We start from the raw sequence: 53,864 nt of genomic DNA on the forward strand, positions 1-53,864 counted from the left end.
AGCACAACGATGTTGACCTTCGTCGGCAGTCCAGCCAGCGACTTGGTGACGTCGGAGAGCCGCATCGCCTGGAGCGGCACGTCGGCTGGATTGGCGATCTGGGCATCGACCGGCAAGAAGTAGTTCTCGCCTTCGAACTGCACACCTTGGCCGGCGAGGTAGACGAAGACGACCGCGTCGGGTCCGGCGGCGGAGACCTTGCCAAGGAAGTCGCGCAGCGCGCCGCGCAGCGATTCCTGATCCACATCACGTGCGCCGACCACGTCAAAACCAGCAGCCTGCAAGGTCTGCGCGATCAGTCCGGCGTCGTTGGCGGGTGTCACCAGCGCGCCGGACGGATAGGCGGCATTGCCGATGACGAAAGCGAGGCGTTTTTGCTGCTGCGCCAGCGCGCCCGTCGCCGAGGCGGTGACGACAAGCAAGAGGACGAATAAACTGAGGAATTTCTGGAGCATCCGCATTTCAGGCCACCATGGGTAAGAGCAACCGAAGCTGTCGAGGCCCTTCCCCTCCTCCAGCGAATCTGGACTAAATGGGGGCAAAGAGGCGGCTTTGCGGCGCGATCCCGGCAGGTTGGGATCGCGCGCAGCCTAGCCGGCGATTTCAAGGAAAAGTGATCGCGTTCTGCCCGCGCGACAGCGAACCGAGACCCGCCTACCGGCGCTTCCTGGGTTTTTCCAGCAGCGCGACAGCCTCGACATGGGATGACCACAGGAATTGGTCGATCGGCGTTACGCTTTTCAGCGTGTAGCCGCCGTCGATAAGGATGCGCAGGTCGCGAGCCAGCGTCACCGGATTGCAGGAAACCGCGGCAACGAACTGAACATCCGAGCGGGCGATCTGCTTCGACTGGTCTTCGGCACCCGCCCGTGGCGGATCGAAGACAAGACCGTCGAAGGCGTTCAACTCCTTGAATGTCAGCGGGCGCCGGAAGAGGTCGCGGCGTTCGCCCGTCACCCGCTTGATGCCGGTCGCGAAGCGTGATGCCCGGTCGAGCGCCGAGAGTGCGGCCGCATCGCCTTCCACAGCGTGCACCTCCGACTTCGCCGCCAACCGCAAGGCAAAGCTGCCGCAACCGGCGAAGAGATCGGCGACCTTCTTGGCACGCTTCAGATGTCCGCCGACGATCTCGGCCATGGTCCGTTCGGCTGCCTCGGTCGCCTGCAGGAAGGCGCCCGGCGGCAGGGCGACAGCGACACTGCCGAACATGACGACAGGCTTCCTTGGCTCGATGATGATCTCGTCATCGACGGACAATCTGGCGAAGCCTTGTGCGATGACAAAATTGGAGGCGATACGGCGTTGGTGTTCGCCGAGCTTGCCGGATTCGTGTGCCGCGACATCGAGGCCCGAAGCCGTCACGGTAACCGCCATCCGGAACGATTTCGTGGTGGCGCATATCAATTCCGCCAGCGCCCTCAATTGTCCGAGCGCCGCGACGATCTCGGTCAGCGAGATGGGGCATTCCGATATGGGGATGATTTCCGGCGAGAGGTGACGATTGAAGCCGAGCAGCATGCCTGTTTCGGTGCGCCGGGCGGCAAGCACAACGCGGCGGCGCGTGTGCGGCGCGCAGGCGACCAGTTCGCCGATGCCGCACTCGATACCCTTGCCTCTCAGGGCGTGCACTACCTTCTCGCGTTTCCACTGGCGATAGGCCTCGGCCTCGAAATGCTGGAGGGCGCAGCCGCCGCATTCGGTGAAATGGCGGCAGGCGGGTTCGATGCGCAACGGCGAGGCTTCCAGCACCGCCATCAGCGAGGCGCGGTCTCTTTCACGCGCGGCGGTGACGACCTCGCCGGGCAGCGTGAACGGGATGAAGAGATCGCCGCTTTCGGTCTCGGCGATGCCGTCGCCCTGGGCGCCCAGTTTCCTGATTGTGAAGCGCGCGCTCATCGATCCTTGATCCCACCGAGCAGGAATTCGCGATTGCCGTCGCCACCTTCGATCGGCGACAGATGCAGGCCGAGCGAGCGCCAGCCTGGAACGGCATCCAGCCAATCCTGTAACAGGCCGGCGACACGGGCGGCATCGTAGGGGTCTTTCAGCAGGCCACCCTTGCCGATCGCCTCGCGACCCGCCTCGAATTGCGGCTTGACCAGAAGGATCGCGGCGGCACCGGACTTCGCAATGGCGAGCGCCGGCGGCAGCGCCAGTTTCAGCGAGATGAAACTAACGTCTGAAACAATGAAATCCGGAACACGGCCGGCAAGATCCGCGACGGTCAGGTCGCGGGCGTTCAGCCCCTCGATCACCGTCACGCGCGGATCCCCGGCGATGTCGGGATGCATCTGGCCGTGACCGACATCGATTGCCGTGACATGGGACGCGCCGCGTTCGAGCAGCACCTGGGTGAAACCGCCGGTCGAGGCGCCAATATCGAGCGCCTCCCGGCTGGCCGTGTCGAGGCCGAAATGGTCGAGCCCGGCGATCAACTTCAGCGCCGCCCGTGAGACATAGCCTTGGGCCGGATCATCGACCGATATGACGCATTGCGGCCGAACGGTCTGGCCAGGCTTGCGGGCAATGGCGCCGTCAACCGTCACCGTGCCCCGTTCGACCGCGTCGCGGGCGCGAGAGCGGCTGGCAAACAGGCCGCGCTGGACGAGCAGGTCGTCGAGCCGCTGGCGTGTGCTGGCTGGCAAAGGCGAATTCATCGGCCCTTCTCTGACGAAAGCCGGTCGCGAAGGCAAGGACATTGGGCGCGACAACGAAAGAGCGGCGATCGAATCGAGCCTCGCGACTTGCGTGCACCGCATCAGGTCCGGCAAAATGACGGTCGATGGCGAAGCCGAACGGCGGGAGGAAAAATGCTGATCGGAACCTGCCACTGTGGCGCTACCCACTGGACGCTGGAAGGCGATCCTGGCCCGGTGACGGCCTGCAACTGCACGCTTTGCCGCCGCTACGGCACGCTCTGGGCCTATGATTATGTCAACGAACGCATTCGCGTTGCGGGACCGATGGCCAGCTATTCGCGCGCGGAAAAGGACACGCCGTCGCTGGAAATTCTGTTCTGCCCGACCTGCGCCTGTGTGCTTGCCTGGCGCGGCTTGCGCACCGACGCCTCCGGCCGAACACGCGTCGCCGTCAATGTGCGGCTGGCACCGCCGGAGGCCGTCGCCGACCTGCCCATCGATCATTTCGATGGCCTCGACACATACGAAGACCTGCCGCGCGATGGCCGTTGCGTTCGCGATATGTGGTTCTAAAGCTTTGTTTTGACGCAATTCCGGACGGAAAACCGCTTCACACTTTTCCTGGAATTGCTCTAGAAAATGGTGCGCGAAACCTGGCGCTCGACGGCTGGGGACAAACCGTGGTCCTGTTCCCCCGAAGCCTGCTCGCGAGGATGCTCGGTCGCAACGGCGGGTACCGGTGCGGCGTCCGGCAGAACCACAAGCTGCGGCACCTGCTTGTAGGAGAAGCCGCCGCGGATATCGCCCATCTTGCCGGCGACAATACCCAGCGCCGCCTTTTCCAGATTGCGGTCATAGCGCGTCTCGGCGACGGCTGGCGCGACCACGATGCCCAGAAGGGCCGTGCCACACAGAAGCGTCTTCATTCCAACTATCTCCCTGCCTGACGTCGATCTAGCAGGGCGCCGTTGAAAAACGGCCAAGGGACACGGTAAGCAAAACGCCAAACGGCAGTGTTAACAAGGCGTTATGAAATCAAGCCGGCAAACCGATTCAAGCGCTTGAGGTTTTGATTCAGGCGCGCTGGGCGCGCACCGTATGCCCGAGAGCCGTGAATACGGTGCGCACGATGCCGGCGGCGTCGAGGCCGGCATCGGCATACATCTTTTCCGGCTTGGCATGGTCGGTGAACGCGTCGGGCAGCACCAGCGGGCGCACCTTCAGGCCGCTTTCCAACAGCCCTTCATGGGCGAGGAACTGCAGCACATGGCTGGCGAACCCGCCAATGGCGCCCTCCTCCACCGTCACCAGAACCTCATGCGAGCGGGCTAGCCGCCGGATCAGACCCTCATCGAGCGGCTTGGCGAAGCGGGCATCAGCGACGGTGGTGGAAAGCCCGGCCGCCCCAAGCTCCTCGGCCGCGGCAAGGCAATCCTGCAAACGCGTGCCGAACGACAGCAGCGCCACCTTGGTGCCTTCCCTGACGATGCGGCCTTTGCCAAGTTCGAGGACCAGGCCGCGTTCCGGCATGTCGACGCCGACGCCGTTGCCGCGCGGATAGCGGAAGGCGATCGGGCCATCATCGTAGCTGGAAGCGGTGCGCACCATGTGGCGCAACTCCGCTTCGTCGGCAGCCGCCATCACGACAAAGCCCGGCAGGCTTGCCAGGAAGGTGGTGTCGAAAGCGCCGCAATGGGTAGCGCCATCTGCGCCGACGAAGCCGGCGCGGTCGATCGGGAAACGCACCGGCAGTTTCTGGATCGCGACGTCGTGGACCACCTGATCATAGGCGCGCTGCAGGAAGGTCGAATAGATCGCCGCGAACGGCTTGTAGCCTTCGGTTGCGAGACCGGCCGCGAAGGTCACCGCATGCTGCTCTGCGATACCGACATCGAACGTCCTGGATGGGAACACTTCGCCGAACAGGTCAAGGCCGGTGCCGGTCGGCATGGCGGCGGTGACGGCGACGACGCGGTCATCCTCGCGCGCCTCCTGGATCAGGCTTTCGGCGAACACTCTGGTGTAGGCCGGCGCGTTGGCCGGCGCCTTGGCCTGCGTGCCGGTGATGACGTCGAACTTGTTGACGCCATGATATTTGTCGGCGGCGGCTTCCGCCGGTGCGTAGCCCTTGCCCTTCTGGGTGACGACATGGATCAGCACCGGGCCTTCGCCATTGTCGCGGACGTTCTTCAAGACCGGGATAAGATGTTCGAGATTGTGCCCGTCGATCGGGCCGATGTGATAGAAACCGAGCTCCTCGAACAGCGTGCCGCCGGTGACATAGCCGCGCGCATGCTCGACCGCCCTGGTAATGGCGCGATCGGCGCGTTTGCCGAGATAGGAGGTCAGCTTCTTGCCGAAATCGCGCAGACCGACATAGGCCTTGCCGGAGGCGAGGCGCGCCAGATAGGCGCTCATGGCGCCGGTCGGCGGGGCGATCGACATGTCGTTGTCGTTGAGGATCACGATGAGGCGAGCATCGAGCGCGCCGGCATTGTTCATCGCCTCATAGGCCATGCCGGCCGACATGGCGCCATCACCGATGACGGCGATGACGTTGTTGCGGCCACCGGCGAGGTCGCGGGCGGCGGCCATGCCGAGGCCGGCCGAGATCGATGTCGAGGAGTGGGCGGCGCCGAAGGGATCGTATTCGCTTTCGGCGCGGCGGGTGAAGCCGGACAGGCCGCCTTCCTGGCGCAAGGTGCGGATGCGGTCGCGGCGGCCGGTCAGGATCTTGTGCGGGTAGGCCTGGTGGCCGACATCCCAGATCAGCCGGTCATCCGGCGTGTCGAAGACATAATGCAGCGCCACGGTGAGTTCGACCACCCCAAGGCCGGCGCCGAGATGGCCGCCGGTGCGGGACACGGCATCGACCAATTCGAGGCGAAGCTCAGAGGCCAGTTGTGGAAGGTCGCTCTCGTCAAGCGCCCGCAAATCCGCCGGGACGCGGACCTTGTCAAGAAGCGGCGTATGCGGCGTTGCGTTCACGGGTGCTCAGGCTTTCTGTTCATCGGCGAGATAGGCCGCCAGCCGGCGAAAGTAAATGCGTGTCGGTGACGCGGAGCAATCCGCCCGTCAGTTCTCGGGCAGCGGGATGAATTCCTTCTCATCTCCTGGAACGATATCGAAGCGGCCTGTCTTCCATTCCTGCTTGGCCTGTTCGATGCGCTCCTTGGACGAGGAGACGAAATTCCACCAGATGTAGCGCTTCGAGCCAAGCGAGGCGCCGCCGAAAAGCATGAAATGCGCACCGGTTTGCGACGATACGACGATCTCGTCGCCGGGCCGGAACACCAACAACCGTTCCGCGGGAAACACGTCGCCTGCAATGGAGACTTCGCCTTCCAGCGTGTAGATGGCGCGCTCCTCGGCGTCGGCCGGGATTTTCACGCTGGCGCCCGGCGCCAGGCGCAGGTCGGCGTAGAGCGTTTCGGAATCGGCCCTCACAGGGGAGCGCAATCCCTGGAAATCACCGATGACAACGCGGCCGCTGACGCCTTCGGCGTCGATCTCGGGAAGCCGCAAGACAGCCGTGTTCTCGAACACCGGCGCCACTTCCTCCTTGTCGTCAGGCAAGGCAAGCCATGTCTGCAGGCCCGAGATCGACATTGGCGCGCCGCGCAATTCCTCTGGCGTGCGCTCGGAATGCACGATGCCGCGGCCGGCGGTCATCAGGTTCACGTCGCCGGGCTGGATGACCATTTCGGTGCCCAGCGAATCGCGATGCCGAATCTTGCCGTCAAACAGATAGGTAACCGTCGACAGGCCGATATGCGGGTGGGGACGGACATCGAGCGCCTGGCCGGCGCGCAGGATCGCCGGCCCCATGCGGTCGAAGAAGATGAATGGGCCGACCAGACGCCTCCTGGCGGTCGGCAAGGCTCGGCGCACCTCGAAGCCGCCAATGTCCTTGGCGTTCGGGATGACCATCAGTTCGATCTGATCGCTGGCAAAGGCATCGCCGGCTTCAGGGTCCTTCCCCGGAAAGAAGCTCATGAACTCTCCTTGTCAGCGGTCCAGACCGCCATGGCCGCATCAGGCAAAACGGAGCGCCGCCTTTGCCCGAAGTTTGGCCGCCACCTCTTCGCGGTTGCGCGGATGCTGGTTTGTTTCGAGGGAATCGAGCAGTTCGCGCGCCGATGCCGCGATGGCCTCGACCGCGTGGTCGAATGCATGCTGGTTCTGCTTCGAAGGCCGCGTCGTGCCGCTCAGCTTGCGGACAAACTGAAGCGCCGCGTCGCGAACCTCATCATTGGTTGCCGGCGGGTCAAAATTGAACAGGGTCTTGATGTTTCTGCACATCGCTTCCGTATCTCCTCTTGTCCTGGGGCCGTTTCAATCGGGACGACGTCAATCCTCAATCATGATCGTGTCTAAAAACCGGTGAAGCAAGATGGTCGTTCGCGACCCTGCCTCAGTCCGCGTCGAGCGGCTCCGTTCCGACCGGCTTTCCGTCGCGCGACAGCCTGATCTTCTCGACCTTGTCCTCCGCGGCCTTCAGCAACCGGTCGCAATGCGCCTTCAGGGCCTCACCGCGCTCGTAGATCCGGATTGACTGATCGAGCGGCACGTCGCCACGCTCCAGATCGTCGACGATCTTCTCCAGCGCATCGAGTGCCTGTTCGAAGCTCATCGCCTTGACGTCTTCATTGGTCTCACCAGCCATTATTCACCCTTTCATCAGCCGCCCGACATGGGCGGCGACCGAAAATGCCAATCCCTGCAGATCGTAGCCGCCCTCGAGCAGGCTGACGAGCCGGTTGTCGCCGTGACGCGCGGCGCGTTGCATCAGTTGGCCGGTCGCCCAGTCGAAATCATCCTCGGTCAGATTGATCTCGGCCAGCGGGTCGCGGTGGTGCGCGTCGAAGCCGGCCGAAATGATGATCAGATCGGGCGCGAATTTGTCGAGCGCCGGCAGGATCCGCGACAGGAAGGCATCGCGAAACACCTCGCTGCCGGTCTGCGGCGCCAGAGGCGCGTTGACGATGTTGCCGGCGCCGGTTTCGTTCTTCGCGCCGGTGCCTGGATAGAGCGGCATCTGATGCGTCGAACAATAGAGCACCGAGGGATCGTCCCAGAAGATATCCTGCGTGCCGTTGCCGTGATGCACGTCCCAGTCGACGACGGCGACCCGCTCGGCGCCATGCTTCTTCTGCGCGTAGCGCGCCGCGATCGCCGCCGTGTTGAAGAAACAGAAACCCATGGCGGTGGTCTTTTCGGCATGGTGGCCAGGCGGTCGCGCGGCGACGAAGACATTGTCGGCCCGGCCAGTGAAGACGTCGTCGACGGCCGCGTTGGCGGCACCGATCGCGGTGATCACCGCCTGCCAGCTCTTCGGACTGGCGGTGGTGTCGGCATCGACGCGGGCGATGCCCTCGTCGGGGATGGCGGCGCGCACGCGTGCAACGAAATCGGCGGGATGCGCGTAGAGGATTGTGGCTTCATCTCCTTCCGGCGCCTTGACGCGGTCGAGCGCGGCAAAGGCGTCGTCGTCGAGCACGCGCTCGATGGCGCGCAAGCGGTCCGGCCGCTCGGGGTGGCCGGGCGGCGTGATGTGTTCAAGGAAGATAGGGTGCGTGTAGAGACGGGTGGCCATGGTCCCTATCTAGTGCCCCGATGCCGCGATGGCCATGCGTTGCGGCTTGATCGCTGGGGAAAATCACGTCTGCGTCCATTCGCGTCGCTGCGGGGATTGGCGCGGCCGGGGCTTCGGCGTAAGGTCGCCACCACTGCCTGGTGCCCGCCGGCCTGTTTGTTTCAGCCGCCAAGTGAAATCCACTTGGCTGCAAATGCTCTGGCGGGAGAATCGGGAACACGGTTGAATTCCGTGGCGTGCCCAACGCTGTAAGGGGGACCGCGCCGGTAAATGCCACTGTCGATGACGGGAAGGCACCGGACGCGGGTTGATCCCGAGCCAGAAGACCGGCCTGGCAGGCATCGTCATCCGCATGGTCAGGCGGGCGGCATTGATTGCAATCGCAAGGGACAAGCGATGCCGGAAGCCATGACCGCTCCTATGGGCGACGGATTTGACCAGATGGCGCGCGACGCTGTCTATCGCGCCATGTTCACCAGGCGCGATGTTCGCAGTCATTTTACTCCCGAGACAATCGACGACGAGGTGCTGGCTCGGTTGCTGCTTGCCGCCCATCACGCGCCATCGGTCGGCTTCATGCAGCCATGGAACTTCATCGTCATTCGCGGTGCCGCGCGCCGGGAGAAGGTGCGTGACCTGTTCCTGGCAGCGCGAGAACAAGAACTGCCAGCAATCGAGGAAGAGCGGCAGGCGCTCTACCGCAAGCTCAAGCTGGAAGGCATCTGCGAAAGCGCGCTCAACATCTGCATCACCTGCGACCGCCAGCGCTCGAAAGGTTCGCCGCTGGGGCGTTGGCATAATCCGGAGATGGATCTCTACAGCACGGTCTGCGCGGTGCAGAATTTCTGGCTGGCGGCGCGGGCCGAAGGCATCGGCGTCGGCTGGGTCAGCATTATCGAGCCTGAAGCGCTGAAGCGGCTGTTGGCCATTCCCGAGCACGTGACGCCGATCGCCTATCTCTGCGTCGGCCGTGTTTCCGAGTTCGCGCCCAAGCCGGACCTCGAGACACATGGCTGGGGGCGGCGGCTGCCGCTGCCCGAACTGATCATGAGCGAGACGTTTTGCGGCCAGGGCGAGGCTCCGCTCAAATCAGCGGTGTCGCGCCTCAACACCGTCGCCGGCATGCCCGCCAGCCCGGCCGATCAGCGTGTCGCGCCGGCCGTGCCCCAGTGCGAACCACCGAAGGAGGAGAGCGCCTTGTCCTTGAGGTCCCTGAACTTCGACGAAGCTTCGGCCAGCCGGGCGTCCCAGGCGGGGTCGGGCACCTGGCCCTCGATGGTCTTGAAATAGACCTGCATCAGGCACGCGATGGCGAAAGGTTCGATGAACGCCGCCTTGAAGGCCCAGGCGAAGACGATGGCCAAAACGAAGGCCCAGCCGGCGAGCTGCCCGGGCATGAGGAAAAGAATGGCGCCGGCCGGGGTCAGCATCAGCAGGAAGATCACGAACGACACGCCCCACATGATAACCGCCAGCCAGACAGCGTTCTTGACCATGGTCTTGCCGTTCTGGGCGTAGAGCACGACGCCCTGGCGCGCGGTTTCGAACGGCGAGGACGAGTTGATGCGGATGTTGTAGCCGAGGATGATCTCGTCGACATAGGTGAGTGACAGGCGGATTACCGTGTTGATGAAAGACACCAGGCCGCTCAGGCCTGGAATGGGCAGGAAGGCGGCGATGCCGCCCAGCAGGCCGGTGATGGCGCGAATGGCACCCTTGACCAGCTGGTCGACGACGAAAAGGATGTTGGCCTCGGCGAAACGCTCGGTCACGACTTGCCTGGCATAGGCGATCTGGTTCTTGCCGTCGGGAACATCATGGCCGTCGATCAGGTGGACCATGACGGCGATGTGGCCCGCCTTGACGACGTAGAGGATGTATTCGCGGATCCAGTAGACGGCGATCGAGACGGCGCCAAAGCCGATCACGCCGCCCCATAGGGCAAAGGACAGCGGCCCGTCGGGATCGGTCGAGATATGGCCGACGCCATAGCCGACGGAGGCACCCGTGCCGGTCGCCAGGATATAGGCCAGCGTGATGCCGAAATAGACGACCATGCGAAAAACAATGAAAGGCCAGGTCCGCATCATGATGGACACCGACCTGCCGATATCGAAATCCCACATGCCCCGAATCTCCCCTCAGAGATGGCTGGGAAGGATGCGCTCACCCCGAAGATTGTCAACCGGGGGGCGACGAGAAGAAGCGAGCAGCCGCTCGTTTCGCAAACGTTCGGAATTGGCCGAGGCCTCCGCGACGTCGTCATCCACGGGCGGAGCGACGCGAAGCGGAGCGCAGATCCGAGGGTCCATGCCGTAATCTTAATCGAAGATCACAGCGGATCAGAATTGTGGCAACGCGTCGAAGTCGCGGCATGGATCCTGATGGTCTGAGCCGCGTCGCTTCGCTCCTTGCTTCGCCAGAGGATGACGAGGCAAGCAGACGCTTCAGTCCATCGCCGACGCAGGCGACCTGCCAGCAGGACCTTTCCGCCGCGTCGATCCCTCGGTGGACTACAGAATCTCGGTCTTGGCGATATGGATGCCAAAACCTTCCAAACCAACATAGTGGCGCTCGCGCGAGGCGATCAGGTTGATCGAGGAAATGCCGAGATCCTTCAGGATCTGCGCACCGAGGCCGATTTCGCGCCATTCGTTTTCGCGCCGGCGCGCCTCTTCGTGATCCTCGCGGTCACCTGACGCAGGGCGCTTGCGCTCCTGATGGGCGACACCGACCGAGCCTTCGCGCAGATAGACGATTACACCGCGCTTGCGCTCGCCCATCGCCTTCATGATGCCGTCGAGCCGATGGCTGGTGCCGAACACGTCGGTCACCACGTCTTCGGAATGCAACCGCACCGGAACGTCCTCGCCGTCGCGGATATCGCCGAAGACCACGGCGACATGATGCATCATGTCCCAGGGCAGCGTGTAGGTGAACACCTGCGCCTTGCCGCCAAGCGTGTCGATCTCCGAGCAAGCCACGCGTTCGACCAGCGTTTCCTTGCGTTGCCGGTACGCGATGAGATCGGCGACCGAAACCTGCTTGAGGCCATGTTCCTCGGCGAAGGCCGCGACCTGCGGGCCGCGCTTGACGGTGCCGTCGTCATTGACCAGCTCCGAAATGACACCGATCGGCGGCAGGCCGGCGAGTTTGCACAGATCGACCGCCGCCTCGGTATGGCCCGAACGCATCAGCACGCCGCCTTCGCGCGCGATCAGCGGGAAGATGTGGCCGGGACGGACGAAGTCGGAGGCACCGACATTGCCGTTGGCGAGGTTGCGCACGGTCAGCGTGCGGTCGTCGGCCGAAATGCCTGTTGTCGTGCCGTGCTTGAAATCGACGCTGACGGTGAAGGCGGTTGTGTGGGCTGAATCGTTGTCGGCCACCATCGGCGCAAGGTTAAGCCGCTTGGCCTCCTCGCGCGGCATCGGCGTGCAGACGATGCCTGACGTGTTGCGCACGATGAACGCCATTTTCTCGGGCGTGCAGTGGACGGCGGCAACAATCAAGTCGCCCTCGTTCTCGCGCCCGTCATCGTCCATGACGACGACGATCTCGCCGCGTTCAAAGGCACGGATGGCTTCGACGATCTTCTTCTGGTCGTAAGGCATGGACGCTCACTTCGTTCGCAGGGCAGTAGGGAATAGGGCAGTAAGGCAGTAGGGAAAAGGAAAAAATGTGGGCAGGCAGGCTGACGTACTGCCTACTGCCTACTGCCTATTCCTTGCCCTGTCTGTCCCCGATGACGCAGATAATGATCGGCAATGGCGCAAGCAACCATCGCCTCGCCGATCGGCACGGCGCGGATGCCGACGCATGGGTCGTGCCGGCCCTTGGTCATCACCTCGACGTCATTGCCGTCCTTGTCGATCGACTTACGCGGCGTCAGGATCGAAGAGGTCGGCTTGACGGCGAAACGGGCGACGATCGCCTGGCCGGTCGAGATGCCGCCGAGGATGCCGCCGGCATTGTTGGACAGGAAGACCGGCTTGCCGTCATTGCCCATGCGCATCTCGTCGGCATTCTGTTCACCGGTGATGCGGGCGGCCTCGAAGCCGTTGCCGATCTCGACGCCCTTGACGGCGTTGATCGACATCAGCCCGGAGGCAATGTCCTGGTCGAGCTTGGCATAGATCGGCGCGCCGAGCCCTGGGGGGACGCCATCGGCGACGATCTCGATCACCGCGCCGACCGAAGAGCCGGCCTTGCGGATGCCGTCCAGATACTGCGTGAAAACGGGAACGGAAGCGGGATCGGGCGTGAAGAACGGATTTTGCGCATCGCCGATGAAGTTCCAGTTCCAGTTGGCGCGATCGATCGACTTTTCGCCCATCGACACCAGCGCGCCGCGCACCACCATGCCCGGCACCACCTTGCGCGCGAGCGCGCCGGCCGCCACGCGCGCCGCGGTCTCGCGGGCCGAGGAACGGCCGCCGCCGCGATAGTCGCGTATGCCGTATTTGACCTCATAGGTGTAGTCGGCATGGCCCGGCCGGTATTGGCGGGCAATCTCGCCATAGTCCTTCGAGCGCTGGTCGACATTTTCGATCAGCATCGAAACCGGCGTGCCGGTGGTGATCATCGTCTCGCCGTCCTCGTCGAGCACGAAACCGGACAGCACCTTCACTTCGTCGGGCTCACGGCGCTGGGTGACAAAACGCGACTGGCCGGGCCGGCGCTTGTCGAGTTCAGCCTGGATTTCGTCGCGCGTGAAGCGGATGCCCGGCGGACAGCCATCCACCACGCAGCCAAGCGCTGCGCCATGGCTTTCGCCCCAGGTGGTGACGCGGAAAAGATGGCCGAACGTATTGTGAGACATGGAAAAGTGCCCTGCCCGGCATCGAAGCCGGCTGAAGTCTGCCTTCTATTGGCGTTTTCCACAGGGGTCAAACTGTGATCTGGCGGATTTAGTTTTGACACATTCGGTTGGTTTCTGCTCTGCTCCATTCGCCGTTGAGGATCCGCCGCCACCGTGCCGGCGCAATGACCAAAGAGGACGATGATGCGTACCCTGATTGGCGCTGTTGCCGCCATACTCCTGCTTTCCACCGCCGCTTTCGCCGGACAGACCGAAGGCTTGATCAAGAAGATCGACAAGGACGCGCTGACCCTGACGTTGGATGACGGCAAATCCTACAAGCTGAACGCCGAGACCGATCTCGACTCGCTGAAGCCGGGCATGGACATCGTCATTGCCTATGACGTGACCAACGGCGAAAACGTCGTCACCGACATGGAATTGCCGGACACCGAATAGGAGCCTCCGGCTTCGCGCGGCCGGACCCATTCCGACAGGATCGGAATCGAGCTCTATCTTGATCTTCCCGTTCAGCCCCTGTCCGAATCGAAAGCTCGGAATTCGGGGCCTGATGTCGTTTCCAGGTAGCCCGGATGGACTGGAGCGAGAGTTAGCGCTTGCTAATGCAACTCGTTGGTAGCAGTCTCAGCTCGCGGATCCAGCCATCGGCTGGACCGGCGGCGGGAGCAGGACAATGTGCAGCGACTGCGAGGGCGAAGGGGTCGGCCGGAGGGATTTCCTAAAGGTCGGCGCGGGGCTCGTCGCCATCGGTTTTGGCGGAGCGGTCTGGCCGGCGCGTGCGGCCGAGGGCACTGCGACGCCGTTGCCTCCCGATGAAGCGTTGGCCGCGTTGAAGTCCGGCAACGAACGCTATGTCAGCCATCCGGAACTCTGCTCGATTGACCTTGCCGCGCAACGGGAAGCTGTCGCTACACACCAGGCGCCTTGGGCCACTGTCATCAGTTGCGCCGATAGTCGCGTTCCACCGGAGCTGATCTTCGGCGGCCACGGCGTTGGAGAACTGTTCGTCGCCCGCAATGCTGGCAACCTCGTCGACACCGCGACGCTCGGCACGGTCGAATATGGCGCGGAGGTACTCGGCTCGCCGTTGATCGTCGTCCTCGCGCACACAAGCTGCGGTGCGGTCAAGGCGGCTTGCGACGTGGTCACCAAGAACGCCACTTATCCGGGCGCGATCGGTCCGATGATCGAGCCGATCTTGCCGGCGGCAATCGCGGTGCGGAGCGAGGCGGGCGATTTTATCGACAACACGGCTAAGGAGAGCGCAAGGCGGACTGCGAGGCGCCTTGCCGTTTCAAGCAAGCTCTTGGCCGGTCTCACCGGGACCGGGAAGCTGAAGATCGTCGCGGCGATCTACGATCTTGAAACGGGTGTGGTGACCTACCTCGAATGATACGTTCATCCGGGCGACCGCGCTCAGGGGTTGGGAGCCTAGCGAACCAACCTCGGATGAATAACCATCATAGCCAGGACAGCTACAGCCACTCCAGGCATTCACCCTGCAGCCGGAGCACGCGATCGTGCGGTATCTCCAGATTCGCGGCCTCGTCCTCGGCCATATCAAGCACGAAGCGAAACAAGGTGCGCATGACGCCGCCATGCGTCACGCAGATCGTGTTGTGGTCGAGCGCGTCGAACCGGGGCTTCACCCGTTCGAGCAGCATCTGGTAGCTCTCGGCACCTTCGCCGGGCGGCTGGAAGTTCCATTTATCCAAAGCGCGAGTCTTCTTCGCACGGGGATAGCGTGTCTCGAGTTCGGCAAAGGTGAAACCCTGCCAATCGCCGAAATTAACTTCAACGAGATCGGGATCGGTTCGATAGGCGAGCGGATCGAGTTTCATCGCGACGCGGATGCGCTCCATCGTTTCGCGCGTCCGCCTCATCGGGCTGGCGATGAAATCGAAATCCTCCGGCTTGTGGACGAGGCCGGCCAACCGATTCCCGTTTCCGGTCGCCTGTTGGCGGCCGAGCTCATTGAGATCGGTGTCGGCCTGGCCCTGAAGCCGGGCCTCGGCGTTCCACGCGGTCTGGCCGTGGCGCACGATGTAAACCAGCGGGTACATCAGATCTTCCGGAGGTGGGGCCTGGGCCTAGGCGGAGGATTGGCGGGAAAGCTATTCCTTGACCGTCGAAATATCAGGCGCGTCGACCGCCTTCATGCCGACCACGTGATAGCCGGAATCGACGTGATGCACTTCGCCGGTCACGCCACGCGACAGGTCGGACAGGAAATAGACGCCGGAATCGCCGACCTCTTCCTGCGTGACCGTCTGCTTCAGTGGTGAATTGTATTCGTTCCACTTCAGGATGTAGCGGAAGTCGCCGATGCCGGATGCGGCCAGCGTCTTGATCGGCCCGGCCGAGATCGCGTTGACGCGGATCTTCTTGGCGCCGAGATCGACGGCAAGGTAACGCACGCTGGCCTCGAGCGCGGCCTTGGCAACGCCCATGACATTGTAGTGCGGCATCACCTTCTCGGCGCCATAATAGGTGAGCGTCAGCAGTGATCCGCCCTCGGTCATCAGCGCCTCGGCGCGCTTGGCGATGGTGGTGAAGGAAAACACCGAAATGTCCATGGTGCGCAGGAAGTTGTCGCGCGTCGTCTCGACATAGCGGCCGGTCAGTTCGTCCTTGTCGGAGAATGCGATGGCATGGACGAGGAAGTCGAGCTTGCCCCAATGCTTGGCGACATTGGCGAAGACATCGTCGAGGCTGGCCGGATCGGTGACATCGCAATGGCCGGCGACATAGGCGCCCAGTTCCGCCGCCAACGGTTCGACACGCTTTTTGAACGCCTCGCCCTGATAGGTCAGCGCGATCTCGGCGCCATGGTCGGCGCATGCCTTGGCGATGCCGAAAGCGATCGACCTGTTGTTCGCGACGCCCAGAATCAGGCCGCGCTTGCCGGCCATCAGGCCCTGTCCACCCGCCATGTGCGTGCTCTCCGCAAGAGTATCTGCTTTGTGGAGAGCCCTATCGCACAGGCACAGGGCCCCTTCAAGCGCTCAAACCGGACAGTCCGGGGGACAAAAGTCGCCGATCAGCCTTTTTGGCCACGCAGCATCGCTTCTAGAGCGCTGTCACCACCCTCCGGCAGCATGATGCGCACATGGGCGTAGAGATCGCCGTGACCGCCGGCTTTTTCCGGCAGGCCCCTGCCCTTGAGTCGCAGCACCTTATCCGAGCTCGACCAGGCGGGAACGTTGACCGCGAGCCTGCCTGTCGGCGTCTCGACCGCCACCTTGGCGCCCAGCACCGCATCCGCCAGCGACACCGGCAGATCGGCATGCAGGTCGCGGCCCTCGATACGGTAACGCGGATGCCGGCGGATATGGATCTTGACCAGCGCATCGCCGGGCTGGCCCGGCCCCTGCTCGCCTTGCCCCTTCAACCGAATGGTCTGGCCATCCTCGACAAAGACCGGCAGTTTGACCGCCACCTTGCGGCCATCCGGGAACATCGCCGTCACCTTTTCGGCGTTCGCCGCTTCCTCGATGGTGATGTCGAGCGTGACGTTCAGATCGGCAGCGGTGGCCGGCTGGCGGCGGTCGCCCATGCCGGCGCCACGCGCGCCCGAAAAGGCGTCGCCGAAAATCTGGCTGAAGATGTCGCTGTTGCCGTCGAACGGATCACCGCCTGGCCGCCCGGAGCGGAACTCGAATCGCGAACCGCCGGCCCCCTGCTGCTGGCGGCGGAACCCGGCAAAGGGGTCGCCGCCACCCGCGGCGCCCTCAAAACCCTGGAAGCGCGGCTTGCCGTCGGCGTCGATCTCGCCGCGATCGAAAGCGGCGCGTGTCTTCTCGTCGCCGACGATCTCATAGGCCTGGTTGGCCGCGGCAAAACGGTCCTTCGCCTTGGGATCATTCGGATTCTGGTCCGGATGATGTTTCTTGGCGAGTTTCCGGTACGCCGATTTTATGTCCTTGGCCGATGCGTTCTTTGCAACGCCCAGCACCTCATAGGGGTCGCGCATGCTTTCTGCCCTGGGGAAGGAGTGAGTCCATACTTGCCCCCTATATGCGCTCGCATAGGAAGAAATTCCAGTGGTGGAGCGTCATATCAAGGGCGGAAAATCAGAGCGCCTTGAAGCCTTGCATGCGCCAGCCGCCGGCGCCGGCCAGGCAGAGTTCGCCCTCGAACATGGCAACGCCGTCAAAGCTTTCGCGCGAAGCCTTGAAGCGGCGGCATGTCTGGCCGCTGTCCTTCAATTCGGCCAGTTCGATGATCGAGCCGCGCGACCCGGTGCCGGCATTCGCCCATGGCACGGCCTGGCCGCCAAGCTGTTCGATATCGGCGGAGGACACCGCATTGCCGATCGTCGTCTGGTCGGAGTCGCGATCCGAATCGACCGGCTTGGCGGAAGCCGACGTGCTGCTGGTCAGGATCGAGCGGTCGACCTCGGCTTTCTCCAGGCTGAAGCCACCCGCGCCACAGCCGGCAAGCGGCAGGGCGATTGAGACGATCGCGGCTTTCGCGCTGGCCGAAGCGATAACGCCCCATTGCCTGCTGTCAAAAGCTTGCGCGATACGCGACAATCGGCAACCTCCCCGGCTTAGTGACAATTTGAGAAAAACTATGAGTGACACAGAGTTAACAACCAGTGACTTTACCGACGCGGCCGAGCCGTTTCGCCTCTTTGCCGCATGGCTGGAGGACGCCACGAAAAGCGAAATCAACGATGCCAACGGGGTAGCGCTGGCAACCGTCGATACCGAGGGCATGCCGGATGTGCGGATGGTGCTGCTCAAGGGGTTCGATGAAAGCGGCTTTGTGTTCTACACGAATTTCGAAAGCGCCAAGGGCCAGGAAATTCTGGGCAGCATGAAGGCGGCGATGTGTTTCCACTGGAAATCGCTGCGCCGCCAGGTGCGCGTGCGCGGTCCGGTGGAGATCGTCACCGATGCCGAGGCCGACGCCTATTACGCGACACGGCCGCGCGGCAGCCGCATCGGCGCCTGGGCCTCGAAACAGTCGCGGCCGCTGGAAAGCCGCTTCGCCCTGGAGAAAGCCGTCGCCGAATACACGGCCCGTTACGCCATCGGCGAGATCCCCCGCCCGAAGCACTGGTCGGGCTTCCGCATCGTGCCGAAGACCATCGAGTTCTGGCAGGACAAGCCGTTCAGGCTGCATGACCGGATAGTCTTTTCGCGCAACGCCAAGGGTGGTTGGGATAAGACGCGGCTTTATCCCTGAAAAGGGCCTCAGCCCTTCTTTCTGGTCATGAACGCGGTGAGCGCCTCGCGCGCCTCATCGGATTTCAGCCGCTCGCGAAAATGCGCGCTTTCCACGCCGATGCGGGCGACGAGGTCGTCGCGCGAGCCGCGCATCAGGTCACGCGCGATCTTCAGCGCCTGCGGCGGCTTGGCGGCTATCTGGCGAGCGGCGGCCAGGACCGAGGCCTCCAGGGCGCTCTCCTCGACCACATCGTAGATCAACCCGGCAGCCTTCGCCCGCTCTGCCGAAAAACCCTCGCCGAGGCCGAGCAGGGCGAAAGCGCCTTGCTGCCCCAGGATGCGCGGCGCCAACAGGCTGGACCCCGCCTCGGGCACCAGGCCGAGATCGACGAAAGGCGTTCTGAACAGGGTGCGCGGCGTGGCGAAGGTCAGGTCGCAATGCAGGTTGATCGTGGTGCCGATGCCAACCGCGATGCCGTCGACACCGGAAACGATGGGCTTCTCGACCCTGGCCAGCGCCATCAGGAAATCCCAGACTTCCGTGCCGCCGTCGCCGCCTGTGGCGACAATCATGAAATCGGCAAGGTCGTTGCCGGAAGAGAAGGCGCCGGGCACACCGAGAAAGACATGGACGCGGATCGCCGGATCGACGTCGCCTTCGGCAAGAGCCGCCGACATTTTCGCATACATGGCGCGCGTCAGCGCGTTCTTCTTGTCCGGGCGGTTCATGCGGATGATCTGGACGGCGCCCTGGCGCTCGACGAGGATATGGTCTGTCACGATGGTCCCTTCGAGCGTTGGAATGTTTCAGGTCGATATCAGCGACTTGCCGGCAGCGGCCAGGCTCTCGGCGCCGTTGATGACGCGCTCCTTCAAGGCGTGCGTTTCGCCAAGCAGGTTTTCGGCAAAGAAGCGGCAGAGGGCGATGCGGCCACGGTCGGCAAGCCCGCCTTGCGCCAGATAGGCGCCGCCGGCGGCGAATGAGATCAGTCTGAGATAGGGCGTGGCGCCGGCAAGCGCCGCGTCGGTTTGGCCGTTGGCCAACAGTCCCTGCAGGAAGCGCGTCGCCTCGTCGAGATCGGCAAGCGCCCGGTCGAGATTGTCGGCGGTGCGGCCAAAGCCCTCGATGTTGGAGGTGCGGACCGCATCGGCGACTGCTTTCAGTTCGCCGATGTAGAAATGTACATGCTCGCCCCCGCCGAGCGGCAGTTTTCGCGACACGAGGTCGATTGCCTGGATGCCGTTGGTGCCTTCGTAGATCGGCGCGATGCGCGCATCGCGATAGAGCGCTGCCGCGCCCGTCTCCTCGATGAAGCCCATGCCGCCATGCACCTGAACACCAAGCGAGGCGACCTCGACGCCGACATCGGTCGAAAAGGCTTTCGCAAGAGGCGTCAGTAGATTGGCGCGGTCGCGCCAGTTGACGGCAGCCTCGCCCTCGGCGACGCGGGCGCGGTCGATGGCGTGCGCGCAGGAATAGCTGATGGCGCGCGCGACCTGGGTCAGCGCCCGCATAGTCAGAAGGTTGCGCTGCACGTCGGGATGATGGACGATCGGCGCCATGCCCGTGCCGGCGTAATCCGCCGCCTTGCCCTGGCGGCGCTCATTGGCATAGGCGATCGCCTTCTGCGTGGCGGCTTCCGCGACGGCGACTCCCTGCATGCCGACGGCCAGACGTGCATTGTTCATCATGGTGAACATGCAAGCCAGCCCCTTGTTCTCCTCGCCGATCAGCCAACCGATTGCGCCGGGTTTGGCGCCCTGGAAACCGTCGCCATAGATCATGGTGCAGGTGGGCGAAGCATGAATGCCGAGCTTGTGCTCGAGGCCGGAACAGAAGACGTCGTTGCGGGCGCCCAGCGAGCCGTCTTCTTCAACCAGGAATTTCGGCACCAGGAACAGCGAGATGCCGCGCGTGCCGGCGGGCGCGTCAGGCAGCCGCGCCAGCACCAGATGGATGATGTTGTCGGTGAAATCGTGCTCGCCATAAGTGATGAATATCTTCTGGCCGAAGATGCGGTAGGTGCCGTCGCCGGCGGGTTCGGCGCGGGCGCGGAGCGCGTTGAGGTCCGAGCCGGCCTGCGGCTCGGTCAGGTTCATCGTGCCCATCCATTCGCCCGACACGAGCTTTGCGAGATATTTCGCCTTGAGCTCCCGCGAGGCGTGCTTGTCCAAAGCTTCGACGGCGCCCATCGTCAGCGTCGGACCGATACCAAAGGCCATGGCAGCGGAATTCCACATTTCGAGCGCGGCGACACCGAGCATGGTCGGCAGCGCCTGGCCGCCATATTCCTCAGGTCCGGACAGCGCGTTCCAGCCGCCCTCGATCCAACGGCGATAGAGTTCCTTCCAGCCCGGCGGCGTCGTGACGGCAGCGTCCTTCAGCACCGCACCTTGTTCGTCGCCGATCTTGTAGAGGGGTGCCACCTCCTCGGTGGCGAAACGGCCGGCCTCGCTAAGAACGGCATCGACCAGATCCTCGCCGAGATCGCCGAACGTGCCGGCATCGAGCGCTGGCTTCATGCCGGCCACGTGCTTCAGCGTGAACGCGATATCCTCGACCGGTGCCCGATACATGCCGCTCGATCCTCCTGATGCATGGCCTCGCCGACCCTAGAGCCAGTGTCGCCGTAAAACCATCCGCCTTTGGGCAGCCTCATCTTCTTTTACGTAAACGTCAAATTTTGTCACGCGGATTTTGGGATGGGCCGGCACGACAATGTTCTGGTACCATCAGGGGAACTGGGGAACGGCGCCGCCTGATGGTCGGATCGCGGCATATCGTGCTCGCCACGCCTCAGAAGCATTTCCTTAACCATGGCGGTTCAGGATTCGCTCTTGATCAACGGGGATTCCCTGTTTGGAACGGATGGCGCGTCTCTTTCGCCGCACGGCGCTTCTCGCCTTGGCGGCGACGATGGGATTGTCGGCAGCGACGAAGGCTTCGGACTTCTCCGAGCCGTGGAGGAACGCCGACCGTGCGCTGGTCGTCGATGCCTACGAATACAATTCCATCGACTGGGCGCAGCTTGCCACCGACAAGCGCATCGTCGCCTTCATCAACAAGGCCTCCGACGGCATGCCGCCGCCCTATTTCTGCTCCGGCGGCGACATCGAGGTGAAGCTGTGCAAAGCGTTGTGGAAGCGCCATGCGGTGACACGCGAACTGTTCCAGACGCGCAGGGTCGTCGCCAAGGCGCTTGGGCTGAAATGGGGTGCCTATCACCTCGCCCGCCCCGGCAACCCGGTCGAGCAGGCAAACAATTTTCTCGATTTCGCCGATCCCGCGCCGGACGATCTCATCGCTCTCGACCTCGAAGGCAACGATCCCTCGCAATGGATGTCGTTCGATGATGCCGAGGAATTCGTGCGCCAGGTGCATCGGCGCGTTGGACGCTTCCCGGTGCTCTACACCAACGGCAAGACCGCCCAGTTCATCGCGGACAACCGCTACAAGTACCGGCTCCTGTCGCGGCTGCCACTCTGGTACGCGCGCTACAAGCCTGACATCGACGTGCATTTTCCGATGGGCAACTGGCGGGGCTACGCACTCTGGCAGTTTTCGGCGCAGGCCAATTGCGGCCGCTTCCGTTGCCCCTACAGGGTTGCCGGCACGCCCGACGACATCGACGTCAACGTCGTGCCGACGGATGCCGTCACATTGCGCCAGCAATGGCCTTTTGGCGGGCTGATCGACGTGCCGTCCGACTATCTTGCCAGCGTACCGGTGCCGCTCTCGAGGGAAGCGGCGTTGGCCGGCAAGGCCACCATCATTTATGCCGATGTGGCGACGCCGCCGACATTGGAGGAAATGGTCGCGGTGCTCGGTTCGCGCTGGTCGAAATTCCGCGACGGCTTCCGCATGCCTGTCGTGAAGACGGTGCCGCGACGACCAGGCTTCGGCATCGTCGAGTATGTCGCCTGGAAGCGGACCGGACAGCGCTCACCCGCGCAACCAAACGCCGCGTTTGCCGCGGCCGACCCGGTCAGCACCGCTTCCACCGAGCTCGATCACGGCCAGCAGTAAGCTGTCATCCGGACGTCAGCCTGCCCGCTCGCGCGCCACGGCCTGCCAGCCGATATCGCGGCGGCAGAAGCCATCCGGCCAGTCGATCCGGTCAAGAGCGGCATAAGCCCGCTTCTGCGCCTCGCCGACCGTGCCGCCGACCGCCGTTACATTGAGGACGCGGCCGCCATTGGCAACCAGCGCACCGCCGTTGATGGCCGTACCGGCATGGAATATCTGGACGCCTTCGCCCACCGCGTCCTCGACACCGCGGATCACGGATCCCTTTTCCGGTGTGCCCGGATAGCCCCTGGCCGCCATCACCACCGTGAGCGCCGCCTCGTCGCGCCAGCGCACCGACATATGCGCAAGCTGGCCATCGGTCGCGGCGTTGAGCAGCACCAGCAGATCGTCCTTCAGCCGCATCATCAGCACCTGGCATTCCGGATCGCCGAAACGGGTGTTGTATTCGATCAGCTTCGGCCCGTTATCCGTGATCATCAGGCCGGCGAAGAGAATGCCGGCGAAAGGCGCGCCGAGTTCCGCCATGCCGCGCATGGTCGGCTCGATGATTTCGCGTATGGTGCGCTCGACCATCTCCGGCGTCATCACCGGGGCCGGCGAATAGGCTCCCATGCCGCCGGTGTTGGGGCCGACGTCGCCATCGCCGACGCGCTTGTGATCCTGCGCGGTGCCGAAGGGCAGCGCGGTGGTGCCGTCACAAAGGCAGAAGAAGCTCGCCTCCTCGCCGGTCATGAATTCCTCGATCACCACTTCTGCGCCGGCTGCGCCGAAGGAACCCTCGAAACAGGCATCGAGGGCCGCACGCGCTTCGTCCAGCGTCATGGCGACAGTGACACCCTTGCCTGCAGCCAGCCCATCGGCCTTGATGACGATCGGCGCGCCAGTCTTTTCGATATAGGCCTTGGCTGAGGCGAGATCGCCGAAACGGCCATAGGAGGCGGTCGGGATGTTATATCGGGCGCAGAGATCCTTGGTAAAACCCTTCGAGCCTTCCAGCCGTGCGGCGGCCTTCGAAGGCCCGAAGACGCGGATATTTTCGGCGCGCAGATCGTCCGTGATGCCGGCGACAAGCGGCCCTTCCGGCCCGACCAGGACAAGGTCGATCTCCTTGTCCTTGCAGAAAGCGGCGATGGCGGCGTGGTCCGCAATGTCCAGCTTCACCAGTTCGGCCTCACTGCCGATGCCCGGATTGCCGGGGGCCGCATAGAGCTTGGCCAGCAGGGGCGACGCGGCGACCTTCCAGGCGAGCGCATGTTCGCGGCCGCCGGAGCCGAGAAGAAGAACGTTCATGGCCACCTCTTGATACCGACAGTTCCAAGAGAACCCGCTATTGCTCTCTGGACGACGGGTCAAGGCATCCGGGCGCTTTGCCGGGAATTGCGCACGGGAACGTTACCCCGACGACAACCGGCGGCGCGCAACGCCGCCGATCTTCTGGCGCTCGCTTCAGCCGGGAAAGATGACCGGAAACCAGTCCTCGCGCAGTTTCTGGCCTGGCTGCATGCCGTGGCCATGGTAGGGCGGCGAGGTGCGGCCCGGCCGCTCGACATAATGGGCATCGTCGCCGACCCAGCGCAGCGACAGCGCCCGCCGCCGCGCCGCGGTCAGGTTGCCGCGCGCGCCATGCGCGGTGCGGAAGTCGAACAGGATGGCGTCGCCCGGCTCCATCTCCCATTCCAGCACCTTCATCGACGGGTCCTTGTCGGGATCGGGCACCGGCAGATAGTCGCCTTCGCCGGCGTAGAAATTGCTATCGTCGAGCCAGCGGACCGGCAGGATCATCTTGTCCCATTTATGCGAGCCGGCGATCAGGCGCAGAGTCGCCTCCTTCACCGGGTCGATGGGAATCCAGAAGCTGACCGTCTGCTGGCCGTCGACGAAATAGTAGGGAATGTCCTGATGCCAGGGCGTCGGCTTCTGCGTCCCGGGTTCCTTGACCAGCACGTGGTCATGGAAGAACTGCGCGGTGCGCGACTGCATCACCGCCGCCGCCAGTTCAGCGGCCGGCGATTCGCGCACCACGCTGACGAATTCGGGAATGCGCTCCCAGTTGCAGTAGTCGTCGAAGAAGCTGCCGCGGCCATTGGCAATGTCGGACGCGGTGGCGCTGCGGTTCTGCATGTTGCGCTCGATGCCGACGGCAATCGTGTCGACCCAGCCCTTGAAGGCGCCGCGGATGCAAACGGCGCCATCGCGCTGGTAAGCGGCAATCGTGTCCGCGTCGATCAGGTCCGTGTCGATTGCGCGGGTAGCGGTTTGGGAAGCCATGGTGTCCTCCTTTCAGGATCGAGACACTATCGCGACCTCCGTTCATCAAGTAAAATAATAACTTCTCATCTGACACATAGATTTTAGCTATGAAACTGACCCTAACCCAGCTGCGATATCTGGTCGCCGTGGCCCGCCACGGCAGCGTCACCGGCGCGGCCAGGGCGTTGAACATTTCGCAGCCCTCGATTTCGGTGGCGATCGACGCGATCGAAAGGGATTTCGGGCAAAAGCTCTTTGTGCGCCAACGCGGAAGCGGCGTTTCGCTGACGTCCTTCGGCCGTGTCGCCGTGGCCAAGGCAAAACAGGTTCTTGCCGAGACGGACGAACTCATGAGCCTGGGTTCGGGCAACTCGGCTGTAGGCGGCGAGTTGGTGCTTGGATGTTTCGAGGACCTGGCGCCCTACTTTGCGCCAGGTCTCATCCGCGCCTTTTCCGAACGTCATCCAAGCGTCGCCGTCGTTGTCCGCGACGAGACCTTCGAGACGCTTGGGCGGCGTCTGGCGGACGCCGCCATCGATCTCGGCCTCAGCTACGATCTCGGCCTGCCGTCGCATTTCGCACGTATCCTGCTGCACGAGTTGCGACCGCATGCGCTGTTGCCGGCAGGCCATCCGCTGGCCAACCGCCCCGAGGTCAGCCTTGCCGATCTCGCCGTCTATCCGCTCATCACGACAGATCAGCCGCACAGCTGGCAGCACATGCTTGACCTGTTCCGCAGCCGCGGCCTGTCACCGGTGGCCGACAGGGCGACGAGCTCGTTCGAACTCCAGCGCAGCATGGTGGCGAACGGCTTCGGCGTCGCCGTCAGCTACACCCGGCCCCACGGCGACCGCAGCTATGACGGTCTGCCCCTGATCTGCAAGCCGCTGTCGGACCCGCTGCCCATGCAGCGCATCATCCTCACCTATGACACGCATCAGCGCGTTTCGAATGCGGCACTGGCCTTCGTTGAGACGGCGAAGGTGTGGTTTTCGACGCGCGACATCTTCACCGCCTGACAGGTTGACGGTTGCCGCGCGACCGCTTGCCGCTTGACGGGTTTCGCGGCTGCTGCCACTCCATGGACATGGAACCTATCCAGTCGAAAGCGGCCCAGGGCCGTGTCGCCGATGCGCCGAACGACCATTGGGTCTATCGCGCGCTGCCGCGCGCGGTTTGGCCCTACGCGCAGCTTGCGCGATGGGACAGGCCGATCGGCTGGCAGTTGCTGTTGTGGCCGTGCTGGTGGTCGGCGGCGCTCGCCGCGAGCGCCTATCCGCGCCCTGGCGACCCGCTGCTCTCGCTGCTGCCGGCGCCATTATATCTCGTGCTGTTCCTGGTCGGCGCCATCGCCATGCGCGGCGCCGGCTGCACCTATAACGACATCGTCGACGAGAACATCGACAACCAAGTCGAACGCACGCGCTCGCGCCCGCTGCCGTCCGGCCAGACCACCCGCCGGCGGGCCTGGCTGTTTCTTGTGCTGCAGGCCCTGGTCGGCCTCGCGGTGCTCCTGCAGTTCAACAGCTTCGCCATTCTGCTCGGCATCTGTTCGCTGGCCATCGTTGCCGTCTATCCATTCATGAAGCGGATAACCAACTGGCCGCAACTCTTTCTCGGCCTGGCCTTTTCCTGGGGCGCGCTGATGGGATGGGCAGTCGAGTTCGGCGACCTCGATGGACCCGCCATCATGCTCTATATCGGCTCGATCCTGTGGGTGATCGGCTACGACACCATCTACGCGCACCAGGACAAGGAAGACGACGCCATTGTCGGCGTGCGTTCGACGGCGCGGCTGTTCGGCGACAACACCAAGGCATGGCTGGCGGGGCTCTACGGCGGCACGCTGATCTGCTTCGCCATCGCCTTCGCGTCGGCGCAGGCACCGGTGGTGGCGCTGGCCGGGTTGATCGCCGCCGGCGCCCATATGGCCCGGCAGATCGCGGTCTTGGATATCAACGATCCGGACCAGTGCCTGCGGCTGTTCCGGTCGAACAACCAGGTTGGTTGGCTGATCTTCCTCGGCCTGATCGGCGGTGCGCTATGGGTGGCGCTTAAGCCGCTGATCTAACGGCCCTCTCCCCGTCACTATACGGGGAGAAGGTGGCGGCAGCCGGATGAGGGGCAGCGCCAACCTTGGAGCAAAATGAATTTAGCAGCGATATAAGGCGTCCGTCAGATCAGGTTTGAGGTGGACAAACGCCAGGTCAGCGCTGCCCCTCATCGCCCTGCCGGGCACTTCTCCCCGTATAGTGACGGGGAGAAGGAGGCTGTCATTGATGGTTTCGCCAATCGCCAGTGTGCGAAGCGAAGCTACTCCCGCGCGATGATCTCCTGGCCGCCGATGACGAGCCTCAGGCCAAGATCGCCCGCCCTGCGGCGGGCCAGGAAGCGCGGGCGGCGCGTGTTGGAAACGCGACCCTTGCGGCGATCCTTCGCCGGCAGCGTCTTGATGGCGGCGCCGAGCGATTCTTCCAGGGTGCGGGCAACGCCGTCCGATTCGATCAAGAGCATCGGCAGGCGGTAGGCATCGGCCCAGGCGCGCCAGTCGGCCGCGACATCGTCGAGGTCGTCGGCCACCAGCAGCGGCACCGACAGCATTGGATCGTTGTGCAGGAGTTCAAGGGTCACGGTGACGTTGCCATCCGGATCCTCCATCGCGCGGGCGGCCACGCCGCGGAACGCATTGGCGGGCAGAGCGATGATCGCCGGCACGCCGCTCATCTCGAGCATGCGGCGGATCACGGCGCCACGATGGTCGATGGTGAAGGTCACATCGCCATAATCATCGCGCGTCGCGTAGCTGACCACCTGCGGCAGTCGGAATGGGTCGAGGCGCATGTTGCGTCCCGCCCAGACTGGCTTCAGTCCAGTGTTCATAGAATGCCTTCCTGTCTGTCTCCTGAGAGCCGGTGTCCGGTTCTCTCCGGGCCAGTTTTCCCGGCCTCGTTATGGGGAAACAGTAGCGTGGGCTCCTTACCGCCGCGCTTAAGAAAGTCGGTTAAATTTTGCTGATCTCAGGGATGGTTATCGGAATGCCACCGACCACAAGATGTTGAAAGGATCAGATAACCTTACCGGGATTCATGATGCCGGCTGGATCGAAGGCCGCCTTTACCCGGCGCATCAGATCGATCGCCACGGGCGGCGCGGTGGCGATCAGTTCGTCGCGCTTCAACTGGCCGATGCCGTGCTCGGCCGAGATCGAACCGTGCAGGTTGCGCACCACGTCATGCACTGCCTTGTTCATGGGATGGTAGAGGGCGAGAAACGCCTCGTCGTCGCCATCGATGGGCCGCGAAATATTATAGTGCAGGTTGCCGTCGCCCATATGGCCAAAGCAGACCACGCGGGCACCCGCACTCACCGACGCCACGACGCCGGCGGCCTCCTCGATGAAGCGCGGGATGGATGCGATCGGCACGGAGATGTCGTGCTTGATCGAGGCGCCTTCCGGCTTTTGCGCCTCAGGCAGCAGCTCGCGGAAATTCCAGAACGCATCGCCTTGCCCAAGGCTCGCCGCGATGACGGCATCGCCGACGAATTCCTGATCGAGGCCCGCCGAGAGCACATCCTCGATCAGCGCCCGCGAATCTTCCGACGAACGGCCCGATGAAATCTGCATCAGCACATACCATGGCCAGTCCTCCATCAGCGGCCGCGTCACACCCTGTGCATGCGCCAGCGTGAAGTCGTATGGCCGCTTGCCGATCAGTTCGAAAGCGGTGAGTGCGGCCCCGGCACGGTCCATGGTCAGGCTGAACAGGGAAAGCGCTGCTTGCGGCGACGACAGGCCGACGAACGCGACCTCGCGGCCCTTTGGCCTGGGAAACAGTTTGAGCACGGCGGCCGTGATGACACCGAGCGTGCCCTCGGCGCCGACGAACAGGTTCTTCAGATCGTAGCCGGTGTTGTCCTTCTTCAGCTTCCGCAGATCGTCGAAGACCTCGCCGGTCGGCAGCACCACCTCGACGCCGAGGCAGAGTTCGCGCGCATTGCCATAGGCAAGCACCCCGGTGCCGCCCGCATTGGAAGAGAGATTGCCGCCGATCTGACAGGAGCCCTGCGCGGCCAGCGACAGCGGAAACAGCCGGTCGGCGGCATCGGCCGCCTCCTGCAGCGTCTGCAGGATGACGCCGGCCTCAACCGTAACGGTGTTGGAGAGGACATCGATCTCGCGGATGCGGTTCAGCCGCGACAGCGACAGGATGATCTCGCGGCCGGAACTGTCCGGCACCTGGGCGCCGACAAGCCCGGTGTTGCCGCTTTGCGGCACGATGGGCGTTCCCGTCTCGGTCGCCAGTTGCATGATCCGGCTGACCTCGTCGACGCTGCCTGGCCGCAGCACCAGCGACGTCGCGCCATGCCAGAGCCCGCGCCGCTCGATGAGATAAGGCGCGATGTCCTGCTGGTCGCGCAGCGCATATTTGGCACCGACGATCGCCGCGAAGCGATCGATGAGAGCGGGATCGAGGGTCTTTGCAGTTTCGGTCATGTGGGAAAACTATGTTTTGGGCTGTGTGTTGTCACGAGGGGCGGCGGCACGAGACAGCCGATCATTGATCGCTTCACCGAGCCCTTCGAAGGGCACCTTCTCGACCGCGATGGTGGGTGCGCCGCTGCGGTCGAGTTGCTGCATATAGGCGAAGAGATTGCTTGCCGCCTCGCGCAGGTCACCCGTTTCAGAAAGATTGAGGAAGGCGGCGGCATGATGCCAGCCTTCCGCCCGCTGGCTGCCGAAGGCAAGCAGAGCTTCGTCCTTGCCAACCGTGCCGGCGTTGAGCCGAACAGCGGCACCCGGCGCGTAGTGCGAGGCAAGCATGCCCGGCGCCTCGACGCCGGCGGCGCCGCCGCGCAACATCTCCATGCCGATCTGCGTCTCGATCTCCCCGGCGGCAATGCCGCCGGGCCGAAGCAGCCGCAATCTCCCATCTTCGGCCTTGACGATGGTCGATTCCAGCCCGACTGGCGTGGCGCCGCCATCGACCACCAGCTTGATGCGTGCGCCGAGGTCCGCCGCCACCGCTTGCGCTGTCGTGGCGCTGATCTTACCGGATGAATTGGCGCTGGGTGCGGCGAGCGGCCGGCCGAGTTTTGCGATGAGGTCACCGCCAAAGCCCCTTGGCATGCGCAACGCGATCGTGTCGAGCCCGGCCGTGACCAGAGGATGAATGCCGTTGCCGGGCCGCTGCGGCAGCACTAGGGTCAGCGGGCCCGGCCAGAAGGCAAGCGCCAATTTCCTGGACAGCGGATCGAACACCGCGATACGCTCGGCCATCGCCATGTCGGCGACATGGGCGATCAGCGGATTGAAACGCGGCCGTCCCTTGGCCTCGAAGATACGCGCCACGCCAATGCCGTTGGTGGCGTCGCCGGCGAGCCCATAGACGGTTTCGGTCGGGATGGCGACGACATCGCCGCCCTGAAGCAAAGCCAGCGCCCGCTCCAACGCTTCGCCGGCGGCAAGTATTTCAGCCACTCTCGTCACCTCACAGATGAAGGGGTGCGTAGTACGATGGCGGCGGTTGGGCAAGCCGGCTGTTAGGCAAGAATGGGTCTTGGCGAATTATCAATCCCTAAAATGCTATGTTTCCACGAAAGCCGGCATCAATCCCGGCGCGCTATCATCCTGACTACTGGGGCAAAGGGGAGCGATCCATCGTGTCTATGCGTATCCTGCTAGGGATCACTCTGGCGGCGTTGACCGGCGAGGCTCAAGCCTCGTCACTGGTTTTTCCCGGCGTGCCGGCTTCGACGCCCTCCATCCTTATCCTGAAGGCGACCGACACCAATGCGAGCGATGTGGTGTCCGTCGTTGCGCTCGGCGCGCCTGACGTTACCTACGAGAAGGTGGCGGCGATCCCCAACGAGCCCGAAGCGCCGCACGGTTTCATGCAAAATCCGATGATCATTCGTGGCGGGGTCGTCGGCAGCGCGTTCTCGACGCCCGCACGGGGCAAGGCACCGGCTGCGGCCACTCCTGCGCCCACGCCTGCCAAGGCAACCGCCTCGGCCGCTCCGGCATCGGGCACGCGGAAGAAGCCAATCGCACCGGCGGCCGCACCGACGCCACCCGCCTCGGGGGTCGGCAAGGTCAAGTAGCCGCCACCAGCCAGCGGACGTGCCAAGACGTTGGCAGCTTGACGACGCTTCGGCGCCCGCTGCCGACTGCGCTTTGGCCAGGCTGGTCTGGCGGGCGGGATTTCTTCGTTTCAAAGGGGGTTGATCATGAGAAAATCCAGAACCATCACCGCGGCGGGGCTTTTGTTCGCATTACTTGTGAGCGCCGGCGCGGCCCATGCGGATGAGATGCTCGGATCCTATGTGGCGCGTATTTCCGATCGCGATCATCAGGCAAGCGACGGCTATGCACTGGACAACGCGGCGCAGATGGTGCGGCAGGACCGCGCCAACTGGCACAAGTTCCATCGTCGCGACAGCGACGATGAGGGTGACGCCTGGTTCAGGACCAACGATCAACGCGCGGATCTGCAGCGCATGCTGGAGCGTCCCGGCGCGATGAGTTCCTCGACCAAGCGCGCCATCGTCGATGGCGAACCGCTGATCCAGGTCGACGTCTACGAAAACGGCGTGCGCGTCAGCATCCTGGAAAACTGATCAACCGGTGTTTGGAACAAAAAAGGACGGCGCCGATGCGCCGCCCTTCTTCCCGACAGGCCGTACTGAACTCTCAGGCTGCTTCTTCCTTGTCGTCGTCTTCCGACTCGCCGTCTTCGGATTCTTCTTCGCTCTCGTCGTCGCCGCCTTCGCCCTTCACCGCGTCCTCGGCGTCGTCTTCGTCCTCGTCTTCGTCGTCACCCGAGAGTGTGGCGGCTTCGGCGTCGTCAGACTCTTCGTCGTCGCCGTCCTCGTCGCCATCTTCTTCGTCGCCGTCCTCGTCAGAATGATCGGCGGCTTCGATCGCCGCGGCGGCGGCGCGATCGGTTTCGGAAGCGGATTCAAGCGCCTCGGCGGAAGCCGAGGTTTCTTCTGTCACTTCGATGTCGTGATCGGAATTCATGGAAGCCTCCGTTGGGTTGGGGAACATGTCCCTTTTGCCACGGAGAGATCATCGTCATATGACTGTAAGCCGGCTCGAACGGCCGGCCGGAAGATATTTTCCTGGGCCTGCGATCTGCCTTCTTCAAACGCGATCCCGGCTTCGGTCCGACCTGATCAACCGGCGATTTTCGAGAAATCCGCGACCTGACCGGTGGCCTTGCGAATGCGGGCGAGCAGCGCGAGGCGGTTGGCGCGCACGGCGTTGTCCTCATCATTCACGAGAACATGCTCGAAGAATGAATCAACAGGTTCGCGCAACGCGCTAAGCGCCAGCATGGCAGCGGAAAAATCTTCATTTTGAATCGCTTCGCCGGCTTGCTTCTCAGCCTGATTCACCGCCGCAAACAGCGATTTCTCGGCCTCCTCCCGGAACAGTGCCGGCTCAACGGTTTCGGCGATCACCGTTTTCTTCTTCTCCTCTGCCGCGAGGATATTGGCCGCACGCTTGGTGCCGGCGAGCAGATTTTTTCCATCCTCGGTGTCGAGGAATGAGCCCAGCGCCTCGACACGGCGCACGATCTGCAAGAGGTCGTCGGACTGCGGTGAGATGACAGCGTCGATGAGATCGTGCCGGGCGCCCTGGTCGCGGAGGTAAACCTTCAGGCGGTCGTGGAAGAAAGCAAGGAGGTCCCTTATCTGCTCCGCGCCACTCCCTGGGTAACGCGCGCCTGCGCTTGCAAACAGGGAAGCCAGCCGCAATTGGATTCGGTTTTCGACCAGGATCCTGACCACCCCCAGCGCGGCTCGACGCAGCGCATAGGGATCCTTTGATCCTGTCGGCTTTTCATCGATGGCCCAGAAGCCGACCAGCGTATCCAGCTTGTCGGCGAGCGCGACGGCGACCGACACGGGATCGCTCGGTACATAATCAGCCGGACCCTGCGGTTTGTAATGTTCCTCGATCGCGGCGGCCACGGATGGCTGCTCGCCTTGCAGCAGCGCGTATTTGCGGCCCATGGCGCCCTGAAGTTCCGGGAACTCGCCAACCACTTCGGTGGTGAGATCGGCCTTGGCGAGAACCGCGGCGCGGCCTGCGAGCGCGGTAATCTCCCCCCTCGAGGGGGAGATGTCGCCGAAGGCGACAGAGGGGGTCGGTCCGACGGGGCGCAACGCCTTATCGCGGACAGAGGATGCTGGCGCTTCACGCGAAGCGACCCCCTCTGGCCTGCCGGCCATCTCCCCCTCAAGGGGGGAGATCGACTTTGCCATGATCGGCGCCAGTTCTTCCGCCAGCCGCTTGATGCGTTCCACCCGCTCGCCCTGGGTGCCGAGCTTGGCGTGGAAGGTGACGCCGAGATGATCGAGCCGGGCCATGCGCTGGTCGAGCGGCTTTTTCAAATCGAGGTCGAACTTCTTCGCCGATGCGTCGAGCACGCCGAGATCAGGCAGATCGCCCTGGTCGGTTCTCCAGAAATAGAGCGCATCGGAGAGACGGGCACGCACCACCTTGCCGTTGCCGTACGCAATTTCCTTGCCGCCATCCGTGGCCTCTATGTTGGCGGTGAGGATGAAGCGGTTGGATAGCGCGTCGCCCACGCCTTGCGGGCGCGTCACAAAGCACTTCTGGTTGGCGCGGATGGTCAGCCGGATCACCTCGGCCGGAATGGCCAGGAAAGCCTCCTCGAACTCGCCCATCAGCACGACGGGCCATTCGACCAACCCCGACACCTCTTCAAGCAAGCCTTCGTCCTCGACCAGATCGAGCCCGTTGGCGAAGGCGAGGTTGCGGGCGTCGGCAAGGATGATCTCCTTGCGCCGGTCGGCGTCGAGCACGACCTTCGCCGCTTCGAGCTTGCTCACATAGTCGTCGAAGCGACGCACGGTGATTTCCCTCGGCGCGAGGAAGCGGTGGCCGTAGGTCACGTTGCCGGAGCGGATGCCGTCGATCTCGAAATCGACCACGACTGGCTCCTCGGTCTCCGGGCCGAAGGTGCACAGGATGGATTGCAGCGGCCGCACCCAACGCAGCGAGCCGGGCTTGGCCGAGGCCGGCCCCCAACGCATCGATTTCGGCCAGGGGAAACCGCGGATGATGCCCGGCACCAGTTCGGCGATGATCTCTTCGGCCGCCCTGCCCGGCTTCGAAATGTGGGCGACATAGAAATCACCCTTCTTCGGATCGGAATGGACATGCGCCTCGGCGATCGAAGCCAGCCCGGCCTTGCGCAGGAATCCCTGCACCGCCTGCTCAGGGGCCGTCGTCGACGGCCCCTTGATCTCCTCGTGAATATCCTTCGAGCGCGCGGTGAGGCCACGGATGTCGAGGGTCAGCCGCCGCGGCGTCCAATATTCCCGCGCCGCCTCATAAGTCAGGCCCGCCTCGACCAGACCGTCGGTCAGCATCTTCCTGAGATCCCCCGCCGCCTTGCGCTGCATGCGGGCAGGGATTTCCTCGGAACGAAGTTCTAGAAGCAGGTCGGGCATCGGGGTCAGCTCATGCGGGAGAGTGGTCCGGGCGGGGCATAGCAACTCGGCTGGCCGCTGTCACCCTTTCCAGAAATTTTGCTCGTCTGTCGGGGCGGGGCGGTCCTGCCCGTCCTTGGATCAAAGATTTCCATGAACCGAACGCAGCGCTGAAGCGACCCACGCTCAGGCAGGAAACTATTGGCTGAACGACCATGAAAACGGCATCCAGACTTCTGCAGATCCTCGCGCTCAGCGCCTGCTTCACCGCGCAGGTCCATGGCGCTTTCTCGATGCCGGGCGTAAGGCAAGCATTGCGGACGATCGACAGCGCAAGCGGCCAGAACGTGCCGCCGGTAAGGATCTTCGCCGTATTCCCGAAAGCGGTTGGCTAAGCCGCCAACCCACCTGCCTGCGTCTTCAAAAATGCCTCGCCGCAGGCTTTCGCCAGATTGCGCACCCGCAGGATGTAGCTCTGCCGCTCGGTGACCGAGATCACGCCGCGCGCATCGAGCAAATTGAAAACGTGACTGGCCTTGATGCACTGGTCATAGGCGGGGAAGACCATCTTGTGTATCGGCAAATTGTCGTTCGAGGCCGGGGCGCCGGCATCGAGCAGCGCCTTGCACTCGGCCTCGGCATCCTCGAAATGCCTGAGCAGCATCGCCGTGTTGGCGTATTCGAAATTGTGGCGCGAATATTCCTGCTCGGCCTGAAGGAAGACGTCGCCATAGGTCACCTTGTCGGCGCCTTCACGGCCGTTGAAATTGAGGTCATAGACATTGTCGACGCCCTGCACATACATGGCCAGGCGCTCGAGCCCGTAGGTCAGTTCGCCCGCCACCGGCGCACATTCGATGCCGCAGACCTGCTGGAAATAGGTGAACTGCGAAACTTCCATGCCGTCGCACCAGCATTCCCAGCCAAGCCCCCAGGCACCTAGCGTCGGGCTTTCCCAGTCGTCCTCGACAAAGCGGATGTCATGCAGCAGCGGATCGACGCCGATCGCCGCGAGCGAGCCGAGATAGAGCTCCTGCAGGTTAGGCGGATTCGGCTTCAGGATCACCTGGTACTGATAATAATGCTGCAGCCGGTTCGGGTTCTCGCCATAGCGGCCATCCTTGGGACGGCGCGAAGGCTGGACATAGGCGGCGTTCCAGCGCCGGGGGCCAAGCGCGCGCAGCGTCGTTGCCGGATGAAACGTACCGGCGCCCACTTCCATGTCGTAAGGCTGGAGGATGACGCAACCATAGGCGGCCCAGTAGTTGTGCAGGGTCAGGATCAGCCCCTGGAACGAACGGCTGGGGTGCATGTGGGCGGGGATTTCAATCGTCACGGCGGCCTCGACAGCAAAGGCTAGAGCCTGTTCCATCCCGACGCAATCGGGACGGGGCTCTATCTATTTGTTCGAGCATGATCTTTTCCAAAAACCGGTACCCACTTTTCGGGATCATGCTCTTGCCGGCCCGTCCTAGAGACATGGCGGCGAAGCGTCAAGCAAGGCGTGTCGGATGCGGGCTGCTGTGGGCGTACCGCATGACGTTGAAGGTTTTGCAGGGGACTGGCCCATTGCCGGCTCGGAGAGCCTGCGATCTGTTCGATTCCTCACAACCAGCGACACAGGTTCAGCCATGCCCAGTTCCATCATCGTCCGCCCCGTCACACGGCGGGATTTCGACCGATGGCTGCCGCTGTGGGACGGCTACAACGCCTTTTATGGCCGCTCGGGCGAGACGGCGCTGGCTAGCGAAATCACGGCGATGACATGGTCGCGCTTCTTCGATGCCTATGAGCCGGTCCATGCCCTGGTTGCCGAAAGCGACGGACAGCTTCTCGGCCTCGTGCACTATCTTTTCCACCGCAGCACGACGGCGATCGCGCCGAACTGCTATCTGCAAGACCTTTTCACCTCGGAGGCCTCGCGTGGAAAGGGCATCGGCCGCGCCCTGATCGAAGGCGTCTATGAGCGCGCCCAAGCCGCCGGTTCGGGCCGGGTATACTGGCTGACGCACGAAACCAACCACACGGCAATGAAGCTCTATGACAAGGTCGGCGAACGCTCCGGCTTTGTCGTCTATCGCAAGCTGTTCTGAGACAGCAGCGTATCGACCCCTTTCCAGACGAAAACGGGGCCCTGAAAAGAGCCCCGTCCGCATTCGAAAGAGACGATCTCAGCCCTTCGGGGCGGGCACCGGCTCAGGCTTGACCTTAGGGGTTTCCTGCGCCGTGTTGGACTCGATCGGCGGCAGGCCTTTCATCAACTTCTGCTGCAAAGCGGCCAGCACGTCGGGATCGGGCTTCAGGGCGCGGGCCTGGTTCCACTGGAAGGTGGCTTCCAGCCTGCGGCCGACGCGCCAGTAAGCGTCACCAAGATGGTCATTCAGCACCGGATCTTCCGGCTTCAGCGATACGGCGCGCTCCATCTCGCGCACCGCGTCATCGAACCTGCCGAGCCGGAAATAGGCCCAGCCCAGCGAATCCACGATATAACCGTCGCTCGGCCTGAGATCGACGGCCTTCTGGATCATCGCCAGGCCTTCCTTCAGGTTCGTATTCATGTCGACCCAGGAATAGCCGAGATAGTTGAGCACCTGCGGCTGATCCGGCTGCAACTCCAGCGCCTTGCGGAAATTCGGCTCGGCCTTCGGCCATTCCTTCAGGCGCTCATAGGCAATGCCACGCTGGTAGAAGATGTTCCAGTTGGCCGCGGTCGGCGTCTTCAGCACCTCGACGGCCTTGTCGTAGAGGTTGGCGGCCGAGCGGAAATCATCCTTCGAGGAATAGACCCCGCCAAGCGCCAGATAGGCGCGCATGTCGGTGGGATGTGCATCGACGAATGCCTTGAGGTGCGTGATCGCCTCGTCATGGCGGCCGAGATCGGCAAGGTTGAGGCCGAGCTGCAGGTCCGAAAGCTCCTTCAGCGGCGAAGAATCGGGGATCCGCCGATAAAGCGCGATGGCGCCCTCGCCGTCCTTCAACTGTTCGGCGACCGCGGCAAGCTGCACAAGCGCCGCATCGCTGTCGGGCTTCAAGGCGAGAGCATATTGCAGGTAGAGACGAACGAACGGCTCGCCGCCGCCACGATTGAGCGCGGTGGCGAGATCGAGCAGGATCTCGGAGGCACCGTCGGACGGGCCGGAAACGAAGGGCGCAATCTTGTCGCCCTTGGCAATCCTGTCGCGCAAGGCGACGACTTCCAGCTTGCCCGGCGAAAACGCCTCGGCCTGATTGAGCACCGAGATCGCCTTGGCCTTATCGCCCTTGCGGGCCAGGAACGAGGCATAGGCCTGCGCATTGCGCATCCAGGTTTCGGGAGCCGCACCGCCGGCGGCAGTATCCTGCAACGTCGCGGCATAGATCGCCTCGGCCTTCTCGGGCATGTTGGAGGCGTCGGCGATCAGCGCGCGGTGAAAGGACTTGAACAGGCCGAACCAGTCCGGTCCCTGCAGCTTGTCGATCGATGCCATCGCGTCGGCGGCTTCGCCGGCACCTTGCTGTGCCCAGCCAGACATAACGCCTGAAATCAGCCGGTCCAGATCGGATTCCAGCGACAGCTTGAGCCAGTACTGCGCTTTGGTGAAATCCTTCTTGTGGAAGGAATCGACGGCCAGCGCCAAGCGCGAGAAGCGCTCGACATCGGGCACTTCCTTGAGCTTGTCGGCATAGACCAGGGATTCGTCGAAGCGTCCTTGCGCGACCAGCGACAGCATCAGGCTTTGCTGCAGGCCGGTGTCGCCCGGGTTAAAGGCCAGGGCCTGCTTGTAATAGGCGATGGCGCTGTCGAGGTCGTTGTCGCCTTCGGCGATCCTGGCGGCCAGATAGGCGCCGGAGAACGACGAGATCTTGACCGGTTCGGTGGATTGCTTGGCATAGGCCGGCAAAGCCGAAATCGCCATGCCGGTCACAATTGCCAGCCTTGTCAGCCAGCGCGCACGTCCTTGCTGCATCATATCCCTTTCAGCCAGGCGCCGTCTCCGCGTCAGCGGGATCGACGTAGACTCGATCTTCCAGGCAAAGCATGGCCTTTTTGGGGTCGCGCTTCAATCCGCATGAAATTCACAATCGGGTCACCCGATTAACAAACCATGGCTAGAAGGGACAATCTTGCGCGTCAACGGGCCGCTGCAGCCGCGTATCGGGATAACCGCCGGCGGCGATGGTGCTGCACAGCCCGCTCCATTCGCAGCCGCCGCACGCCTTGCGCACGAGGCCGGTCGAAAATGCCTGCCGCATCCGTATCAGCATGGTGGCACCGAGATCGAGGCGGACGCCGGCATGGATTGACCGGGTCAGCAGTTCCTCCACGTCCTGCGCGGCCAGTTGGTCACGGGCGGCCGCGCTGTCGCGCAGGCAGTGCGGTTCAGGCTCATCAAGCAATGGAGCGCAGATATCGTCCGGACCGGAAACGAGGAGGATGTCCTCGCCCCGGCTCAGGCGCTCCGCGACCCCGTCGTAGTTGGCGGTGAAGGCGGGGCTGTATCCCTTGCCCACATAGGTGAGCAGGCAAAGGAGGTGATGGGCGCGCAGCCTGATCGTCATGGCCCGATAGTCATGGCCCGATCGTCACGGCCCGATCGTCACGGATTGGCCGGCTTCGCCTTGCCGCCGCGAAGCGCCATGAGCGTCGCCGCACCGAGCGCCGACTTCAACAACCCGCCGACGATGAACGGCAGGAAGCCGAAAGTGATGGCCTTACCGGCACCGATCATGACGGCAAGCCAGGCCGTGCCGAGCGCCAGGCAGACAAGGTTGCCGAGCAGCATGGCGGCGAAGGCAAGCACCACCCTATTGCCGTTCCAGCCACGCTCGGCCAGCCAGCCGACCAGCGCGCCGGTGATCGGGAAGGCGAAGAGATAGCCGCCGGTCGGTCCGACGAAATGCTGCAAACCGGCAGCGCCTCCGGCCAGGACCGGAAAGCCGGCCGCGCCTTCGACCAGCCATGCCGCTATGGTGAGCGCGCCAAGCCGCCAGCCATAGAGCGCGCCAATGAGCGTCACGGCGAAGGTCTGCATGGTCACGGGAACAGGCACCATCGGCACCTCGATATAGGAGGACAGCGCCAGGAACAGCGTGCCGAGCACCACGGCGCCGGCCTGCCAGCCAAGGGAGCGGTCCTGGAGCCGGAGTGGGCTGAAGGATGGCTTACGGGACGTGAATGCGATGTCTGTCATGGGGATTCCTTCGATCGATGGAATTATAGATAATTTCGGCTTTCGATCTATTATCGAATCCACATTTCTCCGGAGATAGCAAGCCTCCCCACGGCAAAGACTATCTGAAGCACGTCACAACGCGCTTCAGGTCCTTGTTTTATGGATGTCGCTCGGCCAAAAAACCGAGGCCACTTTCGGGCGACATGCATCAACCCACGATCGCGAAGGCTTCGCGCGTCGCTCCCGAGGCCGTCCTGACCGGCTTGCGGCCAATCCACTGGACATGCCGCCCCAGCGTCGCAGCGGCCGATTCGGTGTTTCCCTGCCGCAAGGCGGTCAGTATTGCCCGGTGGTCCTGATCGGTGCGCGTCTCCCACTCCGATCGCCATGCCGCGAACAGGAAGCGGGCGCTGGCGGCGTGCAGGTCATCGATGGTGGCGAGTAGCCGCGGCATGGCGCATGGCGCCAGGATCAGCCGGTGAAAGGCGCGGTTGGCTTCTTCCCATGACCTGACGTCGCGGGATTTGTCACCGGCCTTGGTGGCTTCCTCGGCGAGATCGAGAATGGCCGACGTCAGATGCGGCGCGGCATGGCGCAGCGCCAGCACTTCGAGTGCTGCCCGCATTTCAGCGACCTCCTTGACCTCGCCGAGATCGAAGGCGGCGACGCGCACCCCGCGGCGCGGCTCGCTGACGGCGAGCCCCTGCGCCTCCAGGCGGCGAAAGGCCTCGCGTACGGGAACATGGCTGGTGTGGAATTCCTCGGCGACATGATCCTGGCGCAGCCGGGCACCAGGCTCGATCGCGCCGGAGATGATGCGGTCCGCGAGCGCCTTGCTGATGCGCACCGCTATGGTGTCGTCCGTGCCCTTTGCCATGTTTTATAGATAATTCGCGACATGGCAGCTTGTCGAGATGGCGAGACCGTGGTTGCCGGCATTCCCCAACACAATGCCGGGGAAATTCCGGAGAAACGCCGCTCAGTTCACCCGGCTGATGCAGAAATCGATGACGTCGATCAGCGCCGATTTCTGCGGCGTCTCTTCCAACGGCGCCAGCGCGTCGCGGGCGATCTCGCCGAAATGGCGGGCGCGCCCGATCGTATCGGCGATGGCGCCGTGTCGGGTCATCAGGCCGATCGCCTTTTCCAGGCCTGCGTCATCGACGACATTGTCCTCGATGGCGCGTTTCCAGAAGGTGCGCTCGGCCTTGGTGCCGCGCCGGTAGGCGAGAATGACCGGCAAGGTCACCTTGCCCTCGCGGAAATCGTCGCCGACATTCTTGCCCAGGTCCTTGCTGGTGCCGCCATAGTCCAGCGCATCGTCGATGAGCTGGAAGGCGAGTCCGAGATTCATGCCATAGGAGCGAAGTGCGGCGCGATCATTGCGGGTCGCCAGGGCAATGACCGGTCCAACCTCTGCAGCGGCCGAAAACAGCGCGGCGGTCTTGGCTTTGATCACGGCGAAGTGCTCGTCCTCGGTCGTCTCCAGATTCTTGGCCGCCGCCAACTGCATGACCTCGCCCTCGGCGATGATCGAGGCGGCGCTCGACAGGATGTCGAGCGCCTCGAGCGAGCCGACATCGACCATCATGCGGAAGGCCTGGCCGAGCAGGAAGTCGCCGACCAGAACGCTCGCTTGGTTACCCCAGATCATGCGGGCGGTCTTCTTGCCGCGCCGCATGCCGCTCTCGTCGACGACGTCGTCGTGCAGAAGCGTGGCCGTGTGCATGAACTCGACCGAGGTGGCGAGCTTGACGTGGCCTTCGCCGGCATAGCCGAACATCTGCGCTGCGGCCAGCGTCAGCATCGGCCGCAGCCGCTTGCCGCCGGACGAGATCAGGTGGTTGGCGACCTCCGGGATCATCTCGACATCGGAGCCGGCCTTGGACAGGATCAATTCGTTGACGCGTCCCATGTCGCCCGCCGTCAGATCGATCAGATCCTTGATGGAGGCGGGTTCCCGCTTCCCATTTTCCATGTTGAGAACGACACCCACGACAACTCTCCCGCCTTGGTATAACGCGTGCGACGGCACCCTTGGTCCCATTGTGACTCTAGGGCGGCGGACATGGCCACGGCAAGTGGCGAATTGGCGCGGCGGCGATGACAGCGTGTCAACCGATACCGCAGGGAGCGAGGCGCTGCTGACGATGCGAGGTTGGACAACTGGCGGTCGACAGGGTGGGCCGACACCATGTCGTCGCTCAGAGGTGAGTCTGGGTGCCTGGAAATGCCAGGAATTCACGTCCCCGTTTACATCAGCGCCGCAAACTGAGAGTTTCGCCCGATGATAGAGCTCATCCGCACCAACGACGCCGTCATCATCTCCTTTGTCGAATCGCTGATGCGCGATGCCGGCATCGGCTGCTTCGTCGCCGACCAGAACATGAGCGTTCTCGACGGCTCGCTCGGCATCCTGCCGCGGCGCGTCATGGTCGACGCCGAGCAGGCCGACGCCGCACGGCGCATCCTGAGGGACGCCGGCATCGCCAACGAGATACGCGGGAAATAAATGTCGGCCGCGCCAGCCGCCCTCGCCCCGGACACACCGGCCCATACGGTCGACGCCTTCCATCGCGGCCGGTTCTGGCTTGTGCAGCCCAAGCACGGCGGCCACCGCGCCGGCATGGATGCGATGATGCTGGCAGCCTCCGTGCCATCCGCCTTTGGCGGACGCCTCGCCGATTTCGGCGCCGGCGCCGGAGCCGCCGGTCTCGCGGTGCTGTCGCGCTGCCCGGGTGCGGCTGCCGTGCTTGTTGAACGTGCGCCGGAAATGGCGGCCTTCGCCTCAGCCACGCTTGCCCATCCCGGCAATGCGCATCTCAGCGATCGCGCAGCCGTGCTTGTCGCCGATGTCACGGTGTCGGGCCGGGCCCGGGCCGCCGCCGGCCTCGCCGACAATGAATTCGATTTCGTCATCATGAACCCGCCCTTCAACGCCGCACGGGACCGCGCCACGCCAGAGCGCCTGCGGAAGGAAGCCCATGTCATGGAAGACGGGTTGTTCGAAAGCTGGATCCGCAGCGCGGCGGCGGTGGTCAGGCCGCGCGGCGGGCTTGCCATCATCGCGCGACCCGAACAGCTCGGCGCCATTCTCGATGCGATCGCCGGCCGATTCGGCGACGCCGAGATGCTGGCCGTGCACCCTCGCCCCGACGCGACTGCGATCCGCATCGTCGTACGCGCAGCGCTTGGCGCGCGGGGAAAACTCGCCATCCGCCCGCCGCTGATGCTTCACCCGCAGTCGGGCAACGGCCCTGACGAGCGCAGCGAAATGATCACCAATGGTCTCGCCTCGCTGTTTGGAGATTGAGCTATTCCTGGCCGCCACATTGCCGTTGGCCGGGAAATCCCTACATGCCTGCAACCATCGACCGGAGACCGTCCTCTCGTGAAACGTCTTTTCAACCGACTGCTGCCGAAATCCTGGCGCTCCACGGTCGTCACCATTCCGGTCATCCGGCTGCATGGCACCATCATGGCCGGTGGCGGCCCGTTCCGGCCGAGCCTGTCGCTGGCCTCCACCGCTGGCCTCATCGAGAAGGCCTTTTCGTTCGACGCGCCGGCGGTCGCCATCTCGATCAATTCGCCCGGCGGCTCGCCAGTGCAGTCGCGGCTGATCTTCAAGCGCATCCGCGACCTGGCGAACGAAAAGAACAAGAAGGTGCTGGTCTTCGTCGAGGACGTCGCGGCCTCGGGCGGCTATATGATCGCGGTCGCCGGCGACGAGATCTTCGCCGATCCGTCCTCCATCGTCGGCTCCATCGGGGTCGTCTCGGCCTCGTTCGGCTTTCCGGAGCTGATGAAGAAGATCGGCGTCGAGCGCCGTGTCTACACCGCCGGCCAGAACAAGGCGGTGCTCGATCCGTTCAAGCCCGAGAAGAAGGAAGATGTCGAGCGGCTGAAGGCACTGCAACTCGAGGTGCACGACACGTTCATCGATCTCGTCAAGGAGCGGCGCGGTACCAGGCTGAAGGACGATCCGGACCTGTTCACCGGCCTGTTCTGGACCGGCAAAAGGGGTCTTGAGCTTGGCCTCGTCGACGCACTCGGCGACATGCGCACGGTGCTGAAGACCCGGTTCGGGACGAAGACGCAACTCAGACTGGTGTCGGCGCCGCGTGGTTTCCTCGGCCGCTTCGGCCTGTTCGGCTCAGGCAAGGGCTTTTCGGCGCCAGATATCGCCGCCGCGGCCGCCAGCGGCGTCATCGATGCGGCGGAAGAGCGCGCACTGTGGGCTCGCTTCGGGCTTTGAAAAGCCGGCAAAACCGTCTAGCATGAAGGCTTGAAGTCTAATGCATGGTCGTCTTCCCAAAACCGAACACACTTTTGGGCAACATGCATAACCGACCCGACCGGTCGCGTTCGCCGGCCCAGCGTGGGAGGAGTTTTGACATGCCGCAGATCATTTTCTTCACCGTCGTTGGCGTCGCCGCCTATTTCGGCTACCGCACTTTCGTCAGGGAAGCCGAACGCGTGACGGCCAAGGTGCGGCGCACCGAAAAGCAGGCGGCCAATGGCGCGATGGGAACGCTGGTCAAGGATCCGAAGACCGGCGAATACCGGCTGGCCAAGGACTGAGCATCATCTCGCACACGACTGACGCCGTGGACACCGACATCGGTTCGCGCACCTGGCATGCGCATGCCAAGATCAATCTGGCGCTGCATATCACCGGCAGGCGCCCCGACGGTTATCACCTGATCGAAAGCCTGGCGGTGTTCACGCGTTTTGGCGACCGGGTCGAGATCGCGCTCGCCGACAGCGACGGCTTCATCGTGTCCGGCCGTTATGCGCCGGCAGTTCCCCTGGACGACAGCAACCTCGTACTCAAGGCGCGCGATGCCTTGCGGAAATCGGCTGGATCCAAAAGAACTCCGCCGGTCGCAATCAGGCTCGAGAAAAACCTGCCGGTCGCCTCCGGCGTCGGCGGCGGATCGAGCGACGCGGCGGCGGCCCTGCGCGGGCTGGCACAGACATGGGGCCTGGACATCGACGGCGCCGGACTGGCGCGGATCGGCCTCTCGCTTGGCGCCGACATACCGATGTGCCTGGCGGCAAAGCCGCTGGTGGCGCGCGGCATTGGGGACGAACTGTCGATGGTGCCGGACTTTTCAGCGTTGGGACTGGTGCTGGTCAATCCTGGAACGCCGCTCCCGACGGCGAACGTCTTCGCGGCGCTTTCCCGGCGCGACAACGAGCCATTGCCGCCGTTGCCGCGCAGCATCGATTTTCACAGCCTGCGCAACTGGCTGGAGGTCACCCGCAACGATCTCGAGCCGGCGGCCGTTGCCATGCAGCCCGCGATAGGCAGGGCGCTTTCATGGCTGAACAAGGCCGGATCGGGATTTTCGCGCATGTCCGGATCGGGCGCGACATGTTTCGGCCTGTTCGAGACCGGCAATGTCGCCAAGCGCGCGGCCGCCGAGATCCGAAGCCGCCAGCCCGACTGGTTCGTCGCGGCAACGCGCAGCATGACATCGGAGGCTGCTGAGTGAGATGGCCACGACTGACGAGAGCCGTTCGTTCATCCCGGTGCGCATTGCGGTGCTGACCGTTTCGGACACGCGCGGCCTCGCCGACGACAAATCCGGCCAGACGCTGGCAGACCGCATCACCGAGGCCGGCCACATCCTGGCCGCCCGCGATATCGTCACCGACGACCGTGACAAAATCCGTGACAAGGTGCTTGGCTGGTCGAAGGACACAGGGATCGACGTTGTCATCACCACCGGCGGCACCGGCTTCACCGGGCGCGACGTGACGCCGGAGGCGCTGGAGCCGATCTTCGAAAAACGCATGGACGGCTTTTCGGAAGTGTTCCACCGCATCTCCTACGACAAGATCGGCACCTCGACGATCCAGAGCCGGGCAACCGGCGGCGTGGTCAACGCCACCTTCGTCTTCGTGCTGCCGGGCTCGCCCGGCGCCTGCAAGGACGCCTGGGACGGCATCCTCAAGGCGCAACTCGACTACCGGCACATGCCCTGCAACTTCGTCGAGATCATGCCGCGCCTGGACGAGCATCTGCGGCGCGGAAAAGCCGCTCCGTAAGAACCAAAGGCTGAATGGCTTTCCAAGCGCCATTTCCAAAACGGAACGGCACCGGCGCCTCCGCTAATCCGCGTCACATTTTCTGCAATGCGCAACGAAACAGCCGTTGCAAAAAATCACTTCGGAGAGCGGTGTTCCTGCTTCACCGGGGCGACCCATATCTCGGCGTCGAGTTTCTTTGTCGCCAGGCCGCGCGCCAGAGCCTCGGCGCTGCCGGCGTTCTTCGACAGGGACGCGGCCTGACGCTTGCTGATCACCAGCCCTTCGGCGAGCGCCCGGTTTCCCGAAAAGACGCGGGCCAGGAACGGCGCGCGGCTACCCCGCGCGCGTGAGAATCGCGCCGCCATGGTTTGCCTGGCCGTGTGGGCGATGATCGCCTCGATCCAGCCCTCCACCAGCCGAGCGCCCGGCTCCAGCAGTAGCAGCCAGTCGCCCTTGGCCTGCCGGATACCGGCGGCGATACCGCCGCTCGCCACATACTGGCAACCGGCGTGCTCGGCGACATAATGCGTCTGGTCGGTGGAACCGGTGTCGCAGACGACGACCTCGCGCACCAGGCCCTCGACCGCCCCGCCAATCAGCGAGCCGAGCGTGCGGGCAAGAGCCTCCTCGTCATTGCGGGTTTCGATGAGAACACTGAGCATGTCAGCCGAATAGCGGAAAGCCGCGCAGAGTGCCAGTTTTGCAGCGCAATATAGAAAGTTCTTGCTTTGTTCTCGTCGGCGAAATAGGAATAATTTCATGAGCAGAGCGATTCGACACAACATGGACAGTCCTTGGGAGCGGGCAAAGATGGAACCGATCATGCGTGCAGACATTGCCGCCTTCGGAGCAGGAAGAGCCGAGATGGCCAATGCGATGATCGAGCAGAGCGGCATGCGCATCCGTCCGGACCGCAACCGCGGCCGGTCGGCGGGCATCAATCCGTCCGGCCGGTTCGAACCTGTCAGCCGGCATGTTTTCGATGATGGCTGGAGTTCGCTGGAAGAACTGCCTCCATTCAAGACCGAGGTGCAGGTGGAAAAGCCGCGCACCATCATCACCCGCAATGAATCGCCCGATATCTCCTTTGACCGGTCGATCAACCCTTATCGCGGCTGCGAGCATGGCTGCGTCTATTGCTTCGCGCGGCCGACACACGCGTTCATGGGCCTGTCGCCTGGCCTGGATTTCGAATCCAAGCTGTTCGCCAAGCCGGATGCGGCGCGACTGCTCGACAAGGAACTGTCTAAGGATGGCTACCAGCCGCGCACCATCGCCATCGGCACCAACACCGACCCCTACCAGCCGATCGAGAAGCAGTACCGGATCATGCGCGAGATCCTCGAAGTGCTGGAAGCGCGCGGCCATCCGGTCGGCATCGTCACCAAATCCGCTCTGGTGACGCGAGACATCGACATCCTGTCGCGCATGGCCGAACGTGGGCTCGCCAAGGTGGCGCTGTCGGTGACGACAATGGATCGCATGCTGGCCAGGACGATGGAGCCGCGGGCGTCGACGCCGACCAAGCGGCTAGAAGCGATCAGGCAGCTTTCGGATGCCGGCGTTCCAACTTCGGTGATGGTGGCGCCGATCATCCCCGGCCTTACCGACCAGGAAATGGAACGGATCCTCGATTCGGCCCGTGCCGCCGGCGCGCGCGAGGCGGGCTATGTCGTGCTGCGCCTGCCGCTGGAAGTCAGCCCGATCTTCAAGGACTGGCTGCTGCGCCACTATCCCGACCGCTATCGCCACGTGATGTCGCTGATCCGCTCGATGCGCGACGGCAAGGACTACGATTCGGAATGGGGCAAGCGCATGAAGGGCGCCGGACCCTATGCTTGGCAGATCGGCCGCCGCTTCGAGATCACCGCCAAACGACTCGGTCTCAACGCCGAGCGGCGCACCCTGCGGACCGACCAATTCGTCGCGGCCGGAAAGGACCAGGAGCAGTTGATGCTGCTCTGAAGACACCAAAGCGCTGCGGCAGTTTCATTGCTGCCAAGCAAAAAATCCCGTCCGGCCTGCCCCGGCCTGCAGACGGTGCCCTCCCGGTCCGGCGCCCCACCCGACCCGGAGGGACTTGCGGAGAATCGGAGCCAATGCGAACCTCGCCGCAACATGGCTCGCGCGCGTTCCGATTCTCCGCTTCTCTTCGAAATCGTCGAGAAACCCGATTTCTCCTTCGAGACGAAGGCGATGGCCGACGGGCTGTGGCCGGTCGCGGGGATGGATGAGGCCGGCCGCGGTCCGCTGGCCGGGCCTGTCGTCGCCGCCGCGGTGGTGCTCGACCCCGCCAATATCCCGGAAGGCCTGGACGATTCCAAACGGCTCAGCCATTTGCAGCGCGAGGCGCTTTTCCTGCGCATCATCGGCTCCGCGCTTGGGGTTTCGATGGCGTCGATCAGCGCCGAGGGCATCGACAACAGCAACATCCTCAAGGCCAGCCTGGAAGCAATGCGCCGCGCGCTGGTCGGCCTGCCGGTAAAACCCAAGCTCGCGCTCGCCGACGGTCGCGATGTGCCGCCGGGACTGCCTTGCGATGGGCGCGCGCTGATCAAGGGCGACCAGCGCTCGCAGTCGATCGCCGCCGCCTCCATCGTTGCCAAGGTGATGCGCGACCGCATGATGTGCGGCTGCGGCGGCCACCACGAACGCTACGGTTTCGAGGTCCATATGGGCTACGCCACGGTCCGGCATCGCACGGCGATCGAGGCGCATGGCCCGGTCGCACGGCTTCACCGTGTCTCCTTCGCGCCGTTCAGACTGGGCGGTGCCGAGGTCATTGAAGAAGAGGGCCTCGCAGGGTTGGATTAAACACTTAGTCCGCTATCGGCCACTTCCCGCATAACGCACAGCCGAATGGCTGCTTCTGGTTTCGCTTAGCCAATAACGGGATCGACCGGCGCTGACCGCCAGGGGTCGCGATTTCATAGGGTGTACCACCAAGGCTTAGGCTCAGCGCCGACCTTGTCGCAGCAGCGGCCCAAGACAACTCAGCCACTGTCCAGTGATTTCCCACCAGCTTTCAGGTGTGCACCGCTCCCATCGCGCGATTCTCACCCTTGGGAGCGTTGAATACGAAGGTGACCAGGAGAACCGCGGCGCCGTTTGCCCAGTAGTACAAGGCGTCCAGACCCTGGAGGCCGAGCGCGAAGGGCACTGCGACGAAAATAATTCCGACGAGACGATCAACCGCCAAATGCAGCCAATATGGCAGCACACGGAACACACCGGTCCTGTGATCGGTGAACAGGGTCAGGATGAACGCGGCCACGCCTGCTGCGACCGACACCCAGAGCGCCGACGGATTGCCGCGGCCAAGTCCGAGCAGGAACGGCGTGGCTGTCAGGCTCAGCGCAACGGGATAGTCGAGGAAGGCGTGAACGGTCTTTGTGACGAAACGAATATTCATGACACTCTCCGATTGCGTTTGAAGGTTTTGAGGCAAACGGGCGCGGCGCCGGACTGATTGTGCGCCGCGCCCATCGGGTCAGGCGGCAGAGCGCAGTTCGACGTCGACCTTGGGGAAATCGATCTCCGTCAACGCGACGTTGTTGGTGTAGTTGGTCAACACATTGATGGCGACATTTGCGACAATCTCGACGATGTGAGCATCGCCGAGACCGGCCGAACGCGCTGCGACAAGATCCGCATCCAGGACCTGCCCCCGCACGTCGATGAGACGACGCGCCAACGAGGCAACGGCGGCGTCCAGCGCGGTTTCGGCGTTGCCCTCGCGGGCTTTGCGAATTCCTTCCGGGGACAAGCCTGCGCCCTTGCCCATCAGCGTATGAGCTGAGAGACAATAAGAGCATTCGTTCGCCTGCCCGACAGCGAGCGAAATGATCTCGCGTTGCGTCGCCGTGAGCACGCCCTTGCCAAGGGCATCGGACAAAGCGAGGTAGCCGTTCAGCACGGCGGGCGATTGGGCGAAGGTGGAAAAAAGATTCGGCACCATGCCGATTTTGGCTTTGACGCCCGCCAGCGTGGTCTGGACGGCAGCGTCGGCATGGGCAGTGTCGATAGGAGCGATACGGGGCATGTCAGAGTTCCTTGTGTTGATTGCACGCCACTCCTATATGCAGCACTCCAGGTACTCTTCGGTGCCAATAACTTTGCTGATCGTCCCAATGGACCCGTTGGCCGCCCTCTTTACCCATGTCACGCCAACCGCTCAGACGTTCTTCACCGGGACCCTGTGCCAGGCGCTGCAATTCACTGGTGTGGGTCATCTGCACATGCTCAAGGCTGGCGAGCTCAGGGTCAGCCGGAGCGGAGAGGCCGATCTCGAATTCCTTGAGCCAACCCTGCTGTTTTTTCCGCGTGGGCGGACCCATGACTTCGCGGTTGATTCCAGGCGCGGGGCCGACCTCGTGTGCGCAACCGTCGAACTCGGGGGTGCGGAGGGCAATCCCATTGCACTGGGCCTGCCAGAATGCGTGGTCCTGCCGCTCGCGGAGCATCCGGCGCTGCGGCCGGTTTGTGACCTGCTGGTCGGCGAAGCGTTCGCGGAAGGTGGTGGCCGCCAGACGGCGCTCGACCGGCTCTTCGAGTATCTCCTGATCCTGATCGTGCGACACGTCATTGAATGCGGCGTTGTCTCGACCGGCGTTCTCGCCGGGCTCGCCGACCCACGCCTCGTCAAGGCGCTGACGGCGATACACGAAGCGCCGAAGAAGCCCTGGAAGCTCGAGGAGCTCGCCGAAGTCGCAGGCATGTCACGCTCGCGTTTCGCCGAGCATTTTCGGAAGCTGGTCGGTCGGCCACCGATTGAATACCTGACGGTCTGGCGCATCACGATCGCGCGCCAGCTTCTTGGTAAGGGCAAACCTGTCAAGACCGTCGCAGCACAGGTCGGCTACGACAGCGCGGCCGCCTTCTCGCGGGTGTTCAGCCGAGTCACCGGGCACCCGCCGCGCGATATTAGCCAACCACAGTAGGATGCTCGCCGAAACCTTCAAAGGCGGCGGCTCCATTGCCTCCTCGCAATCGATCTCGCGGTCGGAACGGGGGAGATTATCCGTGCGTAACAAAAAAGCCGCCAGGTTGCCCGGGCGGCTTCATGTCCGCGGTTCAAGAACCGCTCAGTTCAGCTTGGCCTTCACATCCGCGAGCGAAGCCTTGAAGAGGTCGGCCCCGGCCTTGACGTCGATCTTGGCGGCGAGCAGCGCGCGGGCGGCCTCGACGGCGATGTCGATGGCGCTGGCACGCACTTCGCCGATCGCCTCACGCTCGGCCTGACCGATCTTCTGTTCGGCCAGCGCGGTGCGCCGGGCGACATAGTCCTCGGTCTTCTTGTGCGCCTCGGCGGCGAGCAGTTCGGCTTCGCGCTTGGCGGCCGCGACGATGGCGGCAGCCTCCTGCTCGGCTTCCTTGCGCTTCTTCTGGTACTGGCCGAGCAGTTGCTGAGCCTCGTCACGCAGCTTGCGTGCCTCGTCGAGCTCGCTGCTGATCCTGGCGGCGCGCGCATCAAGTGCCTTGGCGATCAGCCCGGGCACCTTGATGTAGATGGCAATGACCACGAAAATGACGAGGGCGATCGTGGCCCAAAGCGTTGCGAGAGATGTAGCGTCCATGATGCGCTCCTCACCGGGCCACGGATTTGACCGCGGCCGCGATCTCGGCCTTGCTGGCCTTGCCGCCGACAAGTGCCTCGACGATCGCCGAAGCGGTATCCTCGGCAATAGTGCCGACTTCCTTCATGGCGTTGGCCTTGATGGAAGAAATGCGCGCCTCGGCCTCGCCAAGCTTCTCATCGAGCGCGGCTTCGATCTTCTTGCGAGCGGTCTCGGCTTCCGCCTTGGCCGCATCGTTGGCCTGCTGACCGATCGAGTTGGCGTTCTTCTTGGCTTCCGCCAGTTCCTGCTCGTAAGCAGCGACGGCAGCGTCGGCCTCGCCCTTCAACCTGGCCGCATGGTCGAGATCCTGACTGATGCGGTCGTTGCGGACGTCGATGATGCCGCCGACACGCGGCATCACCACCCTCTTCAGGAAGAGGTAGAACAGCCCGAACGTGATCGCCAGCCACAGAAGCTGCGACGGGAACGTCGCAGGATCGAATGGCGGGAACGCGCCGTGTGCTTCCGCAGGCACGCCGGTACCGGAATGCGTGTCGCCTTCCGTGGTGGCAGGCGCGGACTCTTGCGCAAAGGCAGATGTCACGAACATGGGCTATCCCCGAAATTCAAGCCCCGAACGCCTTGGCGTTGGGCCAGATGGCGCAAGGCTTACCTGAACAGGGCCAGAAGCGCGATGAGAAGGGAGAAAATGCCCAGAGCTTCGGTCACGGCAAAACCGAAGATCAGACGGCCGAACTGGCCATCGGCCGCCGACGGATTGCGCAGCGCGCCCGAGAGATAGCTGCCGAAGATGTTGCCCAGGCCAATACCCGCGCCACCCATGCCCAGGCAAGCGATGCCGGCGCCGATGTACTTTGCTGCTTCCACGTCCATTTGTTCAACTCCTTTGGATCTAAAATTCCGTTGCGATTCCATCCGGCAGCCATGCCGGAAACTCCAATTAGTGCGAAGGATGCAGGGCGTCGTTCAGATACATGCAGGTCAGCACCGCAAAGACATAGGCCTGCAGGAGCGCCACGAGCAGTTCCAGCGCCGTCAACGCCACCGCCATGGCCAGCGGCAAGATCGAACCCGCAACGCCAAGCGCGCCCAGCGCGCTCAGGCTGACGACAAACCCCGAAAACACCTTCAGCGTGATGTGACCGGCAAGCATGTTCGCGAACAGACGAACCGAGAGGCTGACCGGGCGCGATACGAAGGAAATCACCTCGATCGGAACAACAAGCACCATCATCACGAGGGGCACGCCCTTCGGCACGAACAGCTTCAGGAAGCCAAGGCCATGCTTCATGAAGCCGTAGACGATGACGGTGCCAATCACCAGGATGGCCAAGCCGAAGGTGACGATGATATGGCTGGTAACGGTGAAGAAATAGGGGAACAGGCCGAGCAGATTGGCGACCAGCACGAACATGAACAGCGAGAACACGAAGGGGAAGAACTTCATGCCCTGCGTGCCGGCCGCATCGCGCAACATGTTGCCGACGAATTCATAGGCCATCTCGGAGACCGACTGCAGTCGGCCGGGAATCAGGCTCCTGCTCGACGTCGTCAGGAACAGGAACGCCGCCGCCACGAACACGGTCGCGACCATGAACAGCGCCGAATTGGTGAAGGACAGATCGTAGCCGCCGATATTAATCGGAATCAGCTTGATGATATGGAACTGGTGGATCGGATCGACCTTGTCAGCTGCCACGTTCTAACCCCGTCAATGCCGCGTACGGCTAAATTACCATTGCCGCGAGAGCGGCTATTTGCTGTCGTCCCGGTCAGAGCGCGATTTGTCGCCCTGTCCGAATTCCGCCACAACGCCCGCTGAACGCATGACATTGAGCACGCCGGCGCCAAAACCCAGCAGCAGGAAAACGATCAGACCCCACGGCGATGTCCCCGCCATACGGTCGATGATCCAGCCGATGCCGGCGCCCACCACCACGCCAGCGATAAATTCACTGGAGAGTTTGACCGCCTGGCCATAACCGGCCGCACTGCCCGCTTTCGCGTCGTCTTTCCCCTCGCGCCGGTTCGGCAGCCTTGTCGCAAGCGATGCTTCAAGTTCACGCCGACGTCGCTCAAGATCGTCATCGCGGATGCCGGCTTCATGCTGCTTGCCGCGGCCGGTTTCTCCGGTTCCGTCTGGCCTGCTTTTATCGGCCATCGTAACCCCCCTGCCCGGTCAGACCGTCACCGTCCGTCCGCTTCTAAAGTCGCCGGCAACATAGTTAGAGGGTTTGCGCCCGTCAAGCCACGGGCGGAAGTTCATTGTGATGTATTTTAGGCAATGAAATCAATCCATTAGAGAGGTGCGACATCGTGCCCGCCACGAGGATGGGGATGCGTTGCACGAATCCCCCCGGCAATGGCTCCCCAATCAGCCGCGCAAGCGCATGAAAAGATCGGCGGCTGCCGGGGCCTCAGCTCCAGCCGCCGCCGTAGGTGCGATAGAAGATATGCAGGCCGATCTTGGTCATCTTCTGCATCGTGCGCGCCCAGCCCGGATGGACATACTGGGCGTAGTAATGCGTCGACGATCCGACCTCCGGGATGAAGATCTTGCCGGCGGTCACGGCCATGGCGATATCCTGCGCGGTCTTGTAGGCGACAGGATTGTCGATGCGCTTCTTCCTGCCGTCGCAGGCGAAGGAAAACTGGCAACGGTTGAACCAGCTGTCGTTCTGGTAGACGACGCCGCAGATCGAGTCGGGATAGGCGGGATTGCGGACGCGGTTGAGGATAACCTGGGCGACGGCGGCCTGACCGCGCACGGATTCGCCGCGCGCCTCGAAATAGATGCCGTTGGCCAGGCATTTCTGCTCGGGCTTGGAGAAGACGCTGGCTGGAAGCGGGTTCTGGATCCACCAATGGTCACCCTTGGCCATCGGCGGAATGAAGCGGCCACTGTTGGGCTGTTCGTCCTGAAGCAGGGCTTCGAAGGGCGAGGCCTTGGCATAGTCCGGCGCGGATTGCGCATAGGCGGTCGCCAGCACATCCGGATGGGAGTTGTTGACCAGGGCGGCAAGCATGGCCGGCACGCCCGGATCCGGCTTCTTGTCCTCACGCGCATGGAATTCCGAGGCGATCTGGATTTCCTTGCCTTTGATCTGCGGCTTGGCGAAC

General features: G+C 63.5%; 60 protein-coding genes, 1 pseudogene and 1 riboswitch (2 of these 62 only partly in view). Of the genes and pseudogenes, 21 read left to right on the top strand and 40 right to left on the bottom strand.

Going from position 1 to position 53,864, the window contains the following annotated elements:
- The 3 genes from FJ958_RS11325 to FJ958_RS11335 form a co-directional block, all read right to left on the bottom strand.
- Nucleotides 1–455, bottom strand: the beginning of a protein-coding gene (locus tag FJ958_RS11325) for a caspase domain-containing protein (protein WP_246679578.1). The gene continues 2,116 nt to the left of window position 1, outside the view; only the first 455 of its 2,571 coding nucleotides appear in the window; the start codon lies at nt 453–455; the stop codon falls past the left edge of the window.
- Between the two features lie 199 nt (nt 456–654).
- Complete coding sequence (locus tag FJ958_RS11330) at nt 655–1,896, bottom strand: class I SAM-dependent RNA methyltransferase (RefSeq protein WP_140742515.1); 1,242 nt, start codon at nt 1,894–1,896, stop codon at nt 655–657.
- Entirely contained in the window at nt 1,893–2,657 is a 765-nt protein-coding gene (locus tag FJ958_RS11335; protein ID WP_140742517.1) for a TlyA family RNA methyltransferase, read from the bottom strand. Before FJ958_RS11335 ends, FJ958_RS11330 begins: the two co-directional genes overlap by 4 nt.
- A 153-nt stretch (nt 2,658–2,810) precedes the next feature.
- Here FJ958_RS11335 and FJ958_RS11340 point away from each other — a divergent pair, with 153 nt between their 5' ends.
- Complete coding sequence (locus tag FJ958_RS11340; protein WP_140742519.1) at nt 2,811–3,212, top strand: GFA family protein; 402 nt, start codon at nt 2,811–2,813, stop codon at nt 3,210–3,212.
- Between the two features lie 59 nt (nt 3,213–3,271).
- Here the strand turns inward: FJ958_RS11340 and FJ958_RS11345 are convergent, their stop codons facing one another.
- The 6 genes from FJ958_RS11345 to FJ958_RS11370 form a co-directional block, all read right to left on the bottom strand.
- Complete coding sequence (locus tag FJ958_RS11345) at nt 3,272–3,565, bottom strand: hypothetical protein (RefSeq protein WP_140742521.1); 294 nt, start codon at nt 3,563–3,565, stop codon at nt 3,272–3,274.
- Nucleotides 3,566–3,713: 148 nt separating this feature from the next.
- A complete protein-coding gene (gene dxs / locus FJ958_RS11350) occupies nt 3,714–5,627 on the bottom strand; it encodes a 1-deoxy-D-xylulose-5-phosphate synthase (RefSeq protein WP_140742523.1) in 1,914 nt (637 codons plus the stop codon).
- Nucleotides 5,628–5,714: 87 nt separating this feature from the next.
- Entirely contained in the window at nt 5,715–6,635 is a 921-nt protein-coding gene (locus FJ958_RS11355) for a pirin family protein (RefSeq protein ID WP_140742525.1), read from the bottom strand.
- Between the two features lie 39 nt (nt 6,636–6,674).
- Nucleotides 6,675–6,941 (bottom strand): DUF2277 domain-containing protein, encoded by a 267-nt coding sequence (locus FJ958_RS11360; RefSeq protein ID WP_140611136.1) that lies wholly within the window; start codon nt 6,939–6,941, stop codon nt 6,675–6,677.
- A gap of 112 nt (nt 6,942–7,053) precedes the next feature.
- Nucleotides 7,054–7,305 (bottom strand): exodeoxyribonuclease VII small subunit, encoded by a 252-nt coding sequence (locus FJ958_RS11365; protein ID WP_013532792.1) that lies wholly within the window; start codon nt 7,303–7,305, stop codon nt 7,054–7,056.
- A gap of 3 nt (nt 7,306–7,308) precedes the next feature.
- Nucleotides 7,309–8,235: a histone deacetylase family protein gene (locus FJ958_RS11370; RefSeq protein WP_140742527.1), complete on the bottom strand. Its 927-nt coding sequence runs from the start codon at nt 8,233–8,235 to the stop codon at nt 7,309–7,311.
- Between the two features lie 167 nt (nt 8,236–8,402).
- Nucleotides 8,403–8,585, top strand: a riboswitch (cobalamin riboswitch).
- Between the two features lie 118 nt (nt 8,586–8,703).
- Between FJ958_RS11370 and bluB the strand changes: the two are divergent.
- Nucleotides 8,704–9,213 (top strand): annotated as a pseudogene (gene bluB / locus FJ958_RS31975) (5,6-dimethylbenzimidazole synthase); the annotation flags it as partial.
- A 164-nt stretch (nt 9,214–9,377) separates the two neighbouring features.
- Here bluB and FJ958_RS11380 read toward each other — a convergent pair.
- The 3 genes from FJ958_RS11380 to aroC form a co-directional block, all read right to left on the bottom strand.
- Nucleotides 9,378–10,361 (bottom strand): hypothetical protein, encoded by a 984-nt coding sequence (locus tag FJ958_RS11380; RefSeq protein WP_246679579.1) that lies wholly within the window; start codon nt 10,359–10,361, stop codon nt 9,378–9,380.
- Between the two features lie 387 nt (nt 10,362–10,748).
- Nucleotides 10,749–11,849 carry a 3,4-dihydroxy-2-butanone-4-phosphate synthase gene (gene ribB / locus FJ958_RS11385; RefSeq protein ID WP_140742531.1) on the bottom strand — a complete coding sequence of 367 codons (1,101 nt, stop codon included), beginning with the start codon at nt 11,847–11,849 and terminating at the stop codon, nt 10,749–10,751.
- 92 nt (nt 11,850–11,941) lie between these two features.
- Nucleotides 11,942–13,057, bottom strand: a complete 1,116-nt coding sequence (gene aroC / locus FJ958_RS11390; RefSeq protein WP_140742533.1) for a chorismate synthase — start codon at nt 13,055–13,057, stop codon at nt 11,942–11,944.
- A gap of 183 nt (nt 13,058–13,240) precedes the next feature.
- Between aroC and FJ958_RS11395 the strand changes: the two genes are divergently transcribed.
- The gene (locus tag FJ958_RS11395) at nt 13,241–13,495 is read left to right on the top strand and encodes a DUF1344 domain-containing protein (protein ID WP_140742535.1); all 255 of its coding nucleotides are present in this window, start codon (nt 13,241–13,243) and stop codon (nt 13,493–13,495) included.
- Between the two features lie 235 nt (nt 13,496–13,730).
- Nucleotides 13,731–14,450, top strand: a complete 720-nt coding sequence (locus tag FJ958_RS11400; protein ID WP_140742537.1) for a carbonic anhydrase — start codon at nt 13,731–13,733, stop codon at nt 14,448–14,450.
- An 82-nt stretch (nt 14,451–14,532) separates the two neighbouring features.
- Here FJ958_RS11400 and FJ958_RS11405 read toward each other — a convergent pair whose 3' ends face one another.
- The 4 genes from FJ958_RS11405 to FJ958_RS11420 all read right to left on the bottom strand — a co-directional run bounded on the left by FJ958_RS11405 (nt 14,533) and on the right by FJ958_RS11420 (nt 17,592).
- Nucleotides 14,533–15,120: a histidine phosphatase family protein gene (locus FJ958_RS11405; RefSeq protein ID WP_140742539.1), complete on the bottom strand. Its 588-nt coding sequence runs from the start codon at nt 15,118–15,120 to the stop codon at nt 14,533–14,535.
- Between the two features lie 51 nt (nt 15,121–15,171).
- Nucleotides 15,172–15,990, bottom strand: a complete 819-nt coding sequence (fabI, locus tag FJ958_RS11410; protein WP_140742541.1) for an enoyl-ACP reductase FabI — start codon at nt 15,988–15,990, stop codon at nt 15,172–15,174.
- A 107-nt stretch (nt 15,991–16,097) separates the two neighbouring features.
- Nucleotides 16,098–17,030 (bottom strand): DnaJ C-terminal domain-containing protein, encoded by a 933-nt coding sequence (locus FJ958_RS11415; RefSeq protein WP_140742543.1) that lies wholly within the window; start codon nt 17,028–17,030, stop codon nt 16,098–16,100.
- Nucleotides 17,031–17,130: 100 nt separating this feature from the next.
- Nucleotides 17,131–17,592, bottom strand: a complete 462-nt coding sequence (locus FJ958_RS11420) for an RT0821/Lpp0805 family surface protein (protein ID WP_140742545.1) — start codon at nt 17,590–17,592, stop codon at nt 17,131–17,133.
- Nucleotides 17,593–17,632: 40 nt separating this feature from the next.
- Here FJ958_RS11420 and pdxH point away from each other — a divergent pair, with 40 nt between their 5' ends.
- Entirely contained in the window at nt 17,633–18,250 is a 618-nt protein-coding gene (gene pdxH / locus FJ958_RS11425; RefSeq protein ID WP_140742547.1) for a pyridoxamine 5'-phosphate oxidase, read from the top strand.
- 8 nt (nt 18,251–18,258) lie between these two features.
- Here the strand turns inward: pdxH and FJ958_RS11430 are convergent, their stop codons facing one another.
- Both FJ958_RS11430 and FJ958_RS11435 read right to left on the bottom strand, forming a co-directional pair.
- Nucleotides 18,259–19,011, bottom strand: coding sequence for a crotonase/enoyl-CoA hydratase family protein (locus FJ958_RS11430; protein ID WP_140742549.1), 753 nt, complete (start codon nt 19,009–19,011; stop codon nt 18,259–18,261).
- Nucleotides 19,012–19,038: 27 nt separating this feature from the next.
- A complete protein-coding gene (locus FJ958_RS11435; protein ID WP_140742551.1) occupies nt 19,039–20,808 on the bottom strand; it encodes an acyl-CoA dehydrogenase family protein in 1,770 nt (589 codons plus the stop codon).
- 292 nt (nt 20,809–21,100) lie between these two features.
- Here FJ958_RS11435 and FJ958_RS11440 point away from each other — a divergent pair, with 292 nt between their 5' ends.
- Complete coding sequence (locus FJ958_RS11440; RefSeq protein WP_246679580.1) at nt 21,101–22,258, top strand: glycoside hydrolase family 25 protein; 1,158 nt, start codon at nt 21,101–21,103, stop codon at nt 22,256–22,258.
- A gap of 15 nt (nt 22,259–22,273) precedes the next feature.
- Here FJ958_RS11440 and purD read toward each other — a convergent pair whose 3' ends face one another.
- Together purD and FJ958_RS11450 are read right to left on the bottom strand one after the other, a co-directional pair.
- Nucleotides 22,274–23,551 carry a phosphoribosylamine--glycine ligase gene (purD, locus tag FJ958_RS11445; protein ID WP_140742553.1) on the bottom strand — a complete coding sequence of 426 codons (1,278 nt, stop codon included), beginning with the start codon at nt 23,549–23,551 and terminating at the stop codon, nt 22,274–22,276.
- A 156-nt stretch (nt 23,552–23,707) separates the two neighbouring features.
- Complete coding sequence (locus tag FJ958_RS11450) at nt 23,708–24,529, bottom strand: phytanoyl-CoA dioxygenase family protein (RefSeq protein ID WP_140742555.1); 822 nt, start codon at nt 24,527–24,529, stop codon at nt 23,708–23,710.
- Nucleotides 24,530–24,618: 89 nt separating this feature from the next.
- Between FJ958_RS11450 and FJ958_RS11455 the strand changes: the two genes are divergently transcribed.
- Both FJ958_RS11455 and ubiA read left to right on the top strand, forming a co-directional pair.
- The gene (locus FJ958_RS11455) at nt 24,619–25,530 is read left to right on the top strand and encodes a LysR family transcriptional regulator (protein WP_140742557.1); all 912 of its coding nucleotides are present in this window, start codon (nt 24,619–24,621) and stop codon (nt 25,528–25,530) included.
- Nucleotides 25,531–25,598: 68 nt separating this feature from the next.
- Nucleotides 25,599–26,582 carry a 4-hydroxybenzoate octaprenyltransferase gene (ubiA, locus tag FJ958_RS11460; protein ID WP_181176372.1) on the top strand — a complete coding sequence of 328 codons (984 nt, stop codon included), beginning with the start codon at nt 25,599–25,601 and terminating at the stop codon, nt 26,580–26,582.
- A 242-nt stretch (nt 26,583–26,824) separates the two neighbouring features.
- On the opposite strand, the gene FJ958_RS11465 is transcribed toward ubiA, so the two are convergent.
- The 3 genes from FJ958_RS11465 to FJ958_RS11475 form a co-directional block, all read right to left on the bottom strand.
- Nucleotides 26,825–27,391, bottom strand: a complete 567-nt coding sequence (locus FJ958_RS11465; RefSeq protein ID WP_140742562.1) for a DUF6101 family protein — start codon at nt 27,389–27,391, stop codon at nt 26,825–26,827.
- Nucleotides 27,392–27,575: 184 nt separating this feature from the next.
- Nucleotides 27,576–29,006, bottom strand: a complete 1,431-nt coding sequence (locus tag FJ958_RS11470; RefSeq protein ID WP_140742564.1) for an FAD-binding oxidoreductase — start codon at nt 29,004–29,006, stop codon at nt 27,576–27,578.
- Nucleotides 29,007–29,015: 9 nt separating this feature from the next.
- Nucleotides 29,016–29,990, bottom strand: coding sequence for an L-threonylcarbamoyladenylate synthase (locus FJ958_RS11475; RefSeq protein WP_140742566.1), 975 nt, complete (start codon nt 29,988–29,990; stop codon nt 29,016–29,018).
- A gap of 188 nt (nt 29,991–30,178) precedes the next feature.
- Here FJ958_RS11475 and FJ958_RS11480 point away from each other — a divergent pair, with 188 nt between their 5' ends.
- Nucleotides 30,179–30,613 carry a hypothetical protein gene (locus FJ958_RS11480; RefSeq protein ID WP_348642201.1) on the top strand — a complete coding sequence of 145 codons (435 nt, stop codon included), beginning with the start codon at nt 30,179–30,181 and terminating at the stop codon, nt 30,611–30,613.
- A 126-nt stretch (nt 30,614–30,739) separates the two neighbouring features.
- Nucleotides 30,740–31,129 (top strand): hypothetical protein, encoded by a 390-nt coding sequence (locus FJ958_RS11485; protein WP_140742570.1) that lies wholly within the window; start codon nt 30,740–30,742, stop codon nt 31,127–31,129.
- A gap of 73 nt (nt 31,130–31,202) precedes the next feature.
- Here the strand turns inward: FJ958_RS11485 and FJ958_RS11490 are convergent, their stop codons facing one another.
- Nucleotides 31,203–31,532 carry an ATPase gene (locus FJ958_RS11490; protein WP_140742572.1) on the bottom strand — a complete coding sequence of 110 codons (330 nt, stop codon included), beginning with the start codon at nt 31,530–31,532 and terminating at the stop codon, nt 31,203–31,205.
- 155 nt (nt 31,533–31,687) lie between these two features.
- Nucleotides 31,688–33,997 (bottom strand): glycine--tRNA ligase subunit beta, encoded by a 2,310-nt coding sequence (gene glyS / locus FJ958_RS11495; RefSeq protein WP_140742574.1) that lies wholly within the window; start codon nt 33,995–33,997, stop codon nt 31,688–31,690.
- Between the two features lie 194 nt (nt 33,998–34,191).
- Here glyS and FJ958_RS11500 point away from each other — a divergent pair, with 194 nt between their 5' ends.
- Nucleotides 34,192–34,371: a hypothetical protein gene (locus FJ958_RS11500; protein WP_140742576.1), complete on the top strand. Its 180-nt coding sequence runs from the start codon at nt 34,192–34,194 to the stop codon at nt 34,369–34,371.
- Here FJ958_RS11500 and FJ958_RS11505 read toward each other — a convergent pair.
- Nucleotides 34,368–35,348 carry a glycine--tRNA ligase subunit alpha gene (locus tag FJ958_RS11505; protein WP_181176369.1) on the bottom strand — a complete coding sequence of 327 codons (981 nt, stop codon included), beginning with the start codon at nt 35,346–35,348 and terminating at the stop codon, nt 34,368–34,370. The two genes, FJ958_RS11500 and FJ958_RS11505, sit on opposite strands and share 4 nt — an antisense overlap.
- A gap of 259 nt (nt 35,349–35,607) precedes the next feature.
- Here FJ958_RS11505 and FJ958_RS11510 point away from each other — a divergent pair, with 259 nt between their 5' ends.
- Nucleotides 35,608–36,069 carry a GNAT family N-acetyltransferase gene (locus tag FJ958_RS11510; RefSeq protein WP_140742578.1) on the top strand — a complete coding sequence of 154 codons (462 nt, stop codon included), beginning with the start codon at nt 35,608–35,610 and terminating at the stop codon, nt 36,067–36,069.
- 78 nt (nt 36,070–36,147) lie between these two features.
- Here FJ958_RS11510 and FJ958_RS11515 read toward each other — a convergent pair whose 3' ends face one another.
- The 5 genes from FJ958_RS11515 to FJ958_RS11535 form a co-directional block, all read right to left on the bottom strand.
- On the bottom strand, nt 36,148–37,923 hold the full coding sequence (locus FJ958_RS11515) for a tetratricopeptide repeat protein (protein ID WP_140742668.1): 1,776 nt from the start codon (nt 37,921–37,923) through the stop codon (nt 36,148–36,150).
- A 142-nt stretch (nt 37,924–38,065) separates the two neighbouring features.
- Nucleotides 38,066–38,515: a DUF1284 domain-containing protein gene (locus FJ958_RS11520; protein ID WP_140742580.1), complete on the bottom strand. Its 450-nt coding sequence runs from the start codon at nt 38,513–38,515 to the stop codon at nt 38,066–38,068.
- A gap of 38 nt (nt 38,516–38,553) precedes the next feature.
- Complete coding sequence (locus tag FJ958_RS11525) at nt 38,554–39,147, bottom strand: biotin transporter BioY (protein ID WP_140742582.1); 594 nt, start codon at nt 39,145–39,147, stop codon at nt 38,554–38,556.
- 190 nt (nt 39,148–39,337) lie between these two features.
- Entirely contained in the window at nt 39,338–40,006 is a 669-nt protein-coding gene (locus FJ958_RS11530) for a GntR family transcriptional regulator (protein ID WP_140611052.1), read from the bottom strand.
- 102 nt (nt 40,007–40,108) lie between these two features.
- The gene (locus FJ958_RS11535) at nt 40,109–41,125 is read right to left on the bottom strand and encodes a polyprenyl synthetase family protein (RefSeq protein ID WP_140697689.1); all 1,017 of its coding nucleotides are present in this window, start codon (nt 41,123–41,125) and stop codon (nt 40,109–40,111) included.
- A gap of 291 nt (nt 41,126–41,416) precedes the next feature.
- On the opposite strand from FJ958_RS11535, the gene FJ958_RS11540 reads away from it, so the two are divergent.
- The 6 genes from FJ958_RS11540 to moaB all read left to right on the top strand — a co-directional run bounded on the left by FJ958_RS11540 (nt 41,417) and on the right by moaB (nt 45,183).
- Nucleotides 41,417–41,641, top strand: a complete 225-nt coding sequence (locus FJ958_RS11540; RefSeq protein ID WP_140611048.1) for a DUF2007 domain-containing protein — start codon at nt 41,417–41,419, stop codon at nt 41,639–41,641.
- Complete coding sequence (locus FJ958_RS11545) at nt 41,642–42,442, top strand: methyltransferase (protein WP_140742584.1); 801 nt, start codon at nt 41,642–41,644, stop codon at nt 42,440–42,442.
- A 78-nt stretch (nt 42,443–42,520) separates the two neighbouring features.
- Nucleotides 42,521–43,384: a S49 family peptidase gene (locus FJ958_RS11550; protein WP_140742586.1), complete on the top strand. Its 864-nt coding sequence runs from the start codon at nt 42,521–42,523 to the stop codon at nt 43,382–43,384.
- Between the two features lie 140 nt (nt 43,385–43,524).
- On the top strand, nt 43,525–43,710 hold the full coding sequence (locus FJ958_RS11555; protein ID WP_013896713.1) for a membrane protein: 186 nt from the start codon (nt 43,525–43,527) through the stop codon (nt 43,708–43,710).
- A gap of 26 nt (nt 43,711–43,736) precedes the next feature.
- Nucleotides 43,737–44,627, top strand: a complete 891-nt coding sequence (locus tag FJ958_RS11560; RefSeq protein ID WP_140742588.1) for a 4-(cytidine 5'-diphospho)-2-C-methyl-D-erythritol kinase — start codon at nt 43,737–43,739, stop codon at nt 44,625–44,627.
- A gap of 1 nt (nt 44,628) precedes the next feature.
- Complete coding sequence (gene moaB, locus FJ958_RS11565; RefSeq protein WP_140742590.1) at nt 44,629–45,183, top strand: molybdenum cofactor biosynthesis protein B; 555 nt, start codon at nt 44,629–44,631, stop codon at nt 45,181–45,183.
- A gap of 116 nt (nt 45,184–45,299) precedes the next feature.
- Here the strand turns inward: moaB and FJ958_RS11570 are convergent, their stop codons facing one another.
- On the bottom strand, nt 45,300–45,827 hold the full coding sequence (locus FJ958_RS11570; RefSeq protein ID WP_140742592.1) for a glycosyltransferase: 528 nt from the start codon (nt 45,825–45,827) through the stop codon (nt 45,300–45,302).
- A 148-nt stretch (nt 45,828–45,975) separates the two neighbouring features.
- Between FJ958_RS11570 and FJ958_RS11575 the strand changes: the two genes are divergently transcribed.
- On the top strand, nt 45,976–47,130 hold the full coding sequence (locus FJ958_RS11575) for a PA0069 family radical SAM protein (protein ID WP_140742670.1): 1,155 nt from the start codon (nt 45,976–45,978) through the stop codon (nt 47,128–47,130).
- A 153-nt stretch (nt 47,131–47,283) separates the two neighbouring features.
- Complete coding sequence (locus FJ958_RS11580) at nt 47,284–47,979, top strand: ribonuclease HII (RefSeq protein WP_140742594.1); 696 nt, start codon at nt 47,284–47,286, stop codon at nt 47,977–47,979.
- 211 nt (nt 47,980–48,190) lie between these two features.
- On the opposite strand, the gene FJ958_RS11585 is transcribed toward FJ958_RS11580, so the two are convergent.
- Together FJ958_RS11585 and FJ958_RS11590 are read right to left on the bottom strand one after the other, a co-directional pair.
- A complete protein-coding gene (locus tag FJ958_RS11585) occupies nt 48,191–48,577 on the bottom strand; it encodes a hypothetical protein (protein WP_140742596.1) in 387 nt (128 codons plus the stop codon).
- A gap of 78 nt (nt 48,578–48,655) precedes the next feature.
- The gene (locus tag FJ958_RS11590; RefSeq protein WP_140742598.1) at nt 48,656–49,207 is read right to left on the bottom strand and encodes a carboxymuconolactone decarboxylase family protein; all 552 of its coding nucleotides are present in this window, start codon (nt 49,205–49,207) and stop codon (nt 48,656–48,658) included.
- On the opposite strand from FJ958_RS11590, the gene FJ958_RS11595 reads away from it, so the two are divergent.
- Nucleotides 49,206–50,105, top strand: coding sequence for an AraC family transcriptional regulator (locus FJ958_RS11595; RefSeq protein ID WP_246679582.1), 900 nt, complete (start codon nt 49,206–49,208; stop codon nt 50,103–50,105). The two genes, FJ958_RS11590 and FJ958_RS11595, sit on opposite strands and share 2 nt — an antisense overlap.
- A 144-nt stretch (nt 50,106–50,249) precedes the next feature.
- Here the strand turns inward: FJ958_RS11595 and FJ958_RS11600 are convergent, their stop codons facing one another.
- The 6 genes from FJ958_RS11600 to FJ958_RS11625 form a co-directional block, all read right to left on the bottom strand.
- A complete protein-coding gene (locus FJ958_RS11600) occupies nt 50,250–50,741 on the bottom strand; it encodes a F0F1 ATP synthase subunit B (RefSeq protein ID WP_140742602.1) in 492 nt (163 codons plus the stop codon).
- A gap of 10 nt (nt 50,742–50,751) precedes the next feature.
- The gene (locus FJ958_RS11605) at nt 50,752–51,333 is read right to left on the bottom strand and encodes a F0F1 ATP synthase subunit B (RefSeq protein ID WP_140742604.1); all 582 of its coding nucleotides are present in this window, start codon (nt 51,331–51,333) and stop codon (nt 50,752–50,754) included.
- A gap of 59 nt (nt 51,334–51,392) precedes the next feature.
- Nucleotides 51,393–51,617 (bottom strand): F0F1 ATP synthase subunit C, encoded by a 225-nt coding sequence (locus tag FJ958_RS11610; RefSeq protein WP_140742606.1) that lies wholly within the window; start codon nt 51,615–51,617, stop codon nt 51,393–51,395.
- 67 nt (nt 51,618–51,684) lie between these two features.
- A complete protein-coding gene (locus FJ958_RS11615; protein WP_140742608.1) occupies nt 51,685–52,443 on the bottom strand; it encodes a F0F1 ATP synthase subunit A in 759 nt (252 codons plus the stop codon).
- A gap of 54 nt (nt 52,444–52,497) precedes the next feature.
- Nucleotides 52,498–52,905, bottom strand: a complete 408-nt coding sequence (locus tag FJ958_RS11620) for an AtpZ/AtpI family protein (RefSeq protein ID WP_140742610.1) — start codon at nt 52,903–52,905, stop codon at nt 52,498–52,500.
- Between the two features lie 256 nt (nt 52,906–53,161).
- Nucleotides 53,162–53,864: the 3' portion of a cell wall hydrolase gene (locus FJ958_RS11625; RefSeq protein ID WP_140742612.1), read on the bottom strand. 479 nt of this gene lie beyond the right edge of the window; the window shows 703 of its 1,182 coding nt (coding positions 480–1,182); its start codon lies off the right edge, out of view; it ends in the stop codon at nt 53,162–53,164.

Source organism: Mesorhizobium sp. B2-3-5, assembly GCF_006442395.1.
In the GTDB taxonomy this organism is placed as follows: Bacteria; Pseudomonadota; Alphaproteobacteria; order Rhizobiales; family Rhizobiaceae; genus Mesorhizobium.

Bases quoted from the DNA above. Each gene is read 5' to 3' on its own strand.
- FJ958_RS11330 (WP_140742515.1), bottom strand. From the start codon at position 1,896: ATGAGCGCGCGCTTCACAATCAGGAAACTGGGCGCCCAGGGCGACGGC.
- FJ958_RS11335 (WP_140742517.1), bottom strand. From the start codon at position 2,657: ATGAATTCGCCTTTGCCAGCCAGCACACGCCAGCGGCTCGACGACCTG.
- FJ958_RS11340 (WP_140742519.1), top strand. From the start codon at position 2,811: ATGCTGATCGGAACCTGCCACTGTGGCGCTACCCACTGGACGCTGGAA.
- FJ958_RS11345 (WP_140742521.1), bottom strand. From the start codon at position 3,565: ATGAAGACGCTTCTGTGTGGCACGGCCCTTCTGGGCATCGTGGTCGCG.
- FJ958_RS11355 (WP_140742525.1), bottom strand. From the start codon at position 6,635: ATGAGCTTCTTTCCGGGGAAGGACCCTGAAGCCGGCGATGCCTTTGCC.
- FJ958_RS11360 (WP_140611136.1), bottom strand. From the start codon at position 6,941: ATGTGCAGAAACATCAAGACCCTGTTCAATTTTGACCCGCCGGCAACC.
- FJ958_RS11365 (WP_013532792.1), bottom strand. From the start codon at position 7,305: ATGGCTGGTGAGACCAATGAAGACGTCAAGGCGATGAGCTTCGAACAG.
- FJ958_RS11370 (WP_140742527.1), bottom strand. From the start codon at position 8,235: ATGGCCACCCGTCTCTACACGCACCCTATCTTCCTTGAACACATCACG.
- FJ958_RS11380 (WP_246679579.1), bottom strand. From the start codon at position 10,361: ATGTGGGATTTCGATATCGGCAGGTCGGTGTCCATCATGATGCGGACC.
- ribB (WP_140742531.1), bottom strand. From the start codon at position 11,849: ATGCCTTACGACCAGAAGAAGATCGTCGAAGCCATCCGTGCCTTTGAA.
- aroC (WP_140742533.1), bottom strand. From the start codon at position 13,057: ATGTCTCACAATACGTTCGGCCATCTTTTCCGCGTCACCACCTGGGGC.
- FJ958_RS11395 (WP_140742535.1), top strand. From the start codon at position 13,241: ATGCGTACCCTGATTGGCGCTGTTGCCGCCATACTCCTGCTTTCCACC.
- FJ958_RS11400 (WP_140742537.1), top strand. From the start codon at position 13,731: ATGTGCAGCGACTGCGAGGGCGAAGGGGTCGGCCGGAGGGATTTCCTA.
- FJ958_RS11405 (WP_140742539.1), bottom strand. From the start codon at position 15,120: ATGTACCCGCTGGTTTACATCGTGCGCCACGGCCAGACCGCGTGGAAC.
- fabI (WP_140742541.1), bottom strand. From the start codon at position 15,990: ATGGCGGGTGGACAGGGCCTGATGGCCGGCAAGCGCGGCCTGATTCTG.
- FJ958_RS11415 (WP_140742543.1), bottom strand. From the start codon at position 17,030: ATGCGCGACCCCTATGAGGTGCTGGGCGTTGCAAAGAACGCATCGGCC.
- pdxH (WP_140742547.1), top strand. From the start codon at position 17,633: ATGAGTGACACAGAGTTAACAACCAGTGACTTTACCGACGCGGCCGAG.
- FJ958_RS11435 (WP_140742551.1), bottom strand. From the start codon at position 20,808: ATGTATCGGGCACCGGTCGAGGATATCGCGTTCACGCTGAAGCACGTG.
- FJ958_RS11440 (WP_246679580.1), top strand. From the start codon at position 21,101: ATGGCGCGTCTCTTTCGCCGCACGGCGCTTCTCGCCTTGGCGGCGACG.
- purD (WP_140742553.1), bottom strand. From the start codon at position 23,551: ATGAACGTTCTTCTTCTCGGCTCCGGCGGCCGCGAACATGCGCTCGCC.
- FJ958_RS11450 (WP_140742555.1), bottom strand. From the start codon at position 24,529: ATGGCTTCCCAAACCGCTACCCGCGCAATCGACACGGACCTGATCGAC.
- FJ958_RS11455 (WP_140742557.1), top strand. From the start codon at position 24,619: ATGAAACTGACCCTAACCCAGCTGCGATATCTGGTCGCCGTGGCCCGC.
- ubiA (WP_181176372.1), top strand. From the start codon at position 25,599: ATGGAACCTATCCAGTCGAAAGCGGCCCAGGGCCGTGTCGCCGATGCG.
- FJ958_RS11465 (WP_140742562.1), bottom strand. From the start codon at position 27,391: ATGAACACTGGACTGAAGCCAGTCTGGGCGGGACGCAACATGCGCCTC.
- FJ958_RS11470 (WP_140742564.1), bottom strand. From the start codon at position 29,006: ATGACCGAAACTGCAAAGACCCTCGATCCCGCTCTCATCGATCGCTTC.
- FJ958_RS11480 (WP_348642201.1), top strand. From the start codon at position 30,179: ATGCGTATCCTGCTAGGGATCACTCTGGCGGCGTTGACCGGCGAGGCT.
- FJ958_RS11485 (WP_140742570.1), top strand. From the start codon at position 30,740: ATGAGAAAATCCAGAACCATCACCGCGGCGGGGCTTTTGTTCGCATTA.
- FJ958_RS11490 (WP_140742572.1), bottom strand. From the start codon at position 31,532: ATGAATTCCGATCACGACATCGAAGTGACAGAAGAAACCTCGGCTTCC.
- glyS (WP_140742574.1), bottom strand. From the start codon at position 33,997: ATGCCCGACCTGCTTCTAGAACTTCGTTCCGAGGAAATCCCTGCCCGC.
- FJ958_RS11500 (WP_140742576.1), top strand. From the start codon at position 34,192: ATGAAAACGGCATCCAGACTTCTGCAGATCCTCGCGCTCAGCGCCTGC.
- FJ958_RS11505 (WP_181176369.1), bottom strand. From the start codon at position 35,348: ATGGAACAGGCTCTAGCCTTTGCTGTCGAGGCCGCCGTGACGATTGAA.
- FJ958_RS11510 (WP_140742578.1), top strand. From the start codon at position 35,608: ATGCCCAGTTCCATCATCGTCCGCCCCGTCACACGGCGGGATTTCGAC.
- FJ958_RS11515 (WP_140742668.1), bottom strand. From the start codon at position 37,923: ATGCAGCAAGGACGTGCGCGCTGGCTGACAAGGCTGGCAATTGTGACC.
- FJ958_RS11520 (WP_140742580.1), bottom strand. From the start codon at position 38,515: ATGACGATCAGGCTGCGCGCCCATCACCTCCTTTGCCTGCTCACCTAT.
- FJ958_RS11525 (WP_140742582.1), bottom strand. From the start codon at position 39,147: ATGACAGACATCGCATTCACGTCCCGTAAGCCATCCTTCAGCCCACTC.
- FJ958_RS11530 (WP_140611052.1), bottom strand. From the start codon at position 40,006: ATGGCAAAGGGCACGGACGACACCATAGCGGTGCGCATCAGCAAGGCG.
- FJ958_RS11540 (WP_140611048.1), top strand. From the start codon at position 41,417: ATGATAGAGCTCATCCGCACCAACGACGCCGTCATCATCTCCTTTGTC.
- FJ958_RS11545 (WP_140742584.1), top strand. From the start codon at position 41,642: ATGTCGGCCGCGCCAGCCGCCCTCGCCCCGGACACACCGGCCCATACG.
- FJ958_RS11555 (WP_013896713.1), top strand. From the start codon at position 43,525: ATGCCGCAGATCATTTTCTTCACCGTCGTTGGCGTCGCCGCCTATTTC.
- moaB (WP_140742590.1), top strand. From the start codon at position 44,629: ATGGCCACGACTGACGAGAGCCGTTCGTTCATCCCGGTGCGCATTGCG.
- FJ958_RS11570 (WP_140742592.1), bottom strand. From the start codon at position 45,827: ATGCTCAGTGTTCTCATCGAAACCCGCAATGACGAGGAGGCTCTTGCC.
- FJ958_RS11575 (WP_140742670.1), top strand. From the start codon at position 45,976: ATGGAACCGATCATGCGTGCAGACATTGCCGCCTTCGGAGCAGGAAGA.
- FJ958_RS11580 (WP_140742594.1), top strand. From the start codon at position 47,284: ATGGCTCGCGCGCGTTCCGATTCTCCGCTTCTCTTCGAAATCGTCGAG.
- FJ958_RS11585 (WP_140742596.1), bottom strand. From the start codon at position 48,577: ATGAATATTCGTTTCGTCACAAAGACCGTTCACGCCTTCCTCGACTAT.
- FJ958_RS11595 (WP_246679582.1), top strand. From the start codon at position 49,206: ATGTCAGAGTTCCTTGTGTTGATTGCACGCCACTCCTATATGCAGCAC.
- FJ958_RS11590 (WP_140742598.1), bottom strand. From the start codon at position 49,207: ATGCCCCGTATCGCTCCTATCGACACTGCCCATGCCGACGCTGCCGTC.
- FJ958_RS11600 (WP_140742602.1), bottom strand. From the start codon at position 50,741: ATGGACGCTACATCTCTCGCAACGCTTTGGGCCACGATCGCCCTCGTC.
- FJ958_RS11605 (WP_140742604.1), bottom strand. From the start codon at position 51,333: ATGTTCGTGACATCTGCCTTTGCGCAAGAGTCCGCGCCTGCCACCACG.
- FJ958_RS11610 (WP_140742606.1), bottom strand. From the start codon at position 51,617: ATGGACGTGGAAGCAGCAAAGTACATCGGCGCCGGCATCGCTTGCCTG.
- FJ958_RS11620 (WP_140742610.1), bottom strand. From the start codon at position 52,905: ATGGCCGATAAAAGCAGGCCAGACGGAACCGGAGAAACCGGCCGCGGC.